General features: G+C 57.8%; 47 protein-coding genes (1 of these 47 running past the window's edge). 29 read left to right on the forward strand and 18 right to left on the reverse strand.

Translation table 11 applies throughout. The features are described 5' to 3' along the window. The coding region (locus tag HY30_RS06660) for an acetaldehyde dehydrogenase (acetylating) (RefSeq protein WP_034738346.1) at positions 1–728 on the reverse strand (728 nt) is incomplete at its 3' end. A 12-nt stretch (positions 729–740) separates the two neighbouring features. Continuing rightward, positions 741–1,529 (reverse strand): 2-keto-4-pentenoate hydratase, encoded by a 789-nt coding sequence (locus HY30_RS06665; RefSeq protein WP_034738348.1) that lies wholly within the window; start codon positions 1,527–1,529, stop codon positions 741–743. A gap of 128 nt (positions 1,530–1,657) precedes the next feature. On the opposite strand from HY30_RS06665, the gene HY30_RS19130 reads away from it, so the two are divergent. The 22 genes from HY30_RS19130 to HY30_RS06785 all read left to right on the forward strand — a co-directional run bounded on the left by HY30_RS19130 (position 1,658) and on the right by HY30_RS06785 (position 31,270). Next, positions 1,658–2,401, forward strand: coding sequence for an IclR family transcriptional regulator (locus tag HY30_RS19130; protein ID WP_051615006.1), 744 nt, complete (start codon positions 1,658–1,660; stop codon positions 2,399–2,401). Positions 2,402–3,103: 702 nt separating this feature from the next. After that, complete coding sequence (gene hcaB, locus HY30_RS06680) at positions 3,104–3,886, forward strand: 3-(cis-5,6-dihydroxycyclohexa-1,3-dien-1-yl)propanoate dehydrogenase (protein WP_034738352.1); 783 nt, start codon at positions 3,104–3,106, stop codon at positions 3,884–3,886. Between the two features lie 72 nt (positions 3,887–3,958). After that, on the forward strand, positions 3,959–5,050 hold the full coding sequence (locus tag HY30_RS06685; RefSeq protein WP_034738353.1) for a WD40/YVTN/BNR-like repeat-containing protein: 1,092 nt from the start codon (positions 3,959–3,961) through the stop codon (positions 5,048–5,050). 46 nt (positions 5,051–5,096) lie between these two features. Further along, on the forward strand, positions 5,097–7,424 hold the full coding sequence (locus tag HY30_RS06690; RefSeq protein ID WP_051615009.1) for an efflux RND transporter permease subunit: 2,328 nt from the start codon (positions 5,097–5,099) through the stop codon (positions 7,422–7,424). 59 nt (positions 7,425–7,483) lie between these two features. Beyond that, positions 7,484–9,406, forward strand: coding sequence for a DUF1302 domain-containing protein (locus HY30_RS06695; RefSeq protein ID WP_034738354.1), 1,923 nt, complete (start codon positions 7,484–7,486; stop codon positions 9,404–9,406). Between the two features lie 37 nt (positions 9,407–9,443). After that, positions 9,444–10,874: an outer membrane lipoprotein-sorting protein gene (locus HY30_RS06700; protein WP_081812098.1), complete on the forward strand. Its 1,431-nt coding sequence runs from the start codon at positions 9,444–9,446 to the stop codon at positions 10,872–10,874. A 175-nt stretch (positions 10,875–11,049) separates the two neighbouring features. Further along, positions 11,050–12,936, forward strand: a complete 1,887-nt coding sequence (locus HY30_RS06705; RefSeq protein ID WP_034738355.1) for an AMP-binding protein — start codon at positions 11,050–11,052, stop codon at positions 12,934–12,936. A gap of 92 nt (positions 12,937–13,028) precedes the next feature. Continuing rightward, the gene (locus tag HY30_RS06710) at positions 13,029–14,012 is read left to right on the forward strand and encodes an NADPH:quinone reductase (RefSeq protein ID WP_034738356.1); all 984 of its coding nucleotides are present in this window, start codon (positions 13,029–13,031) and stop codon (positions 14,010–14,012) included. A 134-nt stretch (positions 14,013–14,146) separates the two neighbouring features. Beyond that, entirely contained in the window at positions 14,147–15,187 is a 1,041-nt protein-coding gene (locus HY30_RS06715) for an alpha/beta fold hydrolase (RefSeq protein ID WP_045699445.1), read from the forward strand. A gap of 240 nt (positions 15,188–15,427) precedes the next feature. Next, complete coding sequence (locus tag HY30_RS06720) at positions 15,428–16,165, forward strand: GntR family transcriptional regulator (protein ID WP_206741425.1); 738 nt, start codon at positions 15,428–15,430, stop codon at positions 16,163–16,165. Between the two features lie 69 nt (positions 16,166–16,234). Continuing rightward, positions 16,235–17,614 carry an aromatic ring-hydroxylating dioxygenase subunit alpha gene (locus HY30_RS06725; RefSeq protein WP_081812099.1) on the forward strand — a complete coding sequence of 460 codons (1,380 nt, stop codon included), beginning with the start codon at positions 16,235–16,237 and terminating at the stop codon, positions 17,612–17,614. A gap of 114 nt (positions 17,615–17,728) precedes the next feature. Then, complete coding sequence (locus HY30_RS06730) at positions 17,729–18,292, forward strand: aromatic-ring-hydroxylating dioxygenase subunit beta (RefSeq protein WP_045699447.1); 564 nt, start codon at positions 17,729–17,731, stop codon at positions 18,290–18,292. An 8-nt stretch (positions 18,293–18,300) separates the two neighbouring features. Continuing rightward, positions 18,301–18,627, forward strand: a complete 327-nt coding sequence (locus HY30_RS06735; RefSeq protein WP_034738357.1) for a bifunctional 3-phenylpropionate/cinnamic acid dioxygenase ferredoxin subunit — start codon at positions 18,301–18,303, stop codon at positions 18,625–18,627. Beyond that, on the forward strand, positions 18,627–19,856 hold the full coding sequence (locus tag HY30_RS06740) for an NAD(P)/FAD-dependent oxidoreductase (protein WP_051615014.1): 1,230 nt from the start codon (positions 18,627–18,629) through the stop codon (positions 19,854–19,856). The genes HY30_RS06735 and HY30_RS06740 overlap by 1 nt, the downstream gene beginning before the upstream one ends. 51 nt (positions 19,857–19,907) lie before the next feature. Further along, positions 19,908–20,786, forward strand: coding sequence for a biphenyl-2,3-diol 1,2-dioxygenase (gene bphC, locus HY30_RS06745; protein ID WP_034738359.1), 879 nt, complete (start codon positions 19,908–19,910; stop codon positions 20,784–20,786). Positions 20,787–20,852: 66 nt separating this feature from the next. Further along, positions 20,853–21,707, forward strand: a complete 855-nt coding sequence (locus HY30_RS06750; RefSeq protein WP_034738360.1) for an alpha/beta fold hydrolase — start codon at positions 20,853–20,855, stop codon at positions 21,705–21,707. 100 nt (positions 21,708–21,807) lie between these two features. Next, the gene (locus HY30_RS06755) at positions 21,808–22,101 is read left to right on the forward strand and encodes a hypothetical protein (protein WP_034738361.1); all 294 of its coding nucleotides are present in this window, start codon (positions 21,808–21,810) and stop codon (positions 22,099–22,101) included. 169 nt (positions 22,102–22,270) lie between these two features. After that, the gene (locus HY30_RS06760) at positions 22,271–22,786 is read left to right on the forward strand and encodes a hypothetical protein (RefSeq protein WP_045699449.1); all 516 of its coding nucleotides are present in this window, start codon (positions 22,271–22,273) and stop codon (positions 22,784–22,786) included. A gap of 1,247 nt (positions 22,787–24,033) precedes the next feature. Then, the gene (locus HY30_RS06770; protein WP_034738363.1) at positions 24,034–26,310 is read left to right on the forward strand and encodes a TonB-dependent receptor; all 2,277 of its coding nucleotides are present in this window, start codon (positions 24,034–24,036) and stop codon (positions 26,308–26,310) included. 21 nt (positions 26,311–26,331) lie between these two features. Then, positions 26,332–28,035, forward strand: coding sequence for a carboxylesterase/lipase family protein (locus HY30_RS06775; RefSeq protein WP_081812100.1), 1,704 nt, complete (start codon positions 26,332–26,334; stop codon positions 28,033–28,035). After that, entirely contained in the window at positions 28,032–29,618 is a 1,587-nt protein-coding gene (locus HY30_RS06780; protein ID WP_034738366.1) for an AMP-binding protein, read from the forward strand. Before HY30_RS06775 ends, HY30_RS06780 begins: the two co-directional genes overlap by 4 nt. Positions 29,619–29,635: 17 nt before the next feature. Next, entirely contained in the window at positions 29,636–31,270 is a 1,635-nt protein-coding gene (locus HY30_RS06785) for a carboxylesterase/lipase family protein (RefSeq protein ID WP_155839269.1), read from the forward strand. A 13-nt stretch (positions 31,271–31,283) separates the two neighbouring features. On the opposite strand, the gene HY30_RS06790 is transcribed toward HY30_RS06785, so the two are convergent. Both HY30_RS06790 and HY30_RS06795 read right to left on the reverse strand, forming a co-directional pair. Continuing rightward, the gene (locus tag HY30_RS06790; protein ID WP_206741426.1) at positions 31,284–32,885 is read right to left on the reverse strand and encodes an FG-GAP repeat domain-containing protein; all 1,602 of its coding nucleotides are present in this window, start codon (positions 32,883–32,885) and stop codon (positions 31,284–31,286) included. Continuing rightward, positions 32,882–34,225, reverse strand: coding sequence for a spinster family MFS transporter (locus HY30_RS06795; protein ID WP_206741427.1), 1,344 nt, complete (start codon positions 34,223–34,225; stop codon positions 32,882–32,884). Before HY30_RS06795 ends, HY30_RS06790 begins: the two co-directional genes overlap by 4 nt. Positions 34,226–34,716: 491 nt before the next feature. On the opposite strand from HY30_RS06795, the gene HY30_RS06800 reads away from it, so the two are divergent. Further along, the gene (locus HY30_RS06800) at positions 34,717–35,385 is read left to right on the forward strand and encodes a TetR/AcrR family transcriptional regulator (RefSeq protein ID WP_034738370.1); all 669 of its coding nucleotides are present in this window, start codon (positions 34,717–34,719) and stop codon (positions 35,383–35,385) included. Positions 35,386–35,454: 69 nt separating this feature from the next. On the opposite strand, the gene HY30_RS06805 is transcribed toward HY30_RS06800, so the two are convergent. The 6 genes from HY30_RS06805 to HY30_RS06830 all read right to left on the reverse strand — a co-directional run bounded on the left by HY30_RS06805 (position 35,455) and on the right by HY30_RS06830 (position 44,873). Beyond that, positions 35,455–37,104: an MFS transporter gene (locus HY30_RS06805; RefSeq protein ID WP_051615020.1), complete on the reverse strand. Its 1,650-nt coding sequence runs from the start codon at positions 37,102–37,104 to the stop codon at positions 35,455–35,457. Between the two features lie 60 nt (positions 37,105–37,164). Then, positions 37,165–40,371 carry an efflux RND transporter permease subunit gene (locus tag HY30_RS06810; protein ID WP_034738371.1) on the reverse strand — a complete coding sequence of 1,069 codons (3,207 nt, stop codon included), beginning with the start codon at positions 40,369–40,371 and terminating at the stop codon, positions 37,165–37,167. Continuing rightward, positions 40,368–41,444 carry an efflux RND transporter periplasmic adaptor subunit gene (locus HY30_RS06815; RefSeq protein WP_051615022.1) on the reverse strand — a complete coding sequence of 359 codons (1,077 nt, stop codon included), beginning with the start codon at positions 41,442–41,444 and terminating at the stop codon, positions 40,368–40,370. Before HY30_RS06815 ends, HY30_RS06810 begins: the two co-directional genes overlap by 4 nt. A gap of 176 nt (positions 41,445–41,620) precedes the next feature. Next, positions 41,621–42,649 carry a zinc transporter ZntB gene (locus HY30_RS06820; RefSeq protein ID WP_051615024.1) on the reverse strand — a complete coding sequence of 343 codons (1,029 nt, stop codon included), beginning with the start codon at positions 42,647–42,649 and terminating at the stop codon, positions 41,621–41,623. Next, positions 42,650–44,167 (reverse strand): amidase family protein, encoded by a 1,518-nt coding sequence (locus tag HY30_RS06825; protein WP_034738408.1) that lies wholly within the window; start codon positions 44,165–44,167, stop codon positions 42,650–42,652. A gap of 118 nt (positions 44,168–44,285) precedes the next feature. After that, on the reverse strand, positions 44,286–44,873 hold the full coding sequence (locus HY30_RS06830; protein ID WP_034738372.1) for a superoxide dismutase family protein: 588 nt from the start codon (positions 44,871–44,873) through the stop codon (positions 44,286–44,288). A 71-nt stretch (positions 44,874–44,944) separates the two neighbouring features. Between HY30_RS06830 and HY30_RS06835 the strand changes: the two genes are divergently transcribed. Beyond that, on the forward strand, positions 44,945–45,673 hold the full coding sequence (locus HY30_RS06835; RefSeq protein ID WP_034738373.1) for a TlyA family RNA methyltransferase: 729 nt from the start codon (positions 44,945–44,947) through the stop codon (positions 45,671–45,673). Here HY30_RS06835 and HY30_RS06840 read toward each other — a convergent pair. Further along, positions 45,670–46,497 (reverse strand): hypothetical protein, encoded by an 828-nt coding sequence (locus HY30_RS06840; RefSeq protein ID WP_034738374.1) that lies wholly within the window; start codon positions 46,495–46,497, stop codon positions 45,670–45,672. The two genes, HY30_RS06835 and HY30_RS06840, sit on opposite strands and share 4 nt — an antisense overlap. A 97-nt stretch (positions 46,498–46,594) precedes the next feature. Here HY30_RS06840 and HY30_RS06845 point away from each other — a divergent pair, with 97 nt between their 5' ends. Then, a complete protein-coding gene (locus HY30_RS06845) occupies positions 46,595–47,689 on the forward strand; it encodes a class I SAM-dependent methyltransferase (protein WP_241765666.1) in 1,095 nt (364 codons plus the stop codon). Here the strand turns inward: HY30_RS06845 and HY30_RS06850 are convergent, their stop codons facing one another. Beyond that, positions 47,690–48,745 (reverse strand): hypothetical protein, encoded by a 1,056-nt coding sequence (locus HY30_RS06850; RefSeq protein WP_034738376.1) that lies wholly within the window; start codon positions 48,743–48,745, stop codon positions 47,690–47,692. Positions 48,746–48,839: 94 nt separating this feature from the next. After that, positions 48,840–49,931, reverse strand: a complete 1,092-nt coding sequence (aroC, locus tag HY30_RS06855) for a chorismate synthase (protein WP_034738377.1) — start codon at positions 49,929–49,931, stop codon at positions 48,840–48,842. Positions 49,932–50,012: 81 nt separating this feature from the next. Here aroC and pdxH point away from each other — a divergent pair, with 81 nt between their 5' ends. Further along, positions 50,013–50,669: a pyridoxamine 5'-phosphate oxidase gene (gene pdxH / locus HY30_RS06860; protein ID WP_034738378.1), complete on the forward strand. Its 657-nt coding sequence runs from the start codon at positions 50,013–50,015 to the stop codon at positions 50,667–50,669. Positions 50,670–50,673: 4 nt separating this feature from the next. Here pdxH and HY30_RS06865 read toward each other — a convergent pair whose 3' ends face one another. Both HY30_RS06865 and HY30_RS06870 read right to left on the reverse strand, forming a co-directional pair. Next, a complete protein-coding gene (locus tag HY30_RS06865; protein ID WP_034738379.1) occupies positions 50,674–51,123 on the reverse strand; it encodes a glyoxalase superfamily protein in 450 nt (149 codons plus the stop codon). A gap of 204 nt (positions 51,124–51,327) precedes the next feature. Beyond that, positions 51,328–52,164 (reverse strand): glycerophosphodiester phosphodiesterase family protein, encoded by an 837-nt coding sequence (locus HY30_RS06870; RefSeq protein WP_241765668.1) that lies wholly within the window; start codon positions 52,162–52,164, stop codon positions 51,328–51,330. A 300-nt stretch (positions 52,165–52,464) separates the two neighbouring features. Here HY30_RS06870 and HY30_RS06875 point away from each other — a divergent pair, with 300 nt between their 5' ends. Then, positions 52,465–54,090 (forward strand): long-chain-fatty-acid--CoA ligase, encoded by a 1,626-nt coding sequence (locus tag HY30_RS06875; protein ID WP_034738380.1) that lies wholly within the window; start codon positions 52,465–52,467, stop codon positions 54,088–54,090. A 77-nt stretch (positions 54,091–54,167) separates the two neighbouring features. Here HY30_RS06875 and HY30_RS06880 read toward each other — a convergent pair whose 3' ends face one another. Next, positions 54,168–54,542 carry a hypothetical protein gene (locus HY30_RS06880; RefSeq protein ID WP_034738382.1) on the reverse strand — a complete coding sequence of 125 codons (375 nt, stop codon included), beginning with the start codon at positions 54,540–54,542 and terminating at the stop codon, positions 54,168–54,170. A 157-nt stretch (positions 54,543–54,699) separates the two neighbouring features. On the opposite strand from HY30_RS06880, the gene HY30_RS19135 reads away from it, so the two are divergent. Together HY30_RS19135 and HY30_RS06890 are read left to right on the forward strand one after the other, a co-directional pair. After that, on the forward strand, positions 54,700–55,575 hold the full coding sequence (locus HY30_RS19135; RefSeq protein ID WP_051615028.1) for a DUF1499 domain-containing protein: 876 nt from the start codon (positions 54,700–54,702) through the stop codon (positions 55,573–55,575). A 23-nt stretch (positions 55,576–55,598) separates the two neighbouring features. Beyond that, the gene (locus HY30_RS06890; protein WP_034738384.1) at positions 55,599–56,087 is read left to right on the forward strand and encodes a GNAT family N-acetyltransferase; all 489 of its coding nucleotides are present in this window, start codon (positions 55,599–55,601) and stop codon (positions 56,085–56,087) included. Here HY30_RS06890 and HY30_RS06895 read toward each other — a convergent pair. Together HY30_RS06895 and HY30_RS06900 are read right to left on the reverse strand one after the other, a co-directional pair. Next, the gene (locus HY30_RS06895) at positions 56,084–56,995 is read right to left on the reverse strand and encodes an ABC transporter permease subunit (protein ID WP_034738386.1); all 912 of its coding nucleotides are present in this window, start codon (positions 56,993–56,995) and stop codon (positions 56,084–56,086) included. The two genes, HY30_RS06890 and HY30_RS06895, sit on opposite strands and share 4 nt — an antisense overlap. After that, positions 56,995–57,671, reverse strand: partial view of an ABC transporter permease gene (locus tag HY30_RS06900; protein WP_081812103.1) — the 3' portion only. 295 nt of this gene lie beyond the right edge of the window; the window shows 677 of its 972 coding nt (coding positions 296–972); its start codon lies off the right edge, out of view; its stop codon occupies positions 56,995–56,997. The genes HY30_RS06895 and HY30_RS06900 overlap by 1 nt, the downstream gene beginning before the upstream one ends.

Here is a 57,671-nt window from a genome sequence, read left to right on the forward strand (position 1 = left end):
ATCCGATAGCCGGGCACATAGGCATTGACCTTTGCAACCATTGCTTCGATTGAGGCCTCAATTGTCGGCTCATCTGCGCCACTAGAGAGGGTGAATACCGTATCGCGCATGATCATCGGAGGCTCCGCCGGGTTCAGGACGATTATGGCTTTGCCTTTCCGGGCTCCTCCAACCTCTTCTATACCCTTTGAGGTGGTCTCGGTGAATTCATCAATGTTGGCCCGCGTTCCCGGCCCGGCTGACTTGGAGGCGATGGAAGCGACGATCTCCGCATAGTGGACTGTCGCGACGGATGCTACTGCTGCCACGATTGGGATCGTCGCCTGCCCGCCGCAAGTGACCATGTTGACATTTGACGCATCCAGATGCGCGTCACCATTGACGACGGGTATGACATACGGCCCGATCGCCGCAGGCGTGAGGTCGATCATCACCTTTCCGGCGGACGTGACGACTTCATTGTGCCGCTTGTGTGCGCCAGCAGATGTCGCATCAAAGACAATTCCGATTTCGGGCCACACGTCGAGCTTAACGAGACCCTCAATTCCTTCATGCGTGGTCGCGATACCCATGCGCTTTGCCCGGGCAAGGCCGTCCGAGTCGGGATCGATCCCGACCATCGCGCCCATTTCGAGACCCTTTGACTTGCGTATGACCTTGATCATGAGGTCAGTTCCGATATTTCCGGATCCGATGATCGCAACCTTGGTCTTCTTGAGAGTTGTCATTTCCAATGTCTCCTATTTCGCCGCAATTGCGAGGCGAACCGACCCAATACCTTCGATATCTGCTTCAAACAGATCACCAGGCTCCATTGAGGCCATCGGGCCAAGAGCACCTGTCAGAACGACGTCGCCGGCCTTGAGAGGTGCTCCGAGCTCTGCGCATTTTCGTGCGAGCCAGAGTGCGGCGTTTAGCGGATTTCCAAGGCACGCGATGCCGGCGCCATATGAAACCGGGCGTCCATTGCATTTCATCACCATGCCAGCATTGACGAGATCAAGCCCATGCAGTGCACGAACAGGACCGCCCAGGACATATAGGCCTGATGAGGCGTTATCCGCGATCGTATCCGAAATGCGGATATCCCAGTCCTTGATACGACTGCCCACAATTTCGATGGCAGGCACGACGTGGTCTATGGCTCGGATCAGTTCGCTTGGCGTTGTATCCTGCGCGTTGATGTCCCTGCCGAGTATAACGGCTATTTCAGCCTCGGCCTTGGGTTGTTGAGTTGCTGACAACGGAATTTCATCACCGTCGCAATATTCCATATCCGCATAGAGGACGCCAAAATCGGGCTGGTCTACGCCAAGTTGATTTTGGACTGCCGCTGACGTCAGGCCAATTTTCCGGCCAACAATCCGTCGCCCTGCGGATACCCACCGGGCTGTGTTGATCGCCTGGACCTCGTATCCGGCTTGCGGATCAAGACCAATGAGATCACGCACTGGCGCGCAGTAGGTTTGTCCAGCGTGTGCGTTGAACAGTGCATCCGCAGCCTTTTGAATTTCATCTCTGGAGATCATGGTCTGGTTCGCGTCCGTAAGTAACTTGGAATGTAGATCGCTAACTACGCGATATACTTGACACTGCAATCCGAGGCAGGCCAATTGCTATCACAATGTGATAAATGGAGATCCGTGTGACACGATCCATGTCTTCCTTCGACAAGGCGATGGCCTTGTTCGGAGCACTTGTTGCGCAGGACGGTGTATTCGAATCAGACGCAATGAGTGTCCAGCTCGGGGTGCCGGAATCGACTCTGTACAGGCATCTGAATGCCCTCCATTCGGCCGGGCTCATCTGCCGATCCAGACGTGGACGATATTTGCCCAACCCAGTTTTTCTGAAGAAGTTGGAGGGGTACACACCACATGCAGTGCTGTCGGAACTAGTACGGCCCTTTTTGGACCAACTAAGTGTCGCGTTGGAAACCACGACCCACTTTGGCCTTCTGGAGAACGACATGGTTACCTACCTCGCGAAATCGGTATTTGAAGGAGAGGAGGTGTTCACGCGCGAGAACGGGCAGCTGGAGGCGTACTGTTCTGCTATCGGCAAGGTGTTGCTCTCGCACATGACGGTCGACGAGCAACGGGCGTATATATCCAGCGGGCCCTTTCCAAAGCTAACGGATAAAACGATCACGGATCCAGCCGCAATCGAACGAGAACTACATCGCACGCGCAACAAGGGATTCGGCGTCGACGATGGCGAGGTTCACAACGCACTTTATTGCATCGCTGTGCCAGTCTTCAGTTCGCGGGGAATAGTCGTGGGCGCAATTTCTAGTTCATCTAGCCAGAGGTGGGCGAGTCCTAAAGAACAGCGTGATCGCCTGATTCAGCTCAACGGGGTAGCGCAGTCAATCTCTTCCACTTTAGGGGCCGGCGCATGATCATGTGGAGATGAGAGCTCAAAAAAATGGGAGCCGCTTAGGCTCCCAGAGTTTGGCGGAGACCTAGCTCCGCCGGAGGAAACAGACTGGTTGTCGTATCTGTTGTACGTTCCCTGACCTTGAATGGCAGTGAAGTTCAACCTGACACGACACATTTGAGTTGTGCCGCGATCCGGTTGCGCGTCAACCTGGCCGGATGCGAATGAGCGGCATCGCTCTCACATTGTGAAACTTTATGGAATCTGAGCACTCGGGTGGAACAGGATTGGAATTCTGTACGCCTACCCATGATATTTATGTGCCGAGAATATTCCCGAAAGCGGCCAATGCGCGAATAATCGGACATGTGGGAACATGGACTGCGTTCTGAGCGTTCCCGAACAACCGATAGAAATAAGCGAGTATACGGAACAAAAATCTCGGAGTCGGGAAATGGCTTTTCGACATCCGGGGCGGCGAGCACTGCTCCAATCCGGGAGTCAGGTGCACTAAGTTGCGCTGGCGTCTGTTCCGTATGGCGAAATTAACAGCGGCATCGATAGCACAGTTGCCTTTGGCCACATGCAGATTTCGATCCTTGCTACGGAATTTGAGCTCGCGCTGTTCGTAAATAAATATTGACACAATCAAAAAAATCATTTTTTCTCAAAAAAAGAACAAAATCTTGCACCTCAAGCAAGGTTGTTAGGGAGGTACTTAAATATGCCAAAACTAAGCGGCAGTTCCGTTTTGATTACGGGCGGAGCCACGGGAATTGGTCGGGCGGTGGTCCATCATTTTGTCGAGGAAGGTGCCAGACTGTGTGTTCTGTGCGTCAATGACGAACAGGCGAGTTCGTTGCGGGGTGAGTTCGGGGCTGAGGTTGAAACAGTAATTGGGGATGTGCGCAGTCTGGCAGACAATCAGCGCGCTGCGGCCCTTGCCGTGGAGAGATTCGGTGGACTGAACACCTTTATCGGCAATGCAGGGATATGGGATTTTATAACGCCTCTGGAAGCGCAGGATGAAGAAAAGCTCGAAAGAGTCTGCGATGATATTTTTGGTGTGAATGTAAAGGGGTACGCGCTCGGAGCGTACGCGTGTCTTCCTGCGCTTCGCCAGTCTAAAGGGTCCATAATTTTCACGGCCTCTAGCTCAAGCTTTTTTACGGGCGGAGGTGGTCCGCTATATGTGGCATCGAAACACGCTGTGATTGGACTCATCAAGCAGCTTGCGAAGGAAGTCGCGCCAGACGTTAGGGTTAATGGCGTAGCTCCAGGAGGTACGATTACCAATCTTTCCGGGTCGCCCTCATCCGAGCACGCAAAGTCCCAGATGGCTGAGATTCCAGAGATCGACAAACTTCTCGAGGGCATGACACCGCTCGGATTTGCCGCAAAGCCTGAAGACCATGTAGCGCTATATGCGTTGCTTGCCTGTCCGGTGTCGGCTCGATACGTCACAGGCACAACCATCTTGTCCGATGGCGGTATTGGCGTGGGCTGACCCAGCCTGAACGCGTTCACCAACTAAGTCGAAATTGTGCCAGCAGTGCTGGCGGTCTTTTGGATCAAATCTATGAACCTGCCGGTCTTCAAATTCGCTCATGCTGCCGCTGCTGCTGGGGTGCTTTACTTCTCCCAACCTGGGGCGCTGGCAGAGCAGGCCGTTTTATCGCCCCCCGACATAAGCCCTCGGTCAAATATAGAGATGCCAACTGACGGACGTGTACGGTTTGTTCCTGATAATTTATTTGCCGTCGATTTTGTCTCTGATTCTGTGGGCTGGGCGGGGGGATACTACGGGACACTACTGAAGACCGAGGATGGAGGAGGGCACTGGAAGCGCGAGCCCTTGCCGTTTACGGACTTAATTAGGCGAATCGACTTTGTGGACGAGGCCGTCGGCATTGCTGTCACGAGTAGAGGCAAGATCCTGAGGTCTGAAGACGGGGGAGCGCATTGGGAAGTTGTGCATGTTGAGCCGGGCATTAACTTGCGAGATGTCTACTGTCTCGACGCCCAGACAGCTTGGGTCGTCGGACATGAGGCTACAGTGCTTCACACGTCCGATGGCGGTAAAACGTGGCAAACTCAGGCGTTATCCGGATATCAGGGGCGTGATCTACCGAGATTGAATGGCATTACACGTCTCGAGGACGGGCGGTTGGTTTTGGTTGGGGAGTTCGGCCTGATAGCGTCGTCAATCGATGATGGATTGAGCTGGGAGGTGCTGGACGCGCCCGATGCCTCGGTCACATTCACAGCGGTAGATGCATGGCGTTCGGAGGCGCTAATATCTGGGCTTGGCGGCAAGCTTACAATGGTTCGATTTGGTTCGGACAGTGACGTTGAAGGGGGCTCGGAACGCTTAGAGGACCGTGTCCCGACGATCACAGCTTTGTCCTCGGGGACAGATGCGCATTTGTTCGATCTAACATTAGACCAAGATGGTGACGGAGTGATCGTAGGCCAGGGCGGGGTGGTCCGTGTAAAAGCTGGATTGCCTGTATCGGAATTGCTGCCCCTGGAGAGTAAGCCAGGATTCCTTTGGTACGGAGGAATCTCAAAAACATCTGAACACGGATGGTATATTGTCGTTGGGGCGAACGGTGCCGTACTAAAAACCGAATTCGATGTCTCAGATCCGGAGCCGTTAGTGCGGTGGTAACAGGAGAAGTTCGCTTGTTGCAAATTCAATCAAAGGCTCAAATTCAGTGGTAAGTTATATTTCGAATTTCGTCATAAGATTTCCCAGAATCATTCTGGCAATCGCTTTTCTGGTCACATCGGGGGCGGCTTATTTCGGCGTGACAGGTGTCTCGTTGAAGGTCGTTCTCGAAGATATGCTGCCTGCAAACCATTCGAATGTCGAACTCTATAAGGAGTTCCGGAGTCAGTTTGGTGGAGTCAATAATGTCCTTGTCGAAGTCGAAAATATAGCAGGCGACATCTACAATTCGGACTTTCTTGAAACGTATCGGGAAGTATCAGACGAGTTCTATTTTCACGATAACAATATCCGCCCTCTGTTTGAGGCGGCCAATCTCCGGAAGACGAGATCGGTGGCCGGCGGGGAGGGGCAAATTCTGGTTAGTCCTCTTATGTGGCCGGAAGTGCCCCGCTCTGAGTCTGATATGGAGCATTTCAAACAAATCGTCAGGGGGCAGTTTCTCGGCTCATTGGTTTCACTGGATGAGCATTCAATGCTTATTTCTGCCGAGCTTTCAGAGGAGGTGGATTCTCGGGAGTTCGTCGCCTTTATTGACAATCTAAAATCAGAATTCTCGACGAAAGATGTAAAAATATCAGTCGTTGGCAGACCCGTACTTCTGGGTACGGTTAAGAAATATCTGCCTCAGATGCTGTTGGTTTTTGCGGCGTCTGTGCTGGCTATCGCTGCCGTCCTACTTTTCTATTTCAGATCCTGGGTTGGCGTTGCTGTTCCAATGCTCGTGGCCTTCGCTGTCACGATTTGGGGCTTTGGCGTCATTGGCTTGGTCGGTTACAATCTTGATCCCCTGTTGCTCCTGCTGCCGTTTTTCGTCTTCGCCACTGTCTTATCCCATTCAGTTCAATTCGTTTCGCGCGTTTTCGATGAAATCGAAAATAGTGCCACCATGCGTGATGCAGTAAAAGAAGGCCTTGAGCGCCTTCTGTTCCCGAGCACTGCGGCTGTGATTACCGATGCAGCTGGATTTACGGTTCTGGCTCTGGTGACTATCCCAAGCATACAGTCGCTTGCCTTCATTTGCACGTTTTGGCTTCTAACGCTGACCCCGGGAATTATTGTTGCTGCGGCGTTCATGGCGGTCCTTCGGAAGCCGACAAAATTCCGCACCACCTTACCGGGTCAAGCCGCACTAGCCAAAATATTTGGGCTGAAAACGTCCAGATATGTATTCCTCCCGGCTTTTGTCGCTGCGTTGATTGCGGGCATTTTCATTTCGCAGGGGCTAAAAATAGGTGACGCAGAAGGGAGCCCGATCCTGTGGAAAGATTCCCAATACAACAAAGATGTCAAAAAAATCAACTCAAGCTTTGACCGTGTCGGTACGGATGTAATGCAGGCCTATTTCTCCGGTGATGGAGAGATCATGCTAGATCCGCGTGTGTATCATCAGATCGAAGCATTTGATCGCTATATTTACGAACGAGTTCTTCCGGCAACTCGCGCACAGAGCCTTGTTCCGATTGTAAAAAATATCAACATGGTTTTGTGGGAAGGGGGCCCTTCATACCAAACAATTCCTGATACAGAAGAAGAAATAGGATTTAACATTTACATGTTCCGGTCTGGCGGTGAGCCAGGAGACTTTGCCGCCTATACGAACCCGGAATGGAGCATCGGTAAGCTCTCAATTTATACGGGGGAGCATAGTGCTGACACCGTGAATGCGTTGATGGCGGCGGGCCAAGAATTTCTAAACACCTATCAGTTTTCAGATGGGGAGCCGCGTGTGAGGTTCGCCGGCGGACAGATCGGCATAATTAAGGCGAGCAACGACGAGATCGAGCATAAAGAAAATGTGCTCCTTATTGCCATTATCATCGTTATCGCAGTTAACCTGCTCTGGCTATATCGATCACCCGCAGTTGCAGTCGTGATCATACTTGTACTGACGACATCTCACTTTATCACCATGAGTGTAATGACGCTTATGGACGTGGGGATGAACTTGAATACGCTCCCGCTTGCTGCGTTGGGTTTGGGCCGTGGTGTTGATTACAGCATCTACATGGCAGACCGGATACGCGACGAAATGAGGCACGGCCATGAATTCGCGAAGGCGACGGGCCGGGCGTTCAACACGTCTGGTATTGCCGTGATAGTTACGGCACTGACGATGATACTGCCGCTATTGCCGTGGTACTTCCTGTCTCCGATCAGGTTCCAAGCCGAGATGGGCGTTCTGTTGGCGATCATCTTGATGTTCAACATGGTGGGGGCGCTCACTGTTGTGCCTGCAGCAATCGGCTTGCTGAAGCCGCGGGGATTTCCGTTTAGCACACAGAAGAAAATAGTCAGGGCGATGGTTGGTTAGATTGAGGGCGATAGAGCCTGGCTGCGCATCGGAAAAAATAGAAAGTGAGGGAGAGAAAGATGAACACCAAGAATAAAAAAACTAAAACTAAGTCGCAAAAGCTATGCCTGCTCGGGGCTACAGCATTTTCCACAGTCCTTATGATGCCGCTAGCAGCGAATGCCGAGTCATTGGCTGAAGCGCTGAACCTGCCCGACAATGTCTGGGTGGGCGGACGTCTGACGCAAGGGACGGGCGTCTATTTTGACCGGTATGGTGGTGGAACTGGAGTGGGGCCCTCCCAGTTTGTAGCGCAGCTTCAGGCTGAGTGGACTCCCAATAGCAATGTGACGGTTGTTTCCGATTTTTGGCTGCGCGGCGATTGGTACTATGATCTTGATGACGGAGATTCAATCGGACCTGGCACGCAAGACTTTACTAAGGGCCCTCCGTTTCTAGATCGCTTTGATTTTTTACTCTCGCAGGATGGGGCGCTCACGCTTCCTGAACCGTTTGGTAATAGCGGTGAAGAAAATCGCATACTCGATGATTTCGAGCAGGATGTGATTAGAGAGCTGTCGATAGCGTTTGCTGATTCAGAGGGACGCGCGTCTCTAAAAGTCGGAAAGTTTCAGCGAGGGTGGGGGCAAGCAGATGGTCTGCGCCTTCTTGATATTCTGAACCCACAGGATCTCCGCCAAAGGAGTATATTTACAGACACCGAGGATTTGCGGATACCTCAGTGGAGTGCTGCCCTATCTTTGGATATTGACCAGCTTGGGTTGGCTGCTCCTTTTGAGGGGCTAGGACTCAAGGATCCATCACTGGAAGTGATCTACACTCCGGTGGTACGCCATTCCGAATTCATCGTGAATAATCCCACGCCGAATTCCAGCACGTCCGGAGGGCCCTTCGGACTGCCCTTTCCGAGATTGGTGGAAGGGCAGTCCGGTTTTGGAATGCCTTTGTTGGGAGCAAAGCTGTCGGACAAGGAAACAGACGACTGGGAAGATTCCGAGGTCGGCATGCGGCTAAAATTCGATGTCCTTGGCGGGCAGGGGACAGTTAATGGTTTTTACGGTTTTCAGGATCTGCCGATCGTCGTCAACACCGGTGCAACAGTTCATATTGGCACATTTATCGGAGATCCAAATGCAGCGGGCGTTGTCAATGTGCCCATTGATCTCCCAACCACCATAGGTGCGATGAATGCGCCGGGTCAGTACGTTGATTTCATCCAGTCTCTAGCAGCTGGGACTGCGGCGCCAGGGGACTTTCCTTTAATTCCGTTCGGCTGCCTTGATATTCTGGATCCGGCGGCGGGAGGGGTGCCGTGTTCTATTACTGCAGATTTTGACCTCGATTACACACTCCGGCAAAAGACCGTCGGTTTTTCATTCACACGCGATATGACGGAGTTCCGATTCGGTAGAAAGGATGTCTCTCCGGTACTGCGTTTGGAGGCGGCATACGAGTTTGACAAACCCTTCAACAAGGGGGTGATTCAGAACCCCTTTGTGCCCGGGCGGATGACCGTCGGCACACCAGCTCTCATCACTACCCGTGACGACACAATCGCGAGACGAGATCAGCTGTCTGTCCTGGTCGGATTTGATTATAATTTCTGGGTGCCGGGGTGGGAATCGCAGCGCAGTTCGATTTTTATGACAACTCAGTTTTTCGAGATCCATACCGAAGATGCTGATGGGCTCCTGTTTCAGGCGCCTTACGCGCTTACAAATGTTGAAGAGAACCAGGAATTCATAACTCAGACGTACACGAAGGGTTTCTTAAACGACAAAGTGACTCTGGATGGCTTGGCGATCTGGGACATGGATAAAGGTGGCGTTGCGATAAGGCAGAGAATAGATTTCTCCGTAGGAGGAGGAAATTGGAAGCCCAGAATTGAAGTGGGCTACTTTAGCGGGAAGGATGAGCAGGGCCTTTTGGGGCTCTATAACAAATCGGACTACGTTGAGTTTTCTCTGACCTACCAATTCTAGAGAAACATAACGATAACGCAAAGATGTCTGGTTCTTGATGATGGAGAAGAAAATGAAACGGTTAAGCTTGAAAAGCTTTCTGATCGGAGCGACGGCGCTTATGGCAGTTGCGACTGCAGCAACGCCCGTAGCGAATGCACAAGAAGATTATATCGAGCGCTGGAAGGCGTTTGCCAAGGAGACGGGCTTGCCCGAACACAAAGCCTGGGCTGATATGCTTGACAATGATGAGACCCGAAAACTTGAGAAAGAGTGGAAGGATTTCAGAGGTTACACGGCCTCGAGCCTCATAGAGGACGCCGATATTCCGGGCGAGCTAAAACCAGGGTTAATCATCACGAAAGACAACCTGGCGTCAATGCCTTGGTTGTCAGACTATCTTCCAAAGTTCTGGATTGATCGGCTCAATAGTGAGTGGATGGGTGTCAAGGGTATCCGCATTGTTCCCACGAACCATTATTATATGCAGAAAGCTCTGCTCGATGCGACCAAGAAGCTGGGCAAAGATCCCTTCACGATTAATGAAAAGGGTGAGCTGGTAGACAGGGACGGAAAAAATGGCGTTCTCACAAAGAGCGGATTGCCTTTCCTGACACCAAAAAATGGTGATGAACTAAACTGGTTGTTCAATGCGCACGGCGTGGGAACAGAAGATCTCTGGTTCAACCCGGTACTGATGACCGGCTGTAGCTCCAGCAATAAGGTCGAACGCTCTTACACAGGCAATATTTGGTGGCGCAAGATGGCGGGTAGAGTTGGTAAAACTCCGCTCGGTAATGTTCCGGGATATGAAGGTGTCACCGAAGCGGGTTCTTTGCTACTAACTTCGCCTAGGGATGTGCGAGGATTAGCCGGTGTCCGACTTCGGTACGCGGATGCTGACAAAGATGACAACTTCAGGATTTTCATCCCTACGCTCCGTCGTACTCGCACTCTTACTGGTACCAATGGCCAAGATCCAATTGCTCCGTCTCTGGAGCTCACTTGGGACGAATGGCGTAGTCAGTGGACCAAAACTGATAAACGCAAATTCAAGTACACCATGGTTAAAGAGGGCTTCGTATTAGCCGCACCGGAGGTTGGTGCAGCATACGATCCTTATCGTCCGGATGAGGCGCATTGCGCTTTGACGGGAATTGTTGACATGGAGCTGAGGCCGGTATGGGTTTATGATATCGATGATCTCACCAACAGCTACCAGTACTCCAAAAAACGCATTTGGGTAGATAAGGAACTCTACTATACCCAGTGGATGGAAATGTACGATCGTCGGGGTAACCTATGGCGGACTTGGGACGATTCACGCTGGTGGCAGCCCACAACGGGACGCGCAATGTGGCGTTCACTGATTATTCCAAACTTGATTTCACAACGGCACACGATACTCAGCATGTCGTCGGATTGGGAGAAAGTTGATCAGATGGACAATTCTTTGTTCGACGTCGATAAATTGAGAGACAAACGCTAGTCACTCTCGGGTTGGCATTCATCAAGATTGCCAACCCGCACGTGCTGCCGAGCTACGATTCACACCGAAGAAAATTGGAACTATTCCGTCTTGGTCACAGGCCGGAAACTGGTTGTGCGGTTGTAAAGAACATAGTGGCGGCAAGGCGGACCCGGCAGTATTGGAAGACATTCTTATGGGAAGTTATAGAACGACATACCAGAAATGGGAATCGGCACCTGATAAGTTTTGGGAGGCAGCGTCTCATGCCGTGGAGTGGTATAGACCTTACGACGTACTCAGAGAATCGAAAGATCATGCGACCCGTTGGTTTGTCGGCGCCGAATGCAACATATGCTGGAATGCTTTGGACCGTCATGTGCGCGATGGCCGTGGAGATGATCTGGCGTTGATTTACGATAGCGCAATGACGGGAGCGGTGCGGAAGTATACTTATTCTGAACTACTCGATGAGGTTGGTATACTTGCGACCGTGCTAAAAGAGCGTGGGGTGAATGCCGGCGATCGGGTCTTGATTTACATGCCAATGGTTCCCGAGGCTGTGATTGCGATGCTTGCGACGGCGCGCATCGGAGCAGTCCATGTGGTCGTATTCGGGGGGTTCGCAGCTAGAGAGCTTGCCACTCGAATCGAGGACGCGACGCCAAGAATTGTGTTGTCAGCGTCCTGCGGGCTCGAGCCTGGTCGTATCGTTGAGTACAAGCCTCTCCTTGATGAGGCGATCAGGCTCAGCCCGCACAAACCTGAGTGTTCAATCATTTTCCAGCGTTCTAGCAGGACGTGCGAGCTTGAGCATGAGCGGGACTTCGACTGGGCCGCCCTGGTTGAAACCGCAAGAACGGCTGGCGAGAGAGCCGAATGTGTGAGCGTGGCGTCTACCGACCCGCTATACATTCTGCATACATCGGGGACGACTGGAAAGCCGAAGGGTATCGTCAGGGATCACGGGGGGTATGCGGTCGCTCTCAAATGGTCGATGGAATATGTATACAATGTCAAACCGGGAGAGGTGTTCTGGGCCGCATCGGATGTAGGATGGGTCGTCGGTCATTCGTATATTGTGTATGGTCCGCTTCTTAACGCCAGTGCGACGATACTGTTTGAAGGAAAGCCGGTCGGAACACCAGACGCTGCAACCTTTTGGAGGGTGATTGAGCGGCACCGGGTTAATACGCTCTTTACGGCACCCACGGCGTTAAGGGCGATTAAGAAAGTCGACCCAGCAGGCTCATTATTTTCCGGTTACGATCATTCCGGTTTCAGACAGCTGTTCCTTGCGGGTGAACGAGCAGATCCTGACACGATCCAGTGGGCAGAGCGTCTCCTTGATGTGCCAGTCGTAGATCACTGGTGGCAGACTGAAACAGGGTGGCCGATCGCAGCCAATCCGTTGGGAATAGAACAGCTGCCAACAGAATATGGTTCTAGCACAGTTCCTATGCCTGGATTTGATGTTCGCATTGTGGATGAGAGCGGTTCTGAAATGCCGCAAGGTGGGCACGGAGCTATTGTCATAAAGCTGCCGCTTCCACCGGGGTGTTTGCTGTCACTGTGGGAAGACGATGAGGCATTTCTAAAATCATACTTTGAGGAATACCCCGGATACTACAAGACCGGGGATGCCGGATATATAGACGATAAGGGCTACATCTTCGTCATGAGCCGCGTTGACGACATTATTAACGTTGCGGGTCATCGCCTGTCCACTGGTGCAATCGAGGAAGTGGTGGCGGCGCATCCAGATGTCGCGGAGTGCGCCGTTATTGGAGTTGCAGATTCTTTGAAGGGAGAATTACCAATTGGGCTCATCGTTTTGAACGATGGGGTCACGCGTGCAGAGGAAGAAATTACGAGAGAAATCGTAAACTTGGTGAGAACCGAAATTGGTCCGGTAACTGCCTTCAAGCGCGTCATCGTTGTCGATCAACTTCCAAAAACAAGGTCGGGAAAGATTCTACGGAGAACGATCAAGAGCATTGCGGAGTCGCAAGACTATGTAGTTCCGGCGACGATCGATGACCCGCAGGTATTGAATGATATCACTTCAGCCATTGCTCGGTAGGCGCGTATCCGGCCTCACCACAATGGCAAATGTCTTGGCGGCCCACGGATGAGTAATTTTTGAATCTGGAATTGACGCCAGAAAGGGAAAACATGAAAGCTTATATCTACGAGAATACAGGGCCAGCTGCGGACGTATTGACGCTGCGGGAGATGGTGATGCCGGCGCCTGGGGCCGGCGAAGTTCGGGTGCGGTTAAAATGGTCGGGTGTGAACCCTTCTGATGTCAAAACCCGCAGTGGGCACATCCCCTCCACAATCCCATTTCCACGCATTCCTCATAGTGACGGAGCCGGACTGGTTGATATGATTGGTGATGGCGTTGACGATTTTCAGCCGGGCGATGCGGTTTGGGTCTGGAATGCCGCATGGAACAGAAGCAATGGAACTGCCGCTGAGTTCGTTGTGCTGCCTTCTGAGCAGGTCGAGCATATGCCGGACGGGCTGGCGCTTGAGAACGGTGCATGTCTCGGCATTCCTGCAATGACCGCCTGTCATGCCGTCGCAACTGACGGAGGAGTTCGAGGGCAGATTGTCCTCGTCGCGGGTGGCGCAGGTGCGGTTGGCCATTACGCGATTCAGGCGGCAAAATTTTGTGGTGCCAGAATTGTCATTGCGACAGTCAGCAGTGAGGAGAAGGCGGCCCTAGCGAGGCGCGCAGGAGCAGATTTTGTATTCAACTACAAAACAGACACGCTGGTCGAAGAAATCAACAAGGTTACGGACCATCGGGGCGTCGACCGGATAATCGAAGTAGACCTGGCTGCCAACATTCAAACAGACGTGGCGATTATGAAAGAGGGGGGGCTGGCCGTCATCTATGGCAGCAGTCAAAAAGAAATCGCTTTACCTTTCTCGCCGTCAATCGGACGCAATATCTGTTATCGCTTTTTCATCGTGTACAAATTATCCAGGTCAGATAGGCAAAGAGCCCTGTTGGTGCTCCAAGACATGCTTAAGGACAAGAACGTCCTGCATAATATTGCAAAAAAGGTGAGCTTTGCAAATCTCGTGGAAGCCCATGAACTGGTTGAGAGCGGAGCGTTGCCGGGCAATGTCGTTTTGAGAATTGAATAGTTCGGCGGAGAGCTATGCTGTCAAGTTATTTGGAGCAGCAGGATACCTCCCGAGGGGCTTTCCGGACTTGCTTTTTGGAGCCGGCCTTCACGGACGCACAGAGACAATTTTGATTTCTGATTTCGGAAAAAATCATGCAACAAAGAAGCTCACAATTCTTGACTGTCGGCTCTGCCCGAATTCACGCCGTGTGCGAAGGCGAAGGCCCACTAGTCATACTCGTTCACGGCTTTCCGGAGTCCTGGTATTCGTGGCGCCACCAGCTTTCAGCTTTAGCCGAGGCCGGTTACCAGGCCGTTGCCATTGATCTAAGAGGCTATGGGCGATCATCCAAATTCTTGGACTCCGAATATTATCTGATCAAGTCTGTTGTCGAGGACATCGTGGGTGTGGTCAGGGCGTTAGGTGCCTCAAGTGCCGTTGTCGTTGGGCATGACTGGGGGGCAATGATTGCCTGGACAGCGGCCTGGTTGCATCCTGAAATCTTCCGTGGCGTTGTGGGGCTTGCAATTCCTTTCTCTGGGCGCGGGCTAATTGCTCTGCCTGGCTCTCCTTTCGGTGAACGCTCTCCAGAAGATATTCATAAAGAATTGGCTGGACCAGACCAACAATTCTATCAGGACTATTTTGGTTCGCTGGCACCGGCCATACGGGAATTCGAAGAAGATTCGGGTGGTTGGATACGTGACGTTCTGTGGGCCTTTTCAGGCGAGAGTATGAAGGCTGCGGGTTTTTCTGGCCTTTTGGACTTACCGCAAGTGGACATCATACGTGCGAGCGCCCTTAGTATACCGTTTGGTGCTCGAATGCGGGACAAAATGCATGCGCCCGCCGATCTTCCGGTCTGGTTGAGAACGGATGATTTGGAGTTCTATACGCAGGAGTTCGAGCGGTCAGGAATGATAGGGCCTTTTTCCTATTATCGAAGTATTCAAAACAGTTGGGAGCAGCTTGAGTCACATGACGGCACTCAGCTTCGCCCACCTGCGATGTTTATTGGAGGAGAGTGCGATGTCACGACAGGATGGGGACTAGAGGCAATTGATCGTGTAGGCGAGTTCGTTCCGAATTATGTCGGGTCACACATTCTGTCCGGATGCGGTCATTGGATCCAACAAGAACGGCCTGAGGAAGTAAATGAATTGGTTTTGGGATTCATGAGAGAGCTTGTTTGAGGCGCGCTACGCGGAAGTGCGCACGCTAACGTGCGTCTGTATTATCTCCCGAGTGAACATTTTATCAGGCGCTTGGGCAAAGGATAATGAACACGAATTTTCGGGCGTGCGTGGGACTCTATGGCCCAGACGGAATGCTGAGAAATTGGGGAATGCATCCTGAATTTTGTTGACATAAGAAAAAAAATAATTTTATTTGATAAAAAAGAATAATCCAAGGTGAGGAAGAGGCTATCAATCATGTCCACGGGTGAAATGTTCCAGCGTCGGACGGAAACTGAGTCCGAATCAGACGGGCCTCGGAGCCTGATTGAGTCGACTTACGAGCAGTTGAGTCTCGATATTGTACACGGCAAGTATGGGCCGGGTGACAAGCTGCGACTTCAGCCACTAAGTGAAAATTATGGAGTGAGTGTTGGCACTGTGAGGGAGTCGTTATCTCTCCTCGTGTCGGATGGGCTCGTCCTTACTCAATCCCAAAAAGGTTTTCGAGTGGCGCCGATGTCGCTTGTTGATTTCGAGGATTTGACCAAGGCGCGGGTCCTGCTGGAAGCATCAGCGTTGCGGGATAGTATCGTATCCGGGAAAGATGACTGGGAAGGTCGGGTTGTCCAAGCATATCACCAACTGTCCCTTGCGGAGAAAAGGCTCGAAGCTAATCCAATCGCAGGATTCGAGATATGGGAGCAGCGCAATCAGGAATTTCATGATGCGCTCGTATCGGCTTCTTCCTCTCGCTGGGTGCAGAAGTTCCGAGTTATTCTCTACAAGCAAGCGGAACGCTACCGGCGGTTGTCTACAGCCAGTCGAGTAAGCCCTGGCGTGTTGGCTCATTCTGAACACGAGAAGATTTTCGAGTTGGCCATTGCGCGTGACGCCGATGCGGCGGTTGAGGCGCTATCTTTTCATATTTGGTCAGCCGTAGAATTCTTGAAGGGGCGTGGTCTGATTTTGGAAAGTCCGGACAAGGAAGGCTAATTCTGCCGGCAGGCCTCATATTAAAAATGGAGGCATGGGCGGCTCATGATATCAAGGAAGGTTACAAATATGACGACGGCTAAAACAAAGACGCGCCTGAACATCGGGCACGAACCAAAGGCGTTCGAGAAGAAAAATGTTTGGAATGTCGAGGAGATAACGGCTCTGCTTGACGAAGAGAATGGCACGCTTGATCCAAGAATTTATTCAGATCAGGATCTGTATGAGTTGGAACAGGAACGCGTTTTCGGACGATCATGGATTATGCTCGGGCACGAGGCACATGTTCCCAAAGCCGGTGACTTTTTGACGGCCTATATGGGCGAGGATCCCGTCATTCTTGTGCGTCAAAAAGATAGAAGCTTGAAGGTTTTTCTAAACCAGTGCCCGCATAGGGGGATGAGAATCTGTCGAACCGATGGCGGCAACGCAAAATCGTTTACATGCAGCTATCATGGTTGGGCGTACGACATCGGCGGAAACTTGGTGAACGTACCATATGAGTCTGAGGCATTCTGTGAGGACTTCAACAAGGCCGAGTGGGGGCCGGGCCAGGCAAGGGTTGAGACCTACAAGGGCTTGATCTTCGCGAACTGGGATAAAAACGCGCCAAATCTGCGCGAGTATCTTGGCGACGCGACATTCTACATGGACCACATGCTCGATCGAACCGAGGCGGGTACTGAAGTTATCAGCGGCATGCAGAAATGGGTTATCCCATGCAACTGGAAGTTTGCCGCTGAGCAGTTTTGTAGTGACATGTATCATGCCGGAACCGTATCCCATCTGTCCGGTATCGAGGCGGGCCTGCCCGAAGGTATGGAGCTTTCGGATGCGAAGATTCCGACGGTGGGATACCAGTTCAGGGCGAAGTGGGGCGGGCATGGAACGGGTTTCTATGTCGGAGAGCCAGGTATGCTAGTGGCTATCATGGGGCCCAAGATTGCTAAATATTGGACGGAAGGTGAAGCGGCCGCCAGGGCGGAGAGGCGCTTGGGAAGCGCAGAGCGTGCGCGTCAATTGATGGTCCAGCACATGACTGTTTTCCCAACCTGCTCATTCCTTCCCGGTATCAACACCGTTCGAACCTGGCAGCCGAGAGGCCCGAACGAGACAGAGATATGGGCATTTACAGTTGTAGATGCTGATGCTCCTGACGAGATCAAGGAAGAGTACCGCCGTCAGACATTAAGAACGTTTTCTGCCGGAGGCGTATTCGAGCAAGACGATGGTGAAAACTGGGTCGAAATCCAGGCTGTGTTGCGAGGGCATCAGGCTAGGAAGCGCCGGCTCAACATTCAAATGGGAAAAGGTCGTTCTGCTGCCGATAATCCGCATTACCCGGGCAGTATTGGGTATGTGTACAATGAAGAAGCCGCTCGCGGACTCTATCATCAGTGGATCCGTATGATGACTGAACCTGATTGGGACACACTCGGGCCAAAGTAGGGAGGTCTGTGAGCGGATCACCCGTTTCGTAGGCAGAGCGAAGTGCGCTCAACCGATAGTTCTATTAACCCTCGCGAATAACGGGCGCATAAATCGCGCAAATTGGAGATAATTATGCTGAAAGAAAAAGTGGGACCAGAGTCATCAGCGTCGCAGATAAGCACTGCCGCTCTGCTGCTGCAGCATGAAGTTGAGCAATTCTATTATAAGGAGTCTCTTCTGCTTGATCGGCACGAGTTCAACGATTGGTTTGACCTTCTGGACAAGGACATCAGGTACTTTATGCCGTTGAGAACGAATCGCACGAGGCGCGATCAAAAGCTCGAATACTCTAAGGACGGTGAGTACGCGCATTTTGATGATGATCTAGTGATGATGCGTGGGCGGCAGCGGAAATTAATGTCGGATGTCGGATGGTCTGAAAGCCCGGCTTCGCGAACGCGCCACATCATAGCGAACGTCATCATTAACGATGCAAGTGATGATCAGGAAGTTCATGTGACGTCGTCATTTATTCTTTACCGAAATCGTCTGGAACGGCAGGTCGATATTTTTGCAGGAGAGCGAATGGATGTACTGCGCCGCAGTGACAACAAGCTCGGCTTCATGATCGCTAAGAGAACCATACACATCGATCAAAGTACGATTCTCTCTAATAATCTCAGCATCTTTTTCTAGGTATCGTGATGGCTTTTAAGAAAGTTTGCAGCCTAGACGAAGTTCCTGAAGGTGACGCGTTGCGGGTGGAGTTGTTCGACGAACCTATCGCGCTATTCAACTTAGACGGAGAGATCCTCGCGACTCAGGACCGCTGCACACATGGCGACTGGTCGTTAGCGGATGGCTTTCTCGAAAATGGCGTCATTGAGTGTACGCTTCACTGGGGAAAATTCTGTGTGCGGACGGGAAAAGTGAAGGCTCCACCCGCTTGCGCGGCCTTAACTGTTTATCCCGTGAAGGTGGAGGGCAACGACGTCTACGTGGATTTCGAATCTGGTAAGGTCAACGATTGATGCAGAGTTTCGCGATCATAGGTGCGGGTCTGGCGGGGGCGACAGCGTGTCGGTCGCTCAGAGACCAGGGGTTTGAGGGAAAGATTTTCCTCTTTGGCGACGAGCCGTATGAGCCATATGATCGACCCTCTTTGTCCAAGTCTGCTTTAGCGACCAAATCTGCCCCCCCTTTGTTAATGGGTTGTAATTGGAGCGAAGAATTCAGGGTCGAGAAATGTCTGGGAGTTCGCGTTGAAACAATAGACTTGCCCTCGATGCGTATTGAGGTGAGCTCTGGCTCGGACCTCAAGTTTGACAAGCTCCTTTTTGCCACTGGGTCTCGGGCGCGGTCTCTGCGTCTAGATGCGCATAGCGAGACGCCGGGACTTTACTCACTGCGGACACTTGACGATTGCGTGGCTCTACAGGGAGCAATCTCCCCTGGGGCACAAGTCATCATCATCGGGGGAGGCCTCATTGGATGTGAGCTTGCCACTACAATTCAGAAGATGGGTGCAAAGGCGATTATCCTTGAGACTGCCAATGAGCTCTTGTTGCGTGTTCTGGGCAAGACAATAGGCTCGTGGTGTCGAGAGGAATTGGAGGCCATAGGGGTTGAAGTCCACACGGGCGTCTCAATTACTCATGTAGATCTAGACCCCTCGTTCCGGGAAGTACGATGCGGCGACGGAAGAAGATTTTCTGGTGATCTGGCAATCGTCAGCGTTGGTGCGGAGCCGGTCACCGCTTTAGCAGAGCATGCTGGATTGGCGTGCGCGAGGGGCATCATTGTAAATTCAGTTGGTATGGCTTCAAGCGACACGGTGTACGCAGCGGGCGATGTCGCAAGTTGGCCTCTCAGGAGCGGAGGGCGCCGCAGTCTGGAGACTTATCTGAATTCTCAAAACCAGGCGGCTGTGGCTGCGGGAGCAATGCTCGGAAAGGGTGAGCCAGCACCGCAAGTTCCGATTTCTTGGACGGAGATAGCGGGGCATCGGATACAGATGATGGGCGAAGTCACTGGTCCTGGCGATGTCGTCACTCGGGTTGATCCCGGAGGGACCGGAATGACGGTGTGTCGATTGAATGGTGGGGAGCTTCAATCTGTTGTTTCAATAAACCAGCCGGCAGATTTTTCTTTCGCATCAAAAATCATTGAACGGAGGATGCAGGTAGATGCGAAATCAATTCGTGATCCACTCATTCGTATGAAAGACGTTTTCAAATTGGCGGCAAAGACGGTCGCGTGAAGTACAATAAGTACGGATACACACTAAAATCAAAAAGACAGGGAGAAGACAATGAGCGTTAAGAAGTTGGGATATCTGGGTTTTTCTGCATCAAACATTGATGCGTGGCGGGATTACGCAACCGGAACGTTAGGGCTAATGGATGCTGGGACGAGAAATGACACTCTCTTTCTGAGAATGGATTCTCGAAATTGGCGGGTTGCAGTCCATCCAGGTGCGGCAGATGATCTTTTGTATGCGGGGTTCGAAGCTTCGAATCGAGCCGAGATGCTTGAGATCGCTGAAAGACTAAAGGAAATGGGTATCTCCGTCGAGCAGGCCGATTCCAAGCTGTTGGCGCAACGGGGAGTGATTGATTTGGTATCCTGCCTTGATCCGTCAGGGATCAAGATTGAGGTGTATTATGGTGCCAGCGAACTCTACGAAGAGCCGTTTATTTCGCCTACGGGTGTATCTGGATTTCTAACTCAGGATCAGGGACTTGGGCACTATGTCCTGAGTGTTGAAGATATTGAACGTTCTTTGGATTTCTACATCCGTGGACTGGGAATGGAGCTATCCGACATCATCGACTGGCAGGTCAATCCGGACGTGAAGCTTCAGGTGAACTTTCTCCATTGCAACAGGCGCCATCATAGCCTGGCATTAATCCAAGCGCCCGCCTCCAAGAAGTTACACCACTTTATGCTGGAAGTAAGCTCGTTCGATGATGTCGGGCGCGCATATGATCGCGTGTCAGAGAAGAATGAGATCGTGATGACGCTCGGTCGGCACACAAATGACCACATGTATTCGTTCTACGGCGTCACGCCTTCCGGCTTTGCTGTCGAGTATGGATGGGGCGCTCGACCCATCGAGTCAGATTGGTCTGTCGTCCGATATGACAGCATCAGCATGTGGGGACATAAGTTTATGGGCACAGGAGCTTGAGCGGCGCGTCCGCAAAACTGATCCAAATCCGTCCGACCCCCGACGCTGCATTTAGGAGATTCTAGCATGGCCATTCAGATCGTATCTGAAGATACCAACCCAGAGATCGCACGTAACATTGAAGTTCACGGTGTAAAGACGAACTATCATGATCTCGGCGCTGGGAAACCGCTCTTTCTGATTCACGGATCAGGGCCGGGGGTTTCAGCTTGGGCAAACTGGCGATTGGCAATGCCAAATTTTAGTGAGGTGGCCAGAGTAATTGCTCCTGATATGCTCGGGTTCGGATATTCGGAACGTCCGGGAAAAGACTACTATAATATGGAAAGTTGGCTCGACCAGGTTGTTGGGTTGATGGACGCTCTTGATATTGAACGGACCGATCTCGTAGGCAATTCCTTCGGGGGTGCGATTTCTCTTGCGATGGCCATTCGACACCCGGATAGAGTTCGGCGCATTGTTCTGATGGGAAGCGCGGGTTTGGCGTTGGGGCTGAGTGAGGGACTTGACCAGGTTTGGGGGTATTCTCCATCCATTGAAAATATGCGCCGTTTGCTGGATATCTTTGCATATGATCGAAGTTTGGTAACGGATGAGCTTGCTGAACTACGGTACAAAGCAAGCATTCGTCCGGGTTTTCAGGAGTCATTCTCAGCGATGTTTCCTGCGCCTCGGGGGAGATGGCTGGAGCACTTGGCAAGTGATGAACGCGATATCCAGAAAATTCCTCATGAGGTTCTGGTTATTCATGGGCGTGAAGACGTGGTTGTGCCGCTGGAAAATGGCCTGCGGCTGTCGCAGTTAATCAAGAGGTCTCAGTTGCATGTCTTTGGAGAGTGCGGGCATTGGGCGCAAATTGAACATGCTGCGAGATTTGAAAAACTCGTCATGAATTTCATTCAGGAGGCGGAAGAAAAATAGGTGCGGTGCGTCGTTAGTGCGAAACGAAAATATCTAAAATTCGTATGCTGCAATTGACTTAATAATTAAGTTCGAACAAGGACTAAAAAGGAGTGGTAAAATGTTGAAAAAGTTTGCTTTGATTGCCTCTGGTTTTGCGGCCCTGTATTGTGCGAGCGCGCAAGCGGAGGGCCGAGATGATTTGCAGCGCGTCTGCGTAACGGTTTCTGTTGCTGACGGTTTGAGCGAGGAGGAGAGTCAGGATTTTTGTGAGTGCTTAGCAACAGGCGCTGAAGAACAAGGACAAGAGTCCATTGACGAGCTTGTTGAATCGGCAGGAATACCGGATCGGCAAGCGCGCATCAATGGGCTGTCCGAAACGTCTCAGAAAATCGTGGCGGTATGTGCTCCCTAAACAGGTTCCAGTATAAGAGTCTTCGCCTTGGCTAGCTCTGCTTCTGAACAAGCTGTCCGAAGCATGAGTTATTACGCATTCGATTGGTCTTGCCGCTGTGAGGCCGGCTCTCTTCGGGGAAATGTAGACTATTGTTCTTGTGCAGAAAACTTCAATCGGGTCCGGGCGAGTGACTGTTGTCGCGGCATTGGCGAGAAATGCGGTAGGCGATGACAAAGCTGACGTGCCTGTGGGGAGGCTCTCATCTGCCGCCGTCGATATTCTTTTGGGCCTTTATACTGCGCAAACAAGGATGCTTGAGAATGGTTTCCGCAATGACGTAGCAGTCTTGGCTGTATGCACTTTGCTTGCCAATCTGATCGACGGGTTCGTTGCCGCCGAACTTGGTAAGCCGTCCTTGTCTCTCGTTCAGAAAGGCTGGCATCTTCGGAGGCGCGAATTGTTGCTCGCGCGTCCGAACGTCGAATCCCGCAAGGTCGGCGCGGCTGCTAATCGATTGACAAATGATTTTCGCAAAAGCCTCGAAGCATCCGCAGGCGCGAATGGATTAGCCAGAGAGCTAGCAGCTATCTGCCTGGCAGTCATTAGCGAATATCATGAGCGGGGCGAACCGGGCTCGTGCTTCGCTGAAGCCGAGGGAGCGCTCAGCCAACTCATCCGCGCATTCAGTGAAGGTGTTGCTTGACAGAATCAGTATGCGGATAAAGAAGGGGCTGGAGCAACCTCTATTGTTTGAATTCAATCGATAGAAAAGAGACGTTGATAAAGCTCAACCATTGACGGGATCTGACGAAAGTGATCCGGCAAGTGCTTTAGCTATCTTACAATGGTGACGCGCTTACCGATCAAATCTTGGGCTCTTGTACGTATCTAAACAAATCAAAATGGATTTCTCGTGGCCCAGTACCTCGGTAGATGGCGTGCACATGAATTCCTTTAATGGATCGCTCCGGGATGAACGCCAACGGGTTCGTTTCCTTGACCGTAGCAATACAGCTACTTGAGACGTCGAGAATGGACTACAGTGAGAGGAGACCTCATACGGCTCACAATGGGCAATCTCCTGCCGAGTTTGCCCGCAACGTCGGCCTGTGCCATGCTGGCAAGGCCAAAATCGCTGCTGGATTTTAACACCAAGGCCGGACTACCAGAGCCAAGCACTTCATCGCTGCTGTATTTTAGCACCACGACTGGGCCACCAGAGCCAGGCATTTCAGAAACCGCCAACTCTAACTTTACGGGTGGACCAGTCCGATTGGGCAAGCGAGGAAGACATGACGACAAGCGCCTAGTTCCGATGCCAGAGTGATGACATTTGCGGTTTACACGTGGTGCCAACGAGCCTTGTTTTTAATACGGAAAACCTGATGCGGTTTACAGAGAACTCCATGTAAAATAAGAAAAAGTGCGTCGTTTACACCGAGAGGGTCAGCGGTTCGAGCCCGTTACCGCCCACCAGTATCTGCTGCAGATTGCAGCTCGTTTCCTGTCTCATCTCAAACGCCTTTGCCAGCGCCCTTAACAGGGTTCGGCTTGGTTCTGTTCCGGCTTTCGGAAGAATGTCGTGAACGCCGCAGTGCCGTGAACCGCGTTGCCCGGTCACGCGCCTTTGCGACAATGGGCGGCCCTTGCTTGCGTGCGCAATTACTGGGCCCGATCAGGATACGGACATCTCCGGCAGGTGAATTTGCCCCCGCAGCTATCAGCCCCGGCATCCGCTTTCTTGACGACAGCTTTCATGGAGCAGCGCGAATTGGATGGATTCACGCAGACCGTATTGCTGACCAATGCCCCCAAGTCCGCTGCTGTGGAATAGCGCGTTAAAAAAATTCATTATCACAAGAGTGAAGATTATTGACAGCGTGAGCGATTTGTTCTCCAACGGTGTCTGAAAAGCGCGACAAGCCGCTTTCACCAAGGGAGGATAATCCAATGACTCTACGTTCCATGGCGTCCGTATATGCGATTTCTATCGCTATTCTGGGAGCGCCCGCTTTTGCCCAACAGGTATCGCCCGCTGATGAGGCGACGAGCGATTCGACCGTCGACGAGGCGCGTCAGGATACCATCATCGTGACCGCGACCCGGCGGGAGCAGAGCCTGCAGGACGTGCCGCTGGCCGTCACGGCTTTCCAGCAGGAAGCGATGTCTGAAAAAGGCATCGTCAGCTATGACGGTCTTGCCCGCGAAACGCCAGGCATCGTCCTGAACCAGCCGACCGCCAACTTCAACACAATCACCACGCGCGGTATCGCCACCAATGGTTACGGCGCCAACCTGCAGGCCGCGACCGCGATTTATATCAACGAGCTTCCGATCTCCTCGAACGGCAACTCGACCATTCTCGACCCGACCCTGTTCGACGTGGAGCGGGTGGAAGTGCTGCGCGGGCCGCAGGGCACGCTGTTCGGCGCCAACTCGCTGTCCGGCGCCGTGCGCATCCTCACCAAGAAGCCCAACCCGAACAAGTTCGAAGCGTCCACGCTGGTCGATTTTGGCCTGACGGATGGTGATGCCCTTCGTCAGCGCTACAACGGCATGGTCAACGTACCACTCGTATCCGACGAACTGGCGCTGCGTGTCGTTGGCTTCTACCGCGATGAGGATGGATGGGTCGACAACCTTGGCACCGGCATTAAAGGCGCGAACTCACTGAAAGCGGTCGGTGGCCGCGCGCACCTGCTGTGGGAGCCGACCAGCAAATTCGACATCGGCTTGCTCATTATCCGCGAGGACAACGAACCCGCAGATTCGAGCCTCACCAACCCTGACCGGGGCGATTTCATTCGCTATACGGACCGTCCTGACCTCTTCCAGTCCGACATGACCAGCTACAACCTGACAGCCAACTGGGACATGGACTTCGCGACCCTCACTACTTCCTCGAACTACTCCAAGATCGACGGGAAGTTCATCGTCGACCTGGCGGGCACGTTCGGCGGGGGCATTCCCTTCGCGCTCGATGCGGTCGGCCATGATGAAAACTTCGTGCAGGAAGTGCGACTGTCTTCCGCGGATGGCGGAAACTGGGACTGGATCGTCGGCGGGTTCTACTTCAACAAGCGCCGCGACATCGACTATGATTACCGCTCCTCGCAGGAATTCCTCGACACGCGCGGCCTGACGGGCCTGCCCGATGAGTATTACTATCGTTTCAAAGGGTATTTCGACGCCATCGAATCGGCTGCCTTTGGTGAGCTTACCTACCACTTCTCCGACAAGCTGTGGGCGACCGGCGGCCTGCGCTATACCGAGACATCGGTGCAGTCCCATACGCTTGGTGGCGGCTACAACTCCAACTATCTGACCGCCGCGCTCCTTGGCTTTACGAACACGGCCCTGACGGTCACGCCGGTGGTCGCAGCGGACGGTCTCAAGGTTGAAGCCGACAACGTGTCCTACAAGGGTAGCCTCTCCTACAAGCCGATGGACAATCTGACGACCTATGCGTCGGTTTCGACGGGCTTCCGCTCGCCGGTGGCAAACGCCCGTGCCGGTCTTGCCAGCGGTGTGGACCCGAACGACATCATCATCCCGAACGGGGCGGATTCGGATAAGCTCACCAGCTATGAAGTCGGCATGAAGGGCGCCTTCTTCGATCGCAAGCTGACCGCGAATCTCGCCGCCTACTACATCAACTGGGAAGACATCCAGGTTCAGGCCAACCGCCTGTCCGACCAGGCGCAGTTCGCGACCAATATCGGCAAGGCCGTCAGCCAGGGCATCGAATTCGAGCTTGGCTATTATCCCGGCAATGGCTTCAGCATTTTCGCGAACGGCTCGCTCAGCGACACTGAGATCACGGACCTGACCGATGAGGAAGCCGCGATCTCAGGGGCGGAAGAGGGTCTGCAACTCGCCATGCCTGACTTCCAGGGTGCCCTCACGGCTCGCTACGATTTCACGATCAGCGACAAGGACGCCTTCGTGACCGCAACGGCCGCCTATGTCGGTGACTTCCCGGCCATGCTGCCGAACGTGCCCGGTCAACCGGGCGTTCCGGCCGCGACCTTCGACTACACTGATGCATATACTGTCGTGAATGCGCAGGCGGGTATCTCGAAGGACGACTGGAAGGTGATTGCCTATGTCGAAAACCTGTTTGACGACAAATCCATCACCTACGTCCATCCGGAAGGCTTCCTCGACAGCCGCTATGCCCGTTTGCGGCCGCTCACTGTTGGTGTGCGCCTCAGCTACGAATACTGATCCGTTTGGGGGAGAGACGTCATGCCGAGATCGAACAGGTCGTCGACTGAGGCGACAAGCGTAAGACATTTTGGGGCGGTGCTTGCGCTATTGTTCGTATCGGCCGCGTCTCTTTTGACGGCAGCATGCGCAAGCGGATCTGCTGAGCCGGCCGGGAGCGTTGCCCTTGCAAACGCTCCTGTCGGTGCCATTCGCGGAACGACAGAGGACGGTGTGTCGGTCTATCGTGGCATCCCCTACGCTCTGGCACCCACGGGAGAGCGTCGCTGGGCGCCGCCCGTGGCGGTTCCGGACTGGGCGGAACAGCGCGAGGCCTTGGCGTTCGGGCCGGCGTGTCCTCAGCCGGAATCACGACCCGGTAGCATATATTCAACGGAGCTGGGCCCCGTTTCCGAAGACTGTCTAAGCCTGAATGTCTGGGCACCGGAAGATGCCAGCAATGCCCCCGTATTTGTCTGGATTCATGGCGGATCGCTGACAACCGGCGCGGGCAGCCAGGACATGTATGATGGCGCCAGAATGGCGCGCGAACAGGGCCTGGTCGTGGTCACGCTCAATTACCGTTTGGGTATTCTGGGCTATCTTGCACATCCCGGCTTGAGCGCTGAGTCCGCGCAGGGCATTTCAGGTAATTATGGCCTGATGGACCAGACGCTGGCGCTCGAATGGGTGAAGCGTAATATCGGCGCATTCGGCGGCAATCCGGATAATGTCACGGTGGCCGGCGAATCTGCAGGTGCGCTCAGCGTTGTCCTGCTCATGACTTCGCCGAAGGCGAAGGGCCTGTTCGACAAGGCCATTGCGCAAAGTGCGTACATGGTGACCATGGCTGCGTTGAAGGAAACCGCCAATGGCCTTCCGTCGGCGGAGTCTACAGGCGCCGAACTTGCGAAACGCATGGGCGCCTCAGACATCAAGGACCTTCGCGCGATGTCGGCAAAAGACCTTGTGTACAAGTCTGCGAAAGCTGGCTTCTTTCCGTTTGCCGTGATCGATGACGTTTACCTGACCGACCAGATGGTCGCGACTTTTGACAAGGGCGAACAGGCTCCTGTCCCCGTTTTGGCTGGCTTCAATGAAGGCGAGATCCGCTCCTTGCGGTTCCTCTTGCCGCCGGCGCCAAAGCCTGATGCCTACGAGCCAGCCATCCGAAAGGGGTATGCTGATCTCGCCGAAGCATTCCTCGAAATCTATCCTGCTGACAGCCTGGATTCGAGCATGCTCGCAACAACCCGCGACGCAATGTATGGATGGTCTGCAGAACGTCTTGTGGCCTCGCAGAGTGCCTTTGGGTATCCGTCATACTTCTATTTGTTTGACCATGGTTACCCGGCAGCCGACCGCGCCGGACTCCACGCATTCCACGCGTCGGAAATTCCCTACATGTTCGGAACGACCTCCGAGGCCGTCGCGCCATGGCCCGAAATACCGGATACGGAAGAAGAGAATGGCCTGTCGAAAGCGATGATGGCGTATTGGGCGAGCTTCGCTCGCGACGGCCGTCCTGCCGCGCAAGGCAGCGCGGCGTGGCCGGCCTACGAAGACAAGGCCACTGGCATGGTCTTCGCTGACGAGCCGCAACCGTGGCCCATGCTTTCCCGAAACCGCTTTGACCTGCATGAGGAAGTGGTGTGCCGCAGGCGCGCTGCAGGCAATATTCCATGGAACTGGAATGTTGGAATCCTCTCTCCCCCTTTGCCGCCTAAGGATTCAAAATGCCAATGATCGACGGTGCAATCCAGGATTATGCACTCACGCTCGACAAGTTTCTTGACCATGCCGCCAAATGGCATCCCCTGACAGAAGTTGTAACTGCACGCGCGGACGGCAGCATCGCCCGAGTTGGCTATGCCGGCTTGCGTAAGCGTGCCAAGCGCGTGACGGCCCTGCTTCATGACCTCGGCGTGAGGAAGGGCCACCGTGTCGCCACGCTTTCCTGGAACACACAGGCGCATATGGAGTGCTGGTACGCCGTGATGGGCATGGGCGCCGTGTGTCATACGCTCAATCCGCGCCTTACCAGCGAGCAGTTGGCCTGGATGCTTGGCCAGTCGGAAGCCGCGATACTGATTGTAAGCAGTGACTTGCAGCCACTGGCGGCAAGTATCGTTCAAAGCGCCCGCGGAATAAAAAATATCCTGGTGATCGACCACGCTGGGGGTGACGCGCTTGATGTCGTTGGTCTTCCGTATGCCCAGGTTCTTGAAAATGCCCTCGTGGACGAGTCTGCCGATATTGCTTGGGGGGATTTTCCGGAAACGACACCGTGCGGCCTGTGTTTCACCTCCGGCACCACCGGTGCCCCGAAAGGCGTGACATATACACATCGCGGAAACTACCTTCACACCTTGCGTCAGTTACAGGCGGACGTGTCCGGCATGACGTCACATGATGTTGTCCTGCCGGTCGTGCCGATGTTCCACGCCAATGCCTGGGGCCTGCCGTTTTCCGCCCCTGCGACCGGCGCAAAGCTGGTTCTTCCGGGGCGTCATTCGGATGGCGAAAGCCTTGCTAATCTCATTGCGAATGAGGGGGTCACGATCGCGGTTGGGGTCCCGACCATCTGGACTGGGCTGATGGATTATCTCGATGCGAAAGGCATGGATCTGCCTTCGCTGAACCGCATCATGGTAGGGGGCGCGCCGATGCATCCTGCATTGATGAAGCGGATCGAGGACCGCGGCATCTGCGTGCAAACGACATGGGGCATGACCGAGCTGTCGCCGCTTGGAACCGCTGCGCCGCCGGGCGACGAACGCTCGCCGGAAACAGCTGGCCGGCCGGCTGTGGGGCTCGACCTCATGGTGACCGATCATGCCGGGGAGCCTCTCGACATTCAGCGTGGTCAGGAGGGGCGCCTCTGGGTCCGGGGTACGTCCGTCGTCTCGCGCTATTTTGGGCAGACTGAAAGTGCCACAAAAAATGGATGGTTCGACACGGGCGACCTCGCCGTTCTCAGCGAGGGCGGCCAGGTATTCATTACCGGCCGTTCCAAGGATCTTATCAAGTCTGGCGGTGAGTGGATCAATCCGGCCGAGATCGAGACGCTCGTGTCACGGCTGCCCGAAGTGGCGCTTGCAGCCGTCGTCGGACGCGCGCATCCAAAATGGGGCGAGCGACCTGTCCTTATGGTCGAAATCAGGGAAGGATGCGAACTTACAGATGAAGCGCTTCTTGCCAGTCTGCGCGGCAAGGTGCCGAATTGGTGGCTGCCTGACGAAATCATTCGTCTCGGTTCCATGCCGCTTGCTGGTACCGGCAAGATAGACAAGCACAGCCTGCGTGACATGTGCGTCACATCGGCATGAAACCATGGAGGCGTGTCATGACGGCCGATTTGAAAACATTGGCAGTGATCGCGCTGATTGCAGTTTCAGGATGCGTCCGATCCGATAATGCACATCCTGTCGCGGATGTTGCTGCCGACCCGACTGTCGATCTGAGGCAGGGGCAGCTTGTCGGCGTGCGGGAAGGAGACCTGGAGGTCTTTCGCGGCATTCCCTATGCAGGGGCGCCAATCGGGGATCTGCGCTGGAAAGCACCCTCGCCGCCGCCAGACTGGTCTGGTGTGCTGGATGCCACCGCTTTCGGCCCAAGCTGCATTCAGCCCCCCGTGCCCGAGCGCAGCCTCTATTATGACCCGCCGCATCAGACATCCGAAGACTGCCTGACCCTCAACATCTGGACGCAAAGCCGCTCTGCCAAAACACCGGTCGTTGTGTGGATACACGGCGGATCGCTGCGCATCGGGGGCAGCGCCCAGTCTATGTATGACGGATCGGAATTTGCGGGCAGGGGCGTTGTGTTTGTTTCCCTCAACTATCGTCTGGGAGCGCTTGGCTGGCTAGCGCATCCGGAGCTGAACGCTGAATCGCCCGACGGCATTTCCGGCAATTACGGGTTGCTTGATGAGGTCGCGGCGCTCGAATGGGTCAGAGACAACATATCTGCCTTCGGCGGCGATCCCGCCAATGTCACCGTGATGGGGGAATCCGCCGGGGCGCTCAGCCTGACTTATCTTCTGACAAGTCCAAAGGCGGAAGGTCTTTTTCAGAAAGCCATTATCGAGAGCCCCAATAGCCGGAATTTCCCGGAGCTCGGTCAGGCTGCCTATGGCGCACGGCCGGCAGAGGAAATCGGCGCATCAACGCTAAGCGCAATGGGGTTCGCCAGTATCGAGGCCGCCCGCGAAGCGTCAGCGCAGGACATCACCGACAAGGCAGGCCAGGCGGGATTCATACCGCAGGGGACGATTGATGGCGACGTCCTTCCGTCCCAGATCGTGGATTCGTTCGACAAGGGTGCATTTGCAAAAGTGCCAGTGCTTGCCGGGTTCAATAGCGGTGAAGTGCGCTCCCAGCGCCTGTTCCTGCCGCGCAAGCCGGATGACTATGAAGCGGCAATCGTGGAGCGGTATGGCGCGCTTTCGAGTGGTGTCCTCGCTCTCTATCCGGGGTCCGATGTAGACGCTTCCATGCTGGCCACGCTGCGCGACGCGATCTACGGCTGGGCGACCGAGCGGATCGTGCGCAAGCTGACAGAGGCGGATCAGCCAGCCTTTATGTACGTCTTCGATTATTGCTACCCGAGTGCCGAGAAGGCTGATCTCTGCGCGTTCCACGCGAGTGAATTGCCGTTTGTTTTTGGCGCTCTTGATCCGGATAAGCTGTCCCCCAACTGGCCGGTTCCTGACGGCGAGCATGACCAAACCATATCCAGCACCCTGCTCGACTACTGGACCTCCTTTGCTGCAACGGGGCAGCCTGAAAGCGCTACGGGCCCGGCATGGCCCGCTTATGGCGGCGATCAGGCTTACCTGAAGATCGGTCAGGAACTGGAAGTCGGTAAAAATCCCATGCCGGGCATGTTCGAATTGCATGAAGAGCTGGTGCGTCAGCGCAAGGCTGCCGGCGAGCCGTGGTTCCTCAATATCGGTCTTGGCGCGCCGCCATTGGAATAGGTTTGTCTAAGGGCTATTCGTGACCGACCTTGTTGGGCGGTGTGAATGTCATCTCCGTCTCGTACGTGTCGATCCAGTTCTCCGGTGGCAGCGGCAGGGCGCGACTGTCTTCGGAGCGGCCAGCGGTGAAGGCAGGCCTTGGCTCGGCCGTGCGCACTTGCTCCAGCCAGAAGACGCCATCGTAGATGCCGCTGTTCCCGCGGGTCGCAACCCAGTCGATATCGCCGTCCTGGTCCATGTCGACAGGAACGAAGACATCGTACATGCCGCGCACGCGCCGGGATATGTCGTGGCGCTCCCAGTGCTCACGGGCGTCTCCCGGATTTTCGAACCAGGCGATCCGGCCCACGCTGGAAGCTGCCGTGACCTGCGGACTGTCTTCTTCGCGCGACGCATCGGTGTAGGCACCCCGTAATATATTGAGCCCCGAATAACCGCCCGTGATGGCATCAAGGTCGCCGTCCCCGTCAATATCGGCGAGCCCAATGCCGGCTACGATGTCTGGCAATGTGTCGCCGATGCGGAAAAAGGTCCACGGCTCATCAAGCTGTTGAGGCTGCTTGAGCCAACCCAGCCCGGCCACGAGCGGGCTTCCCGCAACCGGCTGGGGTGTTTCGTGGACAGCGACAACAAGATCCTTGCGTCCATCGCCGTCAAGGTCGGCAAAGGCAGACTGGAAAGCGCTTGATGCGCCGCGCCAGTCGTCAGGCACAGGCATTCCGGCTACGATGGCAATCGGATGCGGCTTCACGGTGAAACCCGACTCCGTGCCATTGCCGACCGTTTCCAGAATCGCCATCTGAAGATCAAGGCGTGCGGCCACGAGCACGTCCGTATCGCCATCATCGTCAATGTCGGTCGGCATGGCCGTATTGGGTACCACTTCCCGTGACAGGACCTGCTCATGCCAACTCGATTGGACAAGGGCATCCCCCTCTATCCGGAAGAGGGAAGTCGGGCGCGCGGCGGTGGCCAGAGATGGATCAATGATATCGGCGCCGCCCTTGTTGGCCGCGAGCACATCGAGGTGTCCGTCCTGGTCCATGTCAGCCATGAACACCCGCAGCCACGAACCCCGCCCTTGGGTGATCGCGGGGATCATCCGTGGCCATGTCTCTTGGCGCGCCAGCTTTCCCGGGTTCTGGAGGTAGAGGAGATGGGCCTCTTCGCAGGCGGCAACCAGATCAGGCCAGCCATCACCATTGATGTCACCGATCGCGACATCCTCTATGGCACCAACCTCGTCGCCAGCGGCGACCGTGACATTCACCCATTTGTCGGGATCTCCTGTCCCAAACGCGATGCGCAGGTGATTGGAGTCTTCATGTACTGACGCGATATCGAGGAACCCGTCGCCATCAAGGTCCGCGACAGCGAGACCGTCGCCGCCCCTTATGGCTGTCCCACCATTCGTCTGCTGATCATCGATCAGGTGCTCGCGCCAGGAAATGTAAAGGCCATCCTTCGTACGTGCATCGCTTGGCGTGTCGCCAACCGTCAGAGACGTTTTGTTTGGCGCGCCGGTCTCAGGGACCTGACAGCTGGCCATCACAAGCAGGGCCGAGGCCATGAGTATCGGCCGGGCGAACACAGTATTCAGCATTATCTGTTTCATGGGATCAGCCTCGCCATGTCCTGGCGGATGTTTTTTGCGGCCAGCACATAATGGATACACGCCCAGAGGGATCCGATAACGCCACAGATCAGCATCGCGCTTGCCAGCGGCGTCTCGAAGCCGGCGCTGAGGAATTGGTCGCTAAGCGCGCCAACGATAAGTGGGCCAAGGCCGAGGCCGATAAGGTTCAGGATGAAGAAGAGGATGGCGGATGTGAGCGCCCTCATGCGAATGCTGACCAGGCTGTGGGACACCGCGATGACCGAGCCGAGATAGGCCGCGGTCAGGAAATTGAAGGGCGCGGTCAGGAGCAGGGCCGTTCGGGCTGATCCGGATGTCAAGGCAATGATCAGAACGGGCACGATCATGAACGTGAGTATGGCGGGAATCCAGAGATACCAACGTATGTCCCGCGCGCCGAAGCGGTCGGCCATCCAGCCGCCGAAGAAAGAGCCGAAAGCGCCTCCGAATCCGCTGGTCAGCGCCATCCATGTGCCCACAGTGCCGAGGCTGATGTCGAAATTCCGGAGGAAGTAGGAGGGGAACCAGTTGCCGATGCCATAGATCAGGAAGGCTTGCAGGCTGGCCGCCATGGCAATGTGCCGGAAGGAAACGTGGCTCCAGAGAAGTTTTACGACGTCCTGCAGGGGGGGCGTGGCGGTTTGCGTTTGCTCAGCCCCCTCGGACCAGCCGCGAACAGGTTCGCGAACGGTCAGACGGAAGACGATGGCGAGCAGGATGCCTGGTGCGCCAACGACAAAGAAAGCCAGACGCCAGCCAAACGCTTCCGCGATGCGGCTGCCTAGCGCAAAACCGAAAAGGATGCCGATATAGATGCCGATTGAGTAGACGGACAAGGCGAGCGCCCGGTTCTTCGGTTTGAAAATGTCGGAGAGCATCGAGTGCGCTGGCGGACTGCCACCAGCTTCACCTACGCCCACACCGACCCGCGCAATGAGCAGATAGGTAAAGCTTGTGGCAAGTCCGCATACGGCCGTCATGAGGCTCCAGACAGTCAGCGCCCACGAAATGATGTTTCGGCGAACACCCTTGTCGGCCCATCGGGCAATTGGAATGCCGCAAATGACGTAGAAGAGGGCGAATGCAAAGCCGGTCAGAAGGCCCAGTTGCGTATCTGTGAGACCGAGCTCTGCCTTGATGGGCTCCTGCAGGATTACGAGGAGCTGCCGGTCGATAAAGTTGAATGCGTAGATGATCGTCAGCACAAACAGGACGTAGATACGGTACTTCTTGCTTTGGTAAGGTGTGCCCTGAGCTGTACCCTCCATATCGTGTCGAGTCGGAGCCAGCTCCGCCTGTGGGGTTGCATCTGATTTCACGTTTCACTCCCTGATGTTTCGTTCTCTTTTGGTGATATTCGAAGCGGGATCATCAGATCGCGCGCGGCTCACTCTTGTTTTATGTGTTTTGGAATGGTCGCACGCGCGCCCGGCTCTGGTCGGAGCAGGCATTGGGGCTCACCATCAGATTCATGATCATTGTCGGTGTGACAGCTGACCCTATATCTCCTTCCCGCCATGATATTCACTCAGGAGAGAGTGAAGTCAATTGAATCGTGAGGAATTCGCGAGTATGGGAATGAATGACCAATGCGATGTGAGGCTACGCCGGGTGAAATGCCCGAAGTCGTCTGGGCTGTAGCGCCTTGGCTGTGTATAAGGCTCGGTTCTGCGCCGCGCTTCGCGCGACGCCAAAGGATTGAACAAGGAAGATGGAGAGTTGGTCAGGGATGATGCGTAATCATCTGCTCATGGACCAGCGGTTGACGTGAGTTGATCAGCCAACCTATCCTGAAAGAAAGGATGCCACGATGTCGAATACCAAAGCCGAGCGACCGAGTCGCAGCAAGGCAGAACAGCGCGCGGAAAGCATCGAGCAAATCCTTGACGCAGCGGAATATCTGTTTTCCCGGAACGGTCTGCACGGCGTTACGCTTCGTGACGTCGCCAAACGGGTCGGCATCCACACCACCCTGGTTCACTATTATTTTCAGGACAAGCAACACCTTTTCGAGGCCGTATTCGCGCGCAGGGCAGGTGTAACCAGCGAAGGGCGCATGAAGGCCCTCAATGAGTATGAGGCGGCTGCGGGTGACAACCCCACCGTGGAAGGGGCACTTCACGCTTTCCTCGATACGGACCTGGACCTGTACTATGAGGGCGGCGAGCAATGGATGCACTATGCGGCCTTCTGCGCCCGGGTCAGCAATACGCCTGAAGGCGCAGAGCTGATGGACAAGCATTTCGATCCGGTTGTGTTGAAATTGGTGAGCATCCTGAAACGCGCGCTGCCCGATTATTCCGAGGAAGATATTTTCTGGGGATATCACTTCGTCACCGGCTCGTTGATGAACACTTTGGCCTGCACGGGTCGAATTGATCGCTTGTCAGGTGGTGTGTGCAAGTCTGAGGATTTTCCCGCGGTGAAGAAACGCATGGCGCGGTTCATGGCGGCCGGCTTCATGGAACTCGGAAACTAGCGCGGGATTGCCACCGCGTCCTGATGGTGCATATGCGCCGCGCTCAGATACGGCTTGATATGGCCCGTCCTAGGTCTCGCTCGGTTCTGGCGGGCTGATGGCGGCCTTGGATGGCGAATGCATATCGGCAGAGACCTGCCGCTCGATCAGGCGGTGCACGACAGGCTTCTGTCCGTCCTTCATCAGGCGCCTTATGGCATCGCCAATGTCGGCGTCCGCCTTGGTGCGACGCTGGGTGTTGCGCACATAATCGAGCCAGGTCGGCACGCGATAGCGCTCCACCCATTTGTCCGGATCGTTGAGGTCGCGCGCCAGGGTCCACCGGAACGCGCCGTCGCGGCGGCAGATGCGCCGCCGTTCACGCATCGCGGTCAGGAATTCGGGGATATTGTGTTCGGCCACCCTGTACTCGACCATGATGACGATCGGCCCGCTGCGCTGCTCGATTGGCAATGCGATATCCGGCTCTTTCCAGCGTCCGAGCGGGTCGAGATCGATGTCCTCCACCTGCGGCAGCTTCACGAAGAGGCCAATGAACATGCCGAACGCCTGGAAGCCCGCCGCCGCGAGCAGGGCATCCCGCACGCCATAATGTTCCGACACATAGCCGAACGCCGCGCTGCCAAGCGCCATGCCGCCGAAGGCCGCCATCTGGTAGATGGACAGGCTGCGGGCGACCACCCAGCGCGGGGCCGACAGCTGGATCGCCACATTGAACGTGGAGAGCGCCAGCACCCAGCCGGCCCCGGCGATCATCAGGGCCGGAATGGTAAAGATCACCGTTCCGCTGAAGGCGGCGCAGGTAACGCCAATGACAAGCGCCGTCGAGGACAGGCGGATGATCCCGTCGGTCGAGAGGCGGGCCCGCAGGCGGCGGCTTGAAAATGCACCCAGAACCGCTCCAATGCCGAACGCGCCGAGCAGGCCACCGTAGACCAGCGGGCCGCCTTTGAGCAGCTCCTTCGCAACCAGGGGCATCAGGGCCGGCACAGCGCTGGCGGCAATCGCGAAAAGTGTCGCCCGCAGCAGTGTGATCTGGATCTTGGGGGAAAGTGAAACGTAGCGAAGCCCCGCCAGGATCGCGATGGATATGGGTTCGCGTGGCAACAGGCGTTTCGTCTCTGGCGGCTTCCATTTCGACAGCACGAAAATCAGGCCGAGATAGCTGAAAGCATTGACCATGAAGGCCGCTGCAGCCCCCGCCGTGGCAATGATGATGCCCCCAATGCCGGGCCCGACACTGCGGGCGATATTGAAGCCCATGCTGTTGAGCGCCACGGCGCTCGGCAGGACAGGGCGCGGGACCATGTCGCCCACGGAGGCCTGCCAGGCCGGACTGTTGAAGGCCGTGCCGCAGCCGATCAGGAAGGTGAAGGTCAGCAAGAGAGCGGGCGTCAGGGCGCCCGACCAGGCAAACAGGGTGAGGCCGACCGAGACAACCAGCATGAAGCTCTGCGTGCACAGCATCAGGATACGCCGGTCCAGATTGTCGGCGAGGGCACCTGCCCACAGCGAGAACAGCATGATCGGCAGGGCGGTCGAGGCCTGCACAAGGGCCACATCTGTGGGCGAGTTCGACAGTGTCGTCATCAGCCATGCCGCGCCGACCGACTGGACCAGACTACCGAAATTGGACGCAAGATTGGCCAGCCAGACATTCCGGAAAATCGGGATGCTGAAAGGAGAGGGCGGCGCTTTGGCTAAGGATTCGGGCGACATCTGTTCCACACGCTATTGGTAGTAGCGGTGGCGCAGATCGCAAGAATCTTTGTGCGATACCTATTCTGCAGCAGGCAGAATCCGGCCCTTTTCATTCTCATTGTCAGCCTGTTCGCGGGCAGGCGCGGACGGCCTGCGAAGGACCACCCGCCGTGTCCAGCGGCCCACGCGGTGGGGCACAAGCAGCCAGACCGGCGTTACGAGCAGGATCATGAGCGTCGAGAAGGCGAGACCGAAGACGACGGCTGTTGCCAGCTGGGTCCACCATTCCGAGGAAGCGCTGCCATAATTGATGGCGCCGGCACCGAAGTCCACATTGAGCTGGAATACCATGGGCAGCAGGCCGCAAATGGTCGTGCCCGTGGTCAGCAGGATGGGGCGGATGCGCTGGGCGGCCGTGGCAATTGCAGCGTATTCGGGCGTGCGTCCGTCGCTTCGCAGGCGATTATAAGTATCGATCAGAACGATATTGTTGTTCACGACGATACCCGCCAACGCGACGATGCCCGTGCCGATCATGAGGACCGAGACATAAGGCAGGACAAGCTGGATGCCGACGAGGACACCGGCCGTCGAGATGATCACGGCGGTCAGCGTCAAGATAACCTGCCAGAAATTGTTGAACTCCCAGAGCAGGATGACAGCCATCATGAACAGGGCTGCTGCGGCAGCGCCAGCAAAGAACGCCCCGGCTTCAGCAGAGTCTTCGTCTGCACCTTCAAAGCGGACTTCCACATCGTCCGGAATGTCCTGCTGGGCAATCCAGTCCTTCAAGCCGGCGACGATGGCGGCCCCTTCGCCCTGGACCTTGGCATTGGCGCGCACATCGACGACGCGCTTGCCGTCTCGTCGCTCAATCGAGCTCACCCGTGGGGCAGGAACGCGTTTGACGAACAGCGAGAGCGGCACGTTTCCGCCAGGCGTGGCGATGCGCAGCTGGTCGATGGCCGACGCACTGCGGTCGCCTTGCGGGAAGCGGACGCGGATGTCGACTTCATCGGGCGCATCGTCGGGCCGATAGCGGCCAACGAGGATACCATTGGTGATGAGCTGAACGGCGGCGCCGACCTGTGACACGTCCACGCCGAACTTGCCGGCCTCGGCACGGTCGACTTCGAGCTGGTATTCAATGCCGGGCAGGGGACGGGTATCGTCGATCTCCTGAACCGTGTCCATGCTGTCGAGCTTGTTGCGCACCAGGGCAGCGGTTGCGGCGAGGGCCGGGCCATCTTCCGAGAGAAGGGCGATCTGTACGTCCTTGCCTGCTGGCGGACCCTGTTCGCGGGCCTGGATCTGGTATTTCAAGGCGGGCACGGTCGAGAGGCGCTCGCGCACGGCGGCCAGCGTCTTGCGGCCATCATGCACGCCGTCATCGGTGGCGAGGTCCAGCAGGATCTGGCCAATCGTGTCGACAGGCGCACTGCCGCCATCGCGGCTGAAGCCGTCGCTGCCGGGGCCGCCGGTGCGGGTGGAAATGTCCTCGATGCCGTCAATATCGCGAATGGCGGCTTCGGCGCGCTTCACGAGGTCAGACTGCTCGCTGGCTGAAAGGGCGCCCTGAGCCTGGATGAAGACATAGGCCTGCTCCGGCTCGATATCGAGGAAGAGTTCCGACTTGTGGGTTGTGCTGCCAAACCACATGAAGATCAGGACGACTGAGCCGATGGCGACACCTGTCACCATCAATGGCCGGGCAATCAGGCTCTTGACCAGTTTCACATAGCCGCCGAGCCAGCCCTTGGCGAGTTCCGGGTCGGCATCGGCCGCGAGCGCGGCGAGATCTTCATTGGTGCCGCTCGGGCGGGCACCGATCACAGAGCCAAGCACAGGCAGGAAGATGAGCGCCATCACGAGCGAGGCCGTCAGCACGAAGATCAGCGTGATCGGCAAATAGGCCATGAACTTGCCGGGCATCGAGTTCCAGAACAGGAACGGCACGAAGGCGGCGAGTGTTGTCGCGTTGGACGCCACAACGGGCCAGAACATGCGCTTGCCGGCGAGGGCATAGGCTTCCTTACGGTTGAGGCCCTCAGCCATTTTCCGGTCGGCGTATTCCGTCACGACGATGGCACCATCGACGAGGATACCCACCGCGATGACCATGCCGAACATGACCATCATGTTGATCGTATAGCCAAAGGCGCCCAGGATCAGGAAGGCCATGACGAAAGAGGCCGGGATCGAGATGCCGACCAGAAGGGCCGAGCGCCAGCCGAGGGCGGCGACACAGATGATCATCACAAGCATAACGGCGGCAACGATCGAGCTTTGCAGCTGGCCGAGCTGTTCGCCGATCATTTCCGACGCATCAGAAGTGACCTGCGCGCGGATTATCGACGGCCAGGATTTTTCCTCCTCGGCAATTGCGCTACGGACGAAATTGGCGGTGTCGAGAATGTTGGCGCCGGTGCGTTTGATGACTTCAACCAGGATGGCCGGCTGGCCGTTGAATGTGGCGTAGCTGGTCGCGTCCTTGTATGTGCGCCGCACCTGCGCGACATCCGACAGGGTGACGACCGAGTTGGCCGTGCGGCGGATCGGCAGGTCCAGCGCGTCCTTCGCTGTGCGGATCAGGCCGGGCACCTTGACGGCGAAGCTGCCTTCGCCGGTATCAATCTGGCCGGCGGGCACCAGCTGGTTATTGGCGGAAACGACCTGCAGGATTTCCTGATAGGAAATATTGTAGGTCTCGAGCTTTACCGGATCGACGATGATTTCCAGCACGTCATCGCGGCGCCCGACGATGCGGGCCTCGAGGATGCCGGCGTCGCGTTCGAGCCGGTCCTGAAGGTCTTCGGCAATGTCGTTGAGGCCGCGTTCAGGGGCGTCGCCGTACAGGTTCACGATCATCATCGGGAACTGGGCGGCGTTGAATTCGGTGATGATCGGCTCGCGCGCGTCGGCGGGGAAATAGCGCTTGGCCATGTCCACCTTGTCCTTCACGTCCAGCACGGCCTGGTCGATGTCGGTATCGATCTCGAATTCCAGCACAAGCTGGCCGGCGCCTTCAGCGCCATAGCCGCGGAAAGTCTTCAGCCCTTCGAGTGACTGGATTTCCTGTTCGATCGGTTTGACCAGCAGGCGCTCGGAATCTTCCGGCGTCACACCGACCAGCGGCACCGTGATGCTGACAAAGGGGATCTGGATGTCCGGGTCAGCTTCCTTGGGCAGGCCGATATAGGTGACTGTGCCGGCAATGATGGCGCAAACCAGAATGGCGAGCACCATGCGTGCCCGCCCGATGGCGCCGTCAATCAAGCTGTTCATCGCTGCGCTCCAGATGCCATGACCGGTTTAACCTTGACCCCTTCATTGAGGTAGTCCTGCCCCATCGAGATGATGCGAAGCGTCTCCGGCAGCCCAGTCACCCAGGCCCCGCCGGGGCCTTCATCGACAATCTGTACCGGTGCGAAGCTAACCGTATTGTCGGCTTCGACATAACGGATGCCAAGCTCTCCGCTGTCGGACAGGGTCAGCAGCGCAGGCGAAATGAGTGTGGCCGGCGCCGTGCCCAGCGGAACCACGAGCGAGGCAGAGACACCGGCGGCTAGCGTCGCGTCGCCGGCCTCGATCTCGGCTTCAATGATGAATGTCCGGGTCTGGTCATTGGCCGTGCGGGACACATAGCGGATGCGGGCCGGATAGGATTCGCCGCTGGCAAGCTTCGCCGTGGCTTCCATGCCGGGCTTCAGCTGGACGGCATAATCTTCGGCAACTTCGGCGACGACAATGACCGGAGTCATATCAACCAGCACACCGCAGGCGCCGCCGGGGCCGAGATAGTCGCCCGCTTCGGCAAGCTGGGTCTCGAACACGCCATCGAAAGGCGCCCGTATCTGGGTCTTGTCGAGTTCGACCTTGGCCGAGTTGAGGGCCGCTTCGGTGGCGTCGAGCGATGCTTTCGCGGCGGCTTCCTGGTTGGCCGGGGTCAGGCCCTTGGAGGCCAGCGTGCGGGCGGCCTCATAATCGATATAGGCGGAGTCGCGACGGGCCTGGGCCTCACTGACGCGGGCAGAGCGGGCCTCGACATCCAGGCCGCAAAGCAGGGCGCCCTTGCGCACAAAGCTGCCTTCCTTGGCCGGTGTGGAGACAACAGTGCCAGTCGTGCCGGCCTTGACTGTGACCGACTTGTCCGGGGCCGTGCGGCCCTTGGCTTCCAGCGTGATTTCGTGCGGCGTGCTGGAGACCTCCTCCACAATCGCGTCAGGCGTCTTTGCCGAGGAGTCGACCATTGCGGCTTCTGTCTGCGAGCTGATACTGCCGCGCATGACGCTGCGGATGCCGAAATAGGCAACGATGATGACCAGAAGGCTGAGAGCGATGTAAGCGGAACGGTTCACGGGAGGATTACTTTCTGGGAGCTGACTATAGCCAATATAGGTCGGTACGTCGCCTGGATAAGCGCCGTTTCAACCTTAACTACACGAACAGCATTGAATTATGACAAACCGCGTGCGTCGTTTTGACGGTAGAGTGAAAGCTATGGTTAACAAGTAACGTTAGGTAACGGTCGTCGTCAGATCCAGCGCCGCCACCGGAAGATGGCCAGCATGATGCCGGTTGCCAGCGCCAGGGAGCCGACGAGAATGGCAAAGGCCATCGGGCTGTTGACGCCCGGAAGACCGCCGACATTGACCCCGAACAGGCCCGTCACGAAACTGATGGGCAGGAACACCGCCGACAGGATGGACAGCACGAACAGGCGCTGGTTCATCATGTCGGAGCGTTCTTCCATCACCTGCTCCTGCAGCACGATGGAGCGTTCACGTATGGCGTCCAGGTCTTCCGCCAGGCGCGTCACCCGGTCGACGGATTCGCGCAGGTAGAGCACGTCCGTATCCGTAAAGAACCCCGCCGCGCTGCCCTCGCGCACCAGTTGGGACAGGGCCTCGCGCTGGGGCACGATATAGCGGCGCAGGGCCAGGACCTTGCGCCGGAATTCGGACAGCGTGGCCCGGCCAAGACGGATGGAAGGATCGAGTATTTCGTCCTCGAAGCCGTCGCATTGCTCATCAAAGGCGGCGATTTCGGGCTCCATACGGTCCGTCAGCGCGTTCGCGAGGGCGGCAACAAGACCGCCCGTCGAGGCCGGTGCCTCACCGCCTTTGACAAGTGCCTCGACATCGCGCGCAGCCTGAACGCGGCGCGAACGCAGCGTGATGAGCAGGCTCTCGCTTGCCCACATGCGCAAAGCGATCATGTCTTCCAGCGCCTCGCCTGCATTGAGGTTCACGCCGCGCAGGTTGATCAGGAAGCCATTGCCGTGGCGTGTCGAACGGGGCCGCGTTTCTTCCTGCAGCAGGGATTGCACGGCCACCTTGTCGATGCCGCTCTTGCGGTAGAGCCAGCCCTGCGCCTGCCGCGAGAGGCGGTTGAGATGCAGCCACACACGCGGATAGCTGGTCAGCTGACCTGAAATCACGTCTTCCCATGTCAGGGGGGTGGCCGTGCCATCCGCTGCGAACCCGAAACCAAACAGAAACGGATCGATGCCGAGGACATCGTCCGAATCCGCATTGGTAACGGGGGCAGGTTCGATGATCATCTAGAGCGCAACAACCCCTGGCAGTTTGTCGGCCCATGGGCGGGCCGCTTCGAGTTCCAGCGCCAGTTCGAAGAGGAGCTGGTCATCGCCGCTCTTGCCCGAGAACATGGAGCCGATGGGTAGGCCCGACGGCGACCATGACAGCGGCACACTCATCGAGGCGGCGCCGGCCACGTTCATCGGTGCCGTAAAGGCGGCGAAGGTGATGACCCGCTCATAGAGCGTATCATAAGCGACCGTCGGTGCCTGCTCGCCCAGTTTCACAGCCGGGCTACCCGTCACGGGCGTCAGCAACAGGTCAATGCCCTGGTCTGCGAGGTCGGCATTATAGACCGCCTCAAATCCCTTGAGCCATTTCACGGTCGCTTCCATTTCATCCCTGCGGCTCATGAACATCTGGGTGAGGCCCAGTGTCCATGGCTCGACAATGTCAGGGCCGACCGGTTTGCCGGTATAGGCGCTGGCCTGTTGCGCAAAGTCCGCGGCGCCTGCGGCCCAATAGAGCAGGAACTTGTCGACAAATTCCTGGCCGGAATAGGTCGGTTTGTAAGCGACGATTTCGTGGCCCAGCTTGCCACACAGCGCGGCCACATCATCCAGCGCAGCTTTCGTTTCCGGAGCGACCGGCGTGCCGGCGGGAGCATCGGTTGTGAATCCGATCTTCAGGCGGCGCTTCAGTGGCTGCAGGTTGGCGGCCAGCGGCGCGAATGTGCCGTCATTCGTCTGCGTGTCGCGGAAGAGGCTGACGGAGTCGCGGACGGAAATCGTGACGGCGTGCTGCACCGAGATATCGATGGGCGGGCCTTCGCCTGCTTGCGCAGGCAGCTGGCCACGCGACGGTTTCAGGCCGAAGACGCCGCAGGTGCTGGCGGGAATGCGGATCGATCCGCCGCCGTCACTGGCATGGGCAAAGGGCACGACGCGGGCGGCGACGAGTGCTGCTGAGCCACCTGATGAGCCGCCAACGATGCGCGTCGTGTCCCATGGATTGCACGTTTCACCGGTCACCAGCGGTTCGGTCGAGGCCATCAGGCCCATTTCCGGGGAGGTGGACTTGCCGAGAACAACCACGCCTTCGGCGCGCCATTTCGCGGGCAGCGGAGAATCCGTCTCAGCGATATGACCTTTGAAGGCGCGGCTGCCATACATGGTTGGCGCGCCCTTCCAGTCATGCAGGTCCTTGATGAAGGTTGGCACGCCCTGGAACGGCCCGGCTGGCGTGTGACCCGCCTCGGCGCGGGCGGTGTCGTAGATTTCGGAGGCAATCGCATTGATCTGGCCATTGACGGACTGCGCCCGCGCAATCGCGGCATTCACCTGTTCGAGCGAGGTCGTCTGGCCCGAGGCGATTGCGGCGGCCATGGCCGTGCCGTCCATCCAGGCAGGGGATGTGGCTGCAGTGGCCATGTCGGTAGCTGGCGTGACGGCGGCTTGCGCTTGGGGGGATTGCTTGCAGGCAGCGAGCGTCGCCATCGCGGTTGCGCTGAGCAGCACCCCGCGCCGTGAAATCTGTTTCAATGTCATTTCCTCTCAATTTTTTAGCTAGGCGCATCGTGAATTGCGCCGCCTTCAAGTGCAAGTGGCGCAAGTGCTGGAACACCTGCGCCACCGGGCCGAAAAACCGAGAAGGGGTCTCTTATTTGATGACGCCACAGGCGACACGCGCACCTGCGCCGCCGATGGGCTGTGTCATGGCATCGTCTTCACCTTCATGGATGAGGAGGGCTGAGCCGTCTTCATCCTGCAGGTCAGACATCTTGGTGAGTGTGGTGAAGGCTTCATAGCCGGCCGAGCCGTCAGCGGCGGCCCAGATATTCGGGATATCGCCGCCCTCGGGGCCTTTCGGGTTGAGCAGGCCGTGACCGCCCTCAACCTTGCCGACATGGCCGCCGGAAAGCTTGAATGTGCCGACATCCGAACAGTCGCCCACGGCATGCAGGTGAAGGCCGTGCCAGCCAGGCGTGAGGCCGCCCGGCGCGATTTCAACACGGATCAGAAGGCCGTTCGGGCCGCCGATGAGATTGCCGGTGCCGATCTCGCTTCCCTCTGCGCCAATGATGGAAATGCTGGACTGCATCATGGACGGATAAACGCCCTCATCCGGCCCCGGCATTTCGGCGGGGGTGGGCAGGGGCTCGGCTGGCAGTTCCTGGGGCTGGGCAGCCTCCTGGCTGCAGGCGGCGAGTGAAAGGGCGAATAGGCCGATAGCGAACCGGTCAAGCATGGGCATGTCTCCTGTCGATATTTGGGGCATTATAGGGCACAACGCAGCAAATGCAGGGGAAGTTTCATGAAATGAAAGACCGGGCCGATAAACTCCTTGTGTCCATGGGTATTTTTGACAGCCGGGCAGGCGCGCGTGCCGCCATTGAGGCAGGCGGCGTGACGGCAAATGGCGTTACGCTCACCAAGCCGTCGCAGATTATCTCCGCTGCCGATTCGATCATTGCCGAGGCCGCGCACCCCTATGTGTCGCGCGGCGGGCTCAAGCTTGCGCATGCGCTTTCGGCATTCGGTGTAGACCCGTCAGGCCGGCATTGCCTCGATATTGGGGCCTCGACGGGTGGGTTTACGGATGTCCTTCTACGGGCAGGTGCGGCGCATGTAACGGCGGTGGATGTTGGCCGGGAACAGTTCCACGCCTCCCTCCGGGGCGACCCGCGGGTGACCTCGCTGGAGGCGCAGGACGCGCGCGCGCTGACGGCGGACATGATGCCGGAGGCGCCGAGCCTGCTCGTCTGCGATGCAAGCTTCATCTCGCTGGAGAAACTGCTTGAGGTGCCGCTCAGTCTTGTGGCGCCGGGGGCGGAGTTTGTCGGCCTGTTCAAGCCGCAGTTTCAGGTTGGCCGCGAGAATGTGGGGAAGGGCGGGATTGTAAGCAATGTCGCCGAGGCGGACGCGGCGGCGGCGCGCTTCGACGGGTGGATGAATGAAAAAGGCTGGCCCATCCATGCCTGGACGGCCAGCCCGATTTCAGGCGGCGACGGCAATGCCGAACGCCTGTTTCATGCCGTGAGGGCCTAGTAGCCGCCGTAGAGCTCGTCGCCCTGCTGGCCGTTATTGGCGACCGGACGCCATGTCTCGGTCGGGCTGTTGCGACAGGCCATGACATGACCACCATTCATGTAGATCTGGCGGCATTCCTGTTGCGAATAGGCCGAATTGTCCTGGTAGCCGGAATAACCCTGATCATAGTCGGAATAGGACTGATCATTGTAGCCCTGGTTTCCATAGTCCGGACCCGGGTAGCCGGACGTCGGATAGGCTGAGGCCGGGTAGGTACGGGCAGGCGTTGGCGAGGCCGGATAGCGCGGCTGCTGCATCACTTCCGGGCCGCCATAGAGGCCATCGGTGGTGCGCGGAATGGAATCGCCCCGATAGGCGCCATTATAGCCGTTACCATTGTATCCGCCTGTTGGCTGGTAGGGCGTCGGGCCTGCGGACTGGCAGTCCGTGTTGCCCGCAGCGAGGCTGCTGCCCGCAAGTCCGCCAACGACCGCGCCAAGCACTGCGCCAACGGCGACTTCACCGCTATTGCTGCGGGGCTCGGAATAGTAATAGCCGCCGCGGCCTCGTCCGCGACCATGGCCATGATGTCCGCGCCGGCCTGGTACATAGTAATAGTCGTCGCCGGCATCGATATTGTTGCCGATGGCGCCGCCAACGAGCGCGCCGACAAGGGCACCGGCGACACCGCCAGCCATCTTGTCATTGCTGCGCTGGCGCTCGCACTGTGTGTTCTGGGGTGCGTAGCTGTTGTTATATCCATAGCCCTGCGCGGAGGCAGTGGCGGGAATGGCCAGCGCGGCCAGGGCTGCGGCGCCGGCGAGGAGCGATCGTTTCATCATCGCGTGTCTCCTTCAGTGGCAGGCATGACGCTGCCAGATTGAGGGCCAATGTGGCAGGGCCAACCTGAACCGGACCTGAAGGCTGGACCCTTCTGCAGTGCCGCCCCATATTAGCCCCATGGGAATTCTGGATACCGCCTCGAAGACCGCTGCCCGTGCCCGTTATGCGGCGCAACAGGGCCTGCGTTCGGCCTGGTATGGCGCGCAGATGTCGGCCGCGCGGCGCAGCGCGAACGGCTTCAACCGGCCCGGCGAACCCGAATTCCGGCCGACACGCGGCACGCCTGACATGGCGACCCTGCGAAAGGCCTATTTCCAGCTTTTCATACAGGACCGGTTGAATGTCGAAGCCGGCCTTTATCCCGCGCCGCAGGAGATGCGCGTGCGCGACCTGCCCAATGCGCTGAAATCGGCGCGCGCCTTCATGGCTGACGTGGCAGAGGTGGACAGGCGGCGGCTGGCGCGGGACGGAACCGAGATCCAGAACGACCTGCCGGAAGGCTCCAACCGCTATCCCGAATATTACCAGCAGAACTTCCACTACCAGTCCGGCGGCTGGTTCACCGACGAGAGCGCCGAACTCTACGATACGCAGGTCGAAGCCCTGTTCACCGGCACGGCGGACGCGATGCGCCGGGCGGCACTGGCCGAAATCTCGCGCGAGCTGAAAGGCCGCGACCAGCGCACGGTCAGCCTGCTGGACATGGCCTGCGGCAATGGCCGGTTCCTGTCGCGCGTGATGAACATCTACCCGCGCCTCAAGGCGAGCGGGCTGGACTTGTCGCCCAATTATACCGAGGCGGCGCGCAAGCGGCTGGCCCGCTGGCCGCATGTCAGCGTGCTGCACGAGGCGGCAGAGGCAATGCCACTGGCGGACGCGAGCCAGGACATGATCGTCTCGATCTTCCTGTTCCACGAACTGCCGCCGGAAGTGCGCGGACCCGTGCTGGCGGAAGTGTCGCGGGTGCTGAAGCCAGGCGGCCTGTTCATCCTCGCCGACAGTACACAGTTCGGCGACTATCCGGAGATGGACGGTCTGCTGGAATATTTCCCGCACGGCTTCCACGAGCCCTATTACGAGGGCTATCTCTCTTGGGACAAGACGGCGGCGTGCGCCGATGCAGGCCTCGTGAAAGAGCGTGAGACGCTCGCTTTCCTCACCAAGGTAACGACCTGGCGCAAGCCCGGCTGATCAGAGGCCGGGCAGCTTGCCTGTGCCGATCAGCGGCATCAGGAAGGCCAGCAGGATGGAGATGATCAGGCCGAGGAAGGCCCGGCCCGCATCGCTCAGCACGTCGCGCACGCTCTCACCCTTGTCGCGCAGGTGGGCGACATAGGCGTTGGCCAGCTCACGGCCCGCGAGCAGGCCGAGGAAGACCCAGGTCGTGCTCATCGGCACATTGCTCATCTCCTTGAAGACGAAGAGGATGATGCCGTAGAACACGTCGACGATTGTCGCTGCGCGCACATCCACCGTGTTGACCTTCGAGGATACGATTTTCTGTATCTCGCCGCCCTTGGTGGCAAAGATATAGGCCTGAATCAGGACCAGCAGGATGGTGCCGCCGATCACATAGGTCGGGTCGAAACTGACATGCGTGACGCCGCCGGTGACCGTGACGGTGCGCGGCAGGTAGATGAAGATGTTGGCGAGATCCTGCATCAGCCATTGCGACCAGAGGAAGGTTGTCGACAGCCACTGGAAGCTGACCCAGTAGGGGAAGGGCAGCTCTTCCTTCGTGTCGAACACCCAGCGCTCGAATGTCCGCGAAATGACGATCCAGATGATCACGCCGACAACGAAGGCCACGACATAGCCGAGCGCCGACTTGACCAGCATGCTCTGCAGAACGCCCTGGCCGGACGCGCCGCCCGACAGGGCAAAGAGGGTGAGCACGAGGAAGGTGGTGGAGACCGGTATGCCGTAACGCGTCATCACCAGCAGCACGACCGGCGGCAGCGCGTGCCACCATTTGATGCCGGGCACGAGCAGGGCCGTGCGGTCGCCTTCGCCGGGGATGACGGACAGCTTGTCGAGCCGGTCATAAGCGACATCGCCATTCCCGTGAAAATAGCCATAGGCGATCACGAGCACCATGATCAGGCTGGCGAAGATCCACAGCACCCACCAGGGCCGTTTGGCATTCGAGGACAGGAATGTGCCCAGCGTCTGGATCGAGTCATTGGCCACAACCGCATAGGCGGCCACGGCAAAGCCGATGACCCCGAAGATTTCCACGCCACCCATTTTTCCTGCCCGCCAGTCTGTTCAACTGGCACTTCAGTTAGCAGCTTGAAGCGGCGAATCCGATGGGAGGAATTTGAATAGAATGTGACAGGGACTAGTGCCCGGTCTGGCCCCGGTGGCGCAGTTTCGCATCTGCCAGAACGCAGGCCATCATGGCCTCGGCAACGGGCACGGCGCGGATGCCGACGCAGGGGTCGTGACGGCCCTTGGTGCGCACGTTCACATCCTCGCCGTCGCGGGTGACTGACTTCACCTCGGTCAGGATGGACGAGGTCGGCTTGATGGCCACGCGCACGACCACATCCTGCCCGGTGGAAATACCGCCTGCCACGCCGCCATTATGGTTCGACAGGAAGCGGATGCCGTCATTGCCGCCGCGCATCTCGTCGGCATTCTCTTCGCCGCTAAGCGCCGCCGAGGCAAAGCCAGCGCCGATCTCGACGCCCTTGACGGCATTGATGCTCATCATCGCGCCCGCCAGTTCGCCATCAAGCTTGCCATAGATGGGCGCGCCCCAGCCGGCGGGCACGCCGCTGGCATGGACTTCGACAATCGCGCCGGTGGACGAGCCCGCCTTGCGGGTTGCATCGAGGAAGTCTTCCCACTTCGCGGCCATCTCGGCGTCGGGGCACCAGAACGGGTTCTGGTCGACCATGTCCCAGTTCCACTTGTCCCGGTCGATGGCGTGCGGGCCGATCTGCACGACCGCCCCGCGAATGGTGATGCCGTTGCCAAGTGCGCAGCGGGCCACGGCGCCAGCAGCGACACGTGCGGCGGTCTCGCGGGCACTGGAGCGTCCGCCGCCGCGATAGTCGCGCACGCCATATTTGGCGTCATAGGAGAAGTCGGCATGGCCGGGCCGGTAGCGGTCACGGATCTCGCCATAGTCCTTCGAGCGCTGGTCGGTATTCTCGATCATCAGCGAAATCGGTGTGCCGGTGGTGACGGGGCCGCCGGTGCGGTCATCCTCGAACACGCCGGAGAGGATTTTGACTTCGTCAGCTTCCTGGCGCTGGGTGACGAAGCGCGACGTGCCGGGGCGGCGCTTGTCGAGGAAAGCCTGGATGTATTCAGGTGTCAGGGCGAGGCCGGGAGGGCAGCCGTCAACCACACAGCCGAGGGCCGGCCCGTGGCTTTCCCCCCAGGTCGTGACGCGGAACAGATGACCGAATGTGTTGTGTGACATGTTGTGCCGCACCCCTCGTTAAAGCTGGATGCCTCCTATATGAAAACATGAAGCCTAACAAACCCGGAAAAAGGCAGTTTTATCGTGTCCCCAGTCATCCCCCCTTCGCCCAGCGCTGCCGATTATGCTTCGGAGCGAGATCGTCCGCTGATCCCGCTGGTCGATAATCCGATTGCTTTCTTCCAGGACTGGATGGCCGAGGCGCGCGCGGCGGAGCTGAATGATTCCAACGCGATGTCTTTGGCGACGGTGGATTCAGACGGCATGCCGGACGTTCGGATCGTGCTGCTGAAGGAGATTTCGGACGCCGGTTTCTCGTTTTTTACGAACCTCCAGAGCATGAAGGGGCGCCAGCTGGCCGCCAATCCGAAGGCGGCGTTGTGCCTGCACTGGAAGAGCCTGCGCCGTCAGGTGCGCATCCGGGGCGACATTTCGCAGGTCTCCGAGGCCGAGGCCGACACGTATTTTGCTTCCCGCGCCGCGCAGAGCCGCATCAGCGCCATCGCTTCGGACCAGTCGCGCCCCTTGCCGGACCGTTCTGTGTTCGAACAGCGGATTGCCGAAGTCTCCGAAGTCTACGGTGACGGGCCGGACATTCCGCGCCCCGCATTCTGGGGCGGGTTCCGCCTGGCGCCGACAGAGATCGAGTTCTGGCAGGACCAGGCGTTCCGCATGCATGACCGGCTGCGCTACACGCGCGTCGGCGACAGCTGGACGACGACGCGCCTTTATCCCTGAGCCGTCAGACGATCCCGTTCAGCACGGACAGGAGCCGCATGTGCGGGTGGCCGTCGCTGGTCTTTGACCATGAGCTGCCATCGGCCGAGATCGTGGCTTTGACGCGCTGGCGATAGGCCGAGAAGCTCTCGAACTCGACGACGTCGACCGGCTCGTCAAAGTGCAGCGTGACCTCAAAGGCCGAGCCGCCGCCCATGTCGCGCACGGCGATGACGACGCCTTCGAACGGCTTCTTCAGGTAGAGCCCGCTGACGCGGTCGCCGACCTGGACCGGGACTTCGGGCAGGTTGGAGAGGCGCGCCGAGGCGGTGTTCCAGTCGCGATAGCCGAGCTCGGCCGCGACGCGCTCCAGCGCAGCGGAATGCGAGATGGGGTGACCGGCCAGTGTTTCCACGGCGCGGATTTCACGCGCACGGGCTTTCGCCTGTTCGCGCGTATTGATGGGGGGAGACATGGGATGAGATCCTTTACCTTCGTCCAGATGCGGTCACGTCAACGCGGGGGCTCGCCTTGCCGCAGGACCGCTGGAAGAGGTTCAGCATCCTGATAGGTACAGCCGCCTTGGGGCGCCTGTGAGATCTTCACCTTCGGGATTTTGTCCCGGCGAGCGGCTGGTGTCTCAAACCGCGCCCGCAAATACGCCGAGTTTACGCTTGCGTCAACGTCCGCATTTCTCGCGGGCGAGGTCGTCGGATTTGAGCGCGGCGGCGACGCGGTAGGGCTCATCGGTGGCAAGCAGGACGAGGCCATTGTCGACAAGGTCCTGGTATTCGCTGGCGTCGCCATCGGCCCAGTACTGGTCGTCGAGGCGTTCGCCCTTGCGGCCGAGTGTGCCGAAAGCGGGCTCGACACCTTCCTGAATGTCGCGGGCCCAGGCGGCATAGTCGGGGGATTCCGTGCCGGTCCAGGCGACGAGGCGGGTGCGGTCGACGCCCCGGGCTTCAAGGCGGCCAATGTCGCGTGAGCCCTTGGCACCGGCGGTCATCATCAGGCCCGGATCGGCAGCCGCAATCTCGGCGGCTTCGTCGTCGGAATAGGAAATGAGGAGCACATTGTCGCCCGCCCCGGCGGCACGGACGGCAGTTGCGATATTCCTGAAACTGGTGGTCGGCTTGCGGTCGAGTTCAAGGATCGCGCCGGACTGTTTGGCCCAGAGGAGGACGTCGGTGAGCTTGGGCGGATGGAAGTCGGTGCGCTGGTTGTCGTCATCGACCATGCGCAGGCCGGCAAGGTCCGCCCAGTCGGTGTCGGCGACATAGCCGTCGCCGGTGGTCGTGCGGTTGAGGCGGTTGTCATGCATCAGCAGCATCACGCCGTCACGGCTCTCGGCGATGTCGACTTCGAAGACGCGGATGCCCTCGGCGAAACCGTGCTGGAGCGTTTCGAGCGTGTTTTCCGGATAGCCCGGCGCCGGGCCGCCGCGATGGGCCGCGATGAGCAGGCCCTTGTTCTCGCGCACGCAGTCGAAATAGGCTGGCAGGGGAAGCTTCTTCAATTCGGACAGGCTTATCGAATTGGAACCGGTGTCAGAACTGCGTGTGCCGCAAGTATCGGGGAGTGGTTTGCCTGTGTCCGGATCGAGATCGCAGGTGTAGACTTGCCCTTGGGTCGCTTCCGGATTTTCACTCTGTGTTACCTCGGGACTGCATCCGACGGTCAGCAACATTCCGCAAAGTAACGCAAATCTCAACATGGGTGCGACTCCTCATCCTTGCATGGCAGCAATACCGCGAATAAAGCAGGGGGCAACGCAGAAATCGTCGCCTGTCTGAGGCGCACCCATGGAGGAGACCCGATGCTCGGCATCATGCAGGACTGGCCACTCACGGTTAACAAGATCCTTGAACACGCGAACACGATCCACAGTGACCGTGAAATCGTCACGCGCCGCGTGGAGGGCAATATTGTCCGCACGACCTATGCCGATCTCTTCAATACGTCGAAACAGGTCTCCAATGCACTGAAAGACCTGAATATCGGCATGGGTGACCGGGTCGCGACGCTGGGCTGGAACTCCGAGCGCCACATGGCCTCCTGGTATGGCACGATGGGCATTGGCGCGATCCTGCACACGATCAACCCGCGCCTGCACCCCGAGCAGATCGCCTGGATCGCCAACCATGCCGAAGACAAGGTGCTGATTTTCGACAAGACATTCCTGCCGATTGTCGAGGCCATCAAGGACCACCTGCTGACGGTGAAGACGTTCGTCATCTATGCCGATGCCGACACGATGCCGGAAAACTCGCTGGGCGCGATTGCGTTCGATATCTGGGTTGATGGCCGCTCGACCGAGTGCCGCTGGGGCGACTTCCCGGAAGAGACCGCGTGCGGGCTTTGCTACACGTCGGGCACGACCGGCAATCCGAAGGGCGTGCTCTATTCGCACCGCTCAAACGTGCTGCACACGCTGATCACGATGTCGAAGGATGCGATGGGCATGGGCGCCGCTGACTCTGTCATGCCGGTTGTGCCGATGTTCCATGCCAATGCCTGGGGCCTGGCCCTCAGCTGCCCGGCGACGGGCGCCAACATGGTGATGCCGGGCGCGCAGATGGATGGCGCGTCGATCTATGAGCTGCTCGACACCGAGAAGGTCTCGATCACGGCGGCTGTGCCGACCGTGTGGCTGATGCTGCTCAACTACCTTCAGGAAAACGACCTCAAGCTGCCATACCTCAACCGCGTGCTGATCGGCGGCTCGGCGATCCCTGAGAAGATCCTGCGGGCCTTCGAGGAAGATTATGAAGTGGACGTGGTCCACGCCTGGGGCATGACCGAAACGTCGCCGCTCGGCACGCTCGGTTCGCTGCCGCCGCACCTGATCAAGGCCGATATCGACACGCGCATGAAGCAGAAGCTGAAGCAGGGCCGTCCGCCTTTCGGCGTCGAGCTGAAGATCGTGGACGATGCCGGCAAGACGCTGCCCCGCGACGGTCGTACGTCCGGCAAGCTGATGGTGCGCGGCCCGGCGATTGCGTCCGGCTATTTCAAGGGTGATGGCGGCGACGTGCTGTGTGATGAAGGTTTCTTCGACACGGGCGATGTGGCCAATATCGACCAGTATGGCACGATGACGATTACCGACCGCGCCAAGGACGTGATCAAGTCCGGCGGCGAATGGATTTCCTCGATCGATATCGAGAATATCGCGGTCGGCCATCCGAAAGTGGCGAACGCCGCAGCCATCGGCATCTACCACCCGAAATGGGATGAGCGTCCGCTGCTCGTGATCCAGCCTGCGCCGGGCGAAAAGCCGAGCAAGGAAGAAGTCCTGAAGTCCCTCGAAGGCAAGATCGCCAAATGGTGGACGCCGGATGATGTCGCCTTTGTCGACGAGATCCCGCTGGGCGCGACCGGCAAGATCAACAAGCTGGCCCTGCGCGAGACGTTCAAGGACTACAAGCTGCCAACCGCCTGAGGCATTCGCGGCAGCACAAGCGGCGCCCGTGACGGCGCTTGTATGTAGGGCTGAATTTTACGAACTGCACTGCCGGGTCAGGAATCCGGCAGCGGCAGGGCGATGGCCTGTACGGACGGATGGCGTGGCAGGCGGACCGAAGTGGCGCGCGTCTGCGCCAATTCAGACATGAATTGTACGAAGGCGGGCACAGGGTCTTCGCCGCTGAGCGCGGCGGCGAGCTGTGGCGAGGCATGAGCCGGCTGCGGGCGCACATGCGTGCGGTCGCGCGATTCCAGATCGATCCAGATCAGGTGGACACGCCCGGAAGGGGTCACGCCCCAGCGGTAGAGATAGCCGCGCCCATAAGTCAGCCTGATCCATGCGAGCAGCACCTGATGCTGCAGCCATATCCACGGCCAGATCGGCACGAGATTGGCAGGCACATAATCAGGGGGCGTAAGCAGGGACATCACCTGCCATCATAAGCCCGGGCGCCCGGTGTCGGAGAGATTTTCCCGATATGCCGTGATTGTTACTGACCGCGGCCAGAAAACTGTTGGATAAGGGCGGGGGCGACAAGTTCGGCGGGTCGCGCTATCTGATGGGAAAATTGAGGGAGTTGAGGGAATGGCAGACATGAATGATGCATCGCAGGACGCCGGCTGGCGCGGCAAGTTTGCGGGCTTTGCGCTCGGGCTTTCGATCTTTTCGGTGCTCTGGTTCGCGATTGCGGCCGTGGGCACCAAGCTCGGCCTCTGGGGCTGGCAGTTCGGCCTTGGCAAGATGACGATTGGCTGGGGCCCGATGCTGCTGATGGCGGGGCTTGGCATTTCGCTGATCGCGATTGTCATCGCGCTGATCAAGGCGCCGCGGAAACGGGCGCTGATGCTGGCGCTGGGCGCGCTGCTGATCTCGTCGCTCGCCTTCGGACGCGTGATTGCCTTCAAGGGCCAGGCCGAACGCCTGCCGCCGCTGCATGATGTGCAGACGGACTGGGCGAACCCGATCATGCCAAGCGAGGCCCTGCTGGCCGACAGGACATCGACGGGCGCGCTGAACCCCGTCGAAGCGGCGCCGGTTGTGCCGGAAGCCGCCGATGCGCGCTGGCCGGGCACGGGCGGACGCCTCGTTTCCGAAGTGCAGGAAGAAGCCGAGTTCGATCCGGCCAAGCAATCCTCGCCGAAGAATGCGCCTTATCCCGTGCTGGAAACGCTGGTCGAGCCTGCGGCCTCCTACGACATGGCCTATGAGGCGGCCCTTGAAGCCGTGAAGGCGCGTGGCTGGAAAGTCGTGACGGATGACGTCCAGTCCGGCAGCATCGAGGCGACGGTGACCTCGTTCTGGTTCGACTTCAAGGATGACGTGATGATCCGCGTGATGCCCGAAGGTGAAGGCTCGCGCATCGATGTGCGGTCGATCAGCCGGGTCGGCCTGTCGGACCTTGGCGCGAATTCGAAACGCGTGAGCGACCTGCTCAACGAGATCCAGACTCGCCTGAATTAGGCCTTTGGTCCGGGAGGTGGCTCATGCGTCAGCCGGATGGCGATCTGACGGTTCGTGCCTATGTGCCGGACGACGTGCCACGCCTTGCGGAGATATTCCGCGAGGCCGTGGCGGCGATCGGGCCTGCGGATTATAGCGCGGCGCAGGTTGCCGCCTGGCTCCGGCGTGTGCCGTCAGCGGAAGGGCTGGCCGAGCGGCTGGGCGATGGACGGCGCGTGTGGGTGCTGGCGGATCAGGCCGGGTGCGCCTTTGCCTTTGTCGATCTTGAGCCGGACGGGCATGTGGACCTGCTCTATGCCTCGCCAGCCATTGCCGGGACCGGCGTTGTGGCGGGGCTTGTGGCACACCTTGAGACGCATGCGCGGGACGCGGGCATGGTGCGTCTCTATGCCGAGGCCAGTGCGGCGGCGCGGCGGTTCTTCCTGAAGCGGGGATATGCTGTATCGGAGCGCCGCGATTTCCAGATCGACGGCGTCGAGATCCATAATTTCGCGATGGAAAAGCGGCTCTAGCGCTCTTTCGGATCGAGCGCGTCGCGCAGGCCGTCGCCGATGAAGTTGAGGCAGAGCAGCGTGACCGCCATGGTGAGCGCTGGCGCGAGGAGCATCCACGGCTTCTCGCCCATGGTCTTGGCACCTTCGGAGATCAGCACGCCGAGCGAAGTCAGCGGTTCGTTCACGCCGAGGCCGAGGAAGGACAGGAAGCTTTCCGCCAGGATCACGACCGGGATGGTCAGCGTGACATAGACGGCAACGGGGCCAATCACGTTGGGCAGGATGTGGCGCAGGATGATGGCGCGGCGCGAGACACCGGAGGCGCGGGCGGCCTCGATGAATTCCTTGCCCTTGATGGCGAGGGTCTGGCCCCGAACGATGCGCGCCATGGTCAGCCATTCGATGGCGCCGATGGCGGCGAAGATCAGCACGATGTTCCGCTCGAACACGGTGAGCAGCAGGATGACGAAGAAGATGAAGGGCAGGGCGTAGAGCACGTCGACGATGCGCATCATGAAATTGTCGATGCGGCCGCCGAGATAGCCTGCCGTGGCGCCCCATGTGACGCCGATGACGAGGCTGACGGCTGTGGCGACGACGCCGACCATGAGCGAGATGCGCAGGCCGATCATCAGGCGGGCCAGCAGGTCGCGGCCCTGGATGTCGGTGCCGAGGATGTGCCAGCCTTCGATTGTGGGCGCGATGGTGCGGAGATCGGATATCTCCTTGTAGTCATTGACCCAGACCATGGGTCCGAAGACGGCGATGATCACGATGACGCCGAGGATCCACATCGAGATGACGGCGGCCTTGTTGCGGAACAGGCGTGCGCGGGCATCGTCCCAGAGGGAACGGCCGCCGACAATGGCCTGGCGAACCGGTTCGATACGGCCGGTGGGGTCGAGCAGGGGGTCGATATCGGTCATCAGTCGTACTTCACTTTAGGGTCAAGCACCGCATAGAGCACGTCGGCGACGAGGTTCAGGAGGACGATCAGGCCGGCGTAGACGATGATCGCGCCCATAACGAGCGTGTAGTCGCGGTTGAGGGCACCGCTGACGAAATAGGAGCCGAGGCCCGGCAGGCCGAAAATCTTCTCGATGACGACCGAGCCGGTCATGACGCGGGCCATGGCGGGGCCGGCATAGGAGATGAGGGGCAGCATGGCGGCCGGCAGGGCGTGGCGCATGATGACCTGGTTTTCCGACAGGCCTTTCGAGCGGGCGGTGCGGATATGGTTGGAGCGCATGGTCTCGATGATCGAGGCGCGCATCAGGCGCGAGATGATGGCGATCTGCGGCAGGGCGAGCGCGACGACCGGCAGGGTCATGTTGTGCCAGTTCATGCCGATATTGGGATATTCCCCGAGGCCGCCGACGGCAAAGATGCCGGCGCCCAGCGACAGGAGGAGGATCAGGATCGGCCCGGTCACGAATGTCGGGATGGATATGCCCGCCATGGCGACGCCCATGACGGTGAAGTCTGCGGCCGTGTTTTGTCGGAGCCCCGCGAACACGCCGAGCAGCGTGCCAAGCCCGAGGCCAAGCAGCATGGCGAGCGAGCCGATGGTGAGCGAGATGGGCAGGCCGTCGGCGATCAGCT

It is taken from the genome of Hyphomonas chukchiensis (assembly GCF_000682695.1).
Taxonomy (GTDB): Bacteria; Pseudomonadota; Alphaproteobacteria; order Caulobacterales; family Hyphomonadaceae; genus Hyphomonas; species Hyphomonas chukchiensis.

Coding starts and splice junctions, on each gene's coding strand:
- HY30_RS06710 (WP_034738356.1), top strand. CDS start 13,029: ATGAAAGCTTATATCTACGAGAATACAGGGCCAGCTGCGGACGTATTG.
- HY30_RS06740 (WP_051615014.1), top strand. CDS start 18,627: ATGCAGAGTTTCGCGATCATAGGTGCGGGTCTGGCGGGGGCGACAGCG.
- HY30_RS19135 (WP_051615028.1), top strand. CDS start 54,700: ATGGCAGACATGAATGATGCATCGCAGGACGCCGGCTGGCGCGGCAAG.
- HY30_RS06895 (WP_034738386.1), bottom strand. CDS start 56,995: ATGACCGATATCGACCCCCTGCTCGACCCCACCGGCCGTATCGAACCG.
- HY30_RS06800 (WP_034738370.1), top strand. CDS start 34,717: ATGTCGAATACCAAAGCCGAGCGACCGAGTCGCAGCAAGGCAGAACAG.
- HY30_RS06810 (WP_034738371.1), bottom strand. CDS start 40,371: ATGAACAGCTTGATTGACGGCGCCATCGGGCGGGCACGCATGGTGCTC.
- HY30_RS06805 (WP_051615020.1), bottom strand. CDS start 37,104: ATGTCGCCCGAATCCTTAGCCAAAGCGCCGCCCTCTCCTTTCAGCATC.
- HY30_RS06835 (WP_034738373.1), top strand. CDS start 44,945: ATGAAAGACCGGGCCGATAAACTCCTTGTGTCCATGGGTATTTTTGAC.
- HY30_RS06865 (WP_034738379.1), bottom strand. CDS start 51,123: ATGTCTCCCCCCATCAATACGCGCGAACAGGCGAAAGCCCGTGCGCGT.
- HY30_RS06755 (WP_034738361.1), top strand. CDS start 21,808: ATGTTGAAAAAGTTTGCTTTGATTGCCTCTGGTTTTGCGGCCCTGTAT.
- HY30_RS06665 (WP_034738348.1), bottom strand. CDS start 1,529: ATGATCTCCAGAGATGAAATTCAAAAGGCTGCGGATGCACTGTTCAAC.
- HY30_RS06720 (WP_206741425.1), top strand. CDS start 15,428: ATGTCCACGGGTGAAATGTTCCAGCGTCGGACGGAAACTGAGTCCGAA.
- bphC (WP_034738359.1), top strand. CDS start 19,908: ATGAGCGTTAAGAAGTTGGGATATCTGGGTTTTTCTGCATCAAACATT.
- HY30_RS06790 (WP_206741426.1), bottom strand. CDS start 32,885: ATGAAACAGATAATGCTGAATACTGTGTTCGCCCGGCCGATACTCATG.
- HY30_RS06770 (WP_034738363.1), top strand. CDS start 24,034: ATGACTCTACGTTCCATGGCGTCCGTATATGCGATTTCTATCGCTATT.
- HY30_RS06725 (WP_081812099.1), top strand. CDS start 16,235: ATGACGACGGCTAAAACAAAGACGCGCCTGAACATCGGGCACGAACCA.
- HY30_RS06820 (WP_051615024.1), bottom strand. CDS start 42,649: ATGATCATCGAACCTGCCCCCGTTACCAATGCGGATTCGGACGATGTC.
- HY30_RS06730 (WP_045699447.1), top strand. CDS start 17,729: ATGCTGAAAGAAAAAGTGGGACCAGAGTCATCAGCGTCGCAGATAAGC.
- HY30_RS06685 (WP_034738353.1), top strand. CDS start 3,959: ATGAACCTGCCGGTCTTCAAATTCGCTCATGCTGCCGCTGCTGCTGGG.
- hcaB (WP_034738352.1), top strand. CDS start 3,104: ATGCCAAAACTAAGCGGCAGTTCCGTTTTGATTACGGGCGGAGCCACG.
- HY30_RS06715 (WP_045699445.1), top strand. CDS start 14,147: ATGCAACAAAGAAGCTCACAATTCTTGACTGTCGGCTCTGCCCGAATT.
- HY30_RS06750 (WP_034738360.1), top strand. CDS start 20,853: ATGGCCATTCAGATCGTATCTGAAGATACCAACCCAGAGATCGCACGT.
- aroC (WP_034738377.1), bottom strand. CDS start 49,931: ATGTCACACAACACATTCGGTCATCTGTTCCGCGTCACGACCTGGGGG.
- HY30_RS06785 (WP_155839269.1), top strand. CDS start 29,636: ATGACGGCCGATTTGAAAACATTGGCAGTGATCGCGCTGATTGCAGTT.
- HY30_RS06880 (WP_034738382.1), bottom strand. CDS start 54,542: ATGTCCCTGCTTACGCCCCCTGATTATGTGCCTGCCAATCTCGTGCCG.
- HY30_RS06840 (WP_034738374.1), bottom strand. CDS start 46,497: ATGATGAAACGATCGCTCCTCGCCGGCGCCGCAGCCCTGGCCGCGCTG.
- HY30_RS19130 (WP_051615006.1), top strand. CDS start 1,658: ATGTCTTCCTTCGACAAGGCGATGGCCTTGTTCGGAGCACTTGTTGCG.
- HY30_RS06850 (WP_034738376.1), bottom strand. CDS start 48,745: ATGGGTGGCGTGGAAATCTTCGGGGTCATCGGCTTTGCCGTGGCCGCC.
- HY30_RS06705 (WP_034738355.1), top strand. CDS start 11,050: ATGGGAAGTTATAGAACGACATACCAGAAATGGGAATCGGCACCTGAT.
- HY30_RS06780 (WP_034738366.1), top strand. CDS start 28,032: ATGATCGACGGTGCAATCCAGGATTATGCACTCACGCTCGACAAGTTT.
- HY30_RS06695 (WP_034738354.1), top strand. CDS start 7,484: ATGAACACCAAGAATAAAAAAACTAAAACTAAGTCGCAAAAGCTATGC.
- HY30_RS06735 (WP_034738357.1), top strand. CDS start 18,301: ATGGCTTTTAAGAAAGTTTGCAGCCTAGACGAAGTTCCTGAAGGTGAC.
- HY30_RS06830 (WP_034738372.1), bottom strand. CDS start 44,873: ATGCTTGACCGGTTCGCTATCGGCCTATTCGCCCTTTCACTCGCCGCC.
- HY30_RS06875 (WP_034738380.1), top strand. CDS start 52,465: ATGCTCGGCATCATGCAGGACTGGCCACTCACGGTTAACAAGATCCTT.
- HY30_RS06890 (WP_034738384.1), top strand. CDS start 55,599: ATGCGTCAGCCGGATGGCGATCTGACGGTTCGTGCCTATGTGCCGGAC.
- HY30_RS06775 (WP_081812100.1), top strand. CDS start 26,332: ATGCCGAGATCGAACAGGTCGTCGACTGAGGCGACAAGCGTAAGACAT.
- HY30_RS06700 (WP_081812098.1), top strand. CDS start 9,444: ATGATGGAGAAGAAAATGAAACGGTTAAGCTTGAAAAGCTTTCTGATC.